45 protein-coding genes, 1 pseudogene and 5 riboswitches (2 of these 51 cut by a window edge) are annotated in these 57,671 nt (G+C 69.0%); of the genes and pseudogenes, 23 read left to right on the forward strand and 23 right to left on the reverse strand.

Translation table 11 applies throughout. The annotated features are described in order from the left end of the window. Positions 1 to 100 carry the start of an AMP-binding protein gene (locus AB0333_RS09200; protein ID WP_366218394.1) on the reverse strand. Its footprint begins 2,114 nt before the window's first position, so only the first 100 of its 2,214 coding nucleotides appear in the window; it begins with the start codon at positions 98 to 100; the stop codon falls past the left edge of the window. A gap of 12 nt (positions 101 to 112) precedes the next feature. Beyond that, positions 113 to 234: riboswitch (SAM riboswitch) on the reverse strand. Positions 235 to 350: 116 nt separating this feature from the next. On the opposite strand from AB0333_RS09200, the gene AB0333_RS09205 reads away from it, so the two are divergent. Beyond that, positions 351 to 2,039 (forward strand): sodium:proton antiporter, encoded by a 1,689-nt coding sequence (locus tag AB0333_RS09205; RefSeq protein WP_366218395.1) that lies wholly within the window; start codon positions 351 to 353, stop codon positions 2,037 to 2,039. A 53-nt stretch (positions 2,040 to 2,092) separates the two neighbouring features. On the opposite strand, the gene AB0333_RS09210 is transcribed toward AB0333_RS09205, so the two are convergent. The 6 genes from AB0333_RS09210 to AB0333_RS09235 form a co-directional block, all read right to left on the reverse strand. Then, positions 2,093 to 2,797 (reverse strand): GNAT family N-acetyltransferase, encoded by a 705-nt coding sequence (locus tag AB0333_RS09210; protein WP_366218396.1) that lies wholly within the window; start codon positions 2,795 to 2,797, stop codon positions 2,093 to 2,095. 106 nt (positions 2,798 to 2,903) lie between these two features. Further along, positions 2,904 to 4,559: a sodium:solute symporter family protein gene (locus tag AB0333_RS09215; protein WP_366218397.1), complete on the reverse strand. Its 1,656-nt coding sequence runs from the start codon at positions 4,557 to 4,559 to the stop codon at positions 2,904 to 2,906. Beyond that, a complete protein-coding gene (locus tag AB0333_RS09220) occupies positions 4,556 to 5,146 on the reverse strand; it encodes an OsmC family protein (RefSeq protein WP_366218399.1) in 591 nt (196 codons plus the stop codon). The genes AB0333_RS09215 and AB0333_RS09220 overlap by 4 nt, the downstream gene beginning before the upstream one ends. Positions 5,147 to 5,398: 252 nt before the next feature. Then, positions 5,399 to 6,166 carry an ABC transporter permease gene (locus tag AB0333_RS09225; RefSeq protein ID WP_366218561.1) on the reverse strand — a complete coding sequence of 256 codons (768 nt, stop codon included), beginning with the start codon at positions 6,164 to 6,166 and terminating at the stop codon, positions 5,399 to 5,401. A gap of 95 nt (positions 6,167 to 6,261) precedes the next feature. Further along, entirely contained in the window at positions 6,262 to 7,281 is a 1,020-nt protein-coding gene (locus AB0333_RS09230) for an aliphatic sulfonate ABC transporter substrate-binding protein (RefSeq protein ID WP_366218400.1), read from the reverse strand. Between the two features lie 90 nt (positions 7,282 to 7,371). Next, positions 7,372 to 8,214 carry an ABC transporter ATP-binding protein gene (locus AB0333_RS09235; protein ID WP_366218401.1) on the reverse strand — a complete coding sequence of 281 codons (843 nt, stop codon included), beginning with the start codon at positions 8,212 to 8,214 and terminating at the stop codon, positions 7,372 to 7,374. 10 nt (positions 8,215 to 8,224) lie between these two features. After that, positions 8,225 to 8,318: riboswitch (SAM riboswitch) on the reverse strand. 282 nt (positions 8,319 to 8,600) lie between these two features. Continuing rightward, a riboswitch (SAM riboswitch) is annotated at positions 8,601 to 8,692 on the forward strand. 13 nt (positions 8,693 to 8,705) lie between these two features. Here AB0333_RS09235 and AB0333_RS09240 point away from each other — a divergent pair. The 10 genes from AB0333_RS09240 (at position 8,706) to AB0333_RS09285 (ending at position 20,299) form a co-directional block, all read left to right on the forward strand. After that, positions 8,706 to 10,166, forward strand: coding sequence for an LLM class flavin-dependent oxidoreductase (locus AB0333_RS09240; RefSeq protein WP_366218402.1), 1,461 nt, complete (start codon positions 8,706 to 8,708; stop codon positions 10,164 to 10,166). After that, on the forward strand, positions 10,163 to 11,263 hold the full coding sequence (locus AB0333_RS09245; RefSeq protein WP_366218403.1) for an ATP-binding cassette domain-containing protein: 1,101 nt from the start codon (positions 10,163 to 10,165) through the stop codon (positions 11,261 to 11,263). The genes AB0333_RS09240 and AB0333_RS09245 overlap by 4 nt, the downstream gene beginning before the upstream one ends. Beyond that, positions 11,260 to 11,958, forward strand: coding sequence for a methionine ABC transporter permease (locus AB0333_RS09250; protein WP_366218404.1), 699 nt, complete (start codon positions 11,260 to 11,262; stop codon positions 11,956 to 11,958). The genes AB0333_RS09245 and AB0333_RS09250 overlap by 4 nt, the downstream gene beginning before the upstream one ends. Positions 11,959 to 11,989: 31 nt before the next feature. Further along, positions 11,990 to 12,940: a MetQ/NlpA family ABC transporter substrate-binding protein gene (locus tag AB0333_RS09255; RefSeq protein WP_366218405.1), complete on the forward strand. Its 951-nt coding sequence runs from the start codon at positions 11,990 to 11,992 to the stop codon at positions 12,938 to 12,940. Positions 12,941 to 13,055: 115 nt separating this feature from the next. Beyond that, a riboswitch (SAM riboswitch) is annotated at positions 13,056 to 13,148 on the forward strand. A gap of 7 nt (positions 13,149 to 13,155) precedes the next feature. Further along, positions 13,156 to 14,499, forward strand: coding sequence for an acyl-CoA dehydrogenase family protein (locus AB0333_RS09260; protein ID WP_366218406.1), 1,344 nt, complete (start codon positions 13,156 to 13,158; stop codon positions 14,497 to 14,499). A gap of 199 nt (positions 14,500 to 14,698) precedes the next feature. After that, positions 14,699 to 15,295: a sigma-70 family RNA polymerase sigma factor gene (locus AB0333_RS09265; RefSeq protein ID WP_366218407.1), complete on the forward strand. Its 597-nt coding sequence runs from the start codon at positions 14,699 to 14,701 to the stop codon at positions 15,293 to 15,295. Further along, on the forward strand, positions 15,292 to 16,128 hold the full coding sequence (locus AB0333_RS09270; RefSeq protein WP_366218408.1) for an anti-sigma factor: 837 nt from the start codon (positions 15,292 to 15,294) through the stop codon (positions 16,126 to 16,128). Before AB0333_RS09265 ends, AB0333_RS09270 begins: the two co-directional genes overlap by 4 nt. A gap of 125 nt (positions 16,129 to 16,253) precedes the next feature. Further along, positions 16,254 to 16,345, forward strand: a riboswitch (SAM riboswitch). A gap of 64 nt (positions 16,346 to 16,409) precedes the next feature. After that, positions 16,410 to 17,813 (forward strand): LLM class flavin-dependent oxidoreductase, encoded by a 1,404-nt coding sequence (locus AB0333_RS09275; RefSeq protein ID WP_366218562.1) that lies wholly within the window; start codon positions 16,410 to 16,412, stop codon positions 17,811 to 17,813. Positions 17,814 to 17,921: 108 nt separating this feature from the next. Further along, a complete protein-coding gene (locus AB0333_RS09280; RefSeq protein ID WP_366218409.1) occupies positions 17,922 to 18,485 on the forward strand; it encodes a helix-turn-helix domain-containing protein in 564 nt (187 codons plus the stop codon). Between the two features lie 221 nt (positions 18,486 to 18,706). After that, positions 18,707 to 20,299, forward strand: a complete 1,593-nt coding sequence (locus AB0333_RS09285; RefSeq protein WP_366218410.1) for an MFS transporter — start codon at positions 18,707 to 18,709, stop codon at positions 20,297 to 20,299. 96 nt (positions 20,300 to 20,395) lie between these two features. Here AB0333_RS09285 and AB0333_RS09290 read toward each other — a convergent pair whose 3' ends face one another. Then, complete coding sequence (locus AB0333_RS09290; RefSeq protein ID WP_366218411.1) at positions 20,396 to 20,929, reverse strand: hypothetical protein; 534 nt, start codon at positions 20,927 to 20,929, stop codon at positions 20,396 to 20,398. A gap of 223 nt (positions 20,930 to 21,152) precedes the next feature. On the opposite strand from AB0333_RS09290, the gene AB0333_RS09295 reads away from it, so the two are divergent. Further along, on the forward strand, positions 21,153 to 22,214 hold the full coding sequence (locus tag AB0333_RS09295) for a winged helix DNA-binding domain-containing protein (protein WP_366218412.1): 1,062 nt from the start codon (positions 21,153 to 21,155) through the stop codon (positions 22,212 to 22,214). 115 nt (positions 22,215 to 22,329) lie between these two features. Here AB0333_RS09295 and AB0333_RS09300 read toward each other — a convergent pair whose 3' ends face one another. Next, entirely contained in the window at positions 22,330 to 23,718 is a 1,389-nt protein-coding gene (locus AB0333_RS09300) for an NADP-dependent malic enzyme (RefSeq protein ID WP_366218413.1), read from the reverse strand. Between the two features lie 159 nt (positions 23,719 to 23,877). After that, the gene (locus AB0333_RS09305) at positions 23,878 to 26,586 is read right to left on the reverse strand and encodes an HAD-IC family P-type ATPase (protein WP_366218414.1); all 2,709 of its coding nucleotides are present in this window, start codon (positions 26,584 to 26,586) and stop codon (positions 23,878 to 23,880) included. 323 nt (positions 26,587 to 26,909) lie between these two features. On the opposite strand from AB0333_RS09305, the gene AB0333_RS09310 reads away from it, so the two are divergent. Beyond that, on the forward strand, positions 26,910 to 31,220 hold the full coding sequence (locus AB0333_RS09310) for a LamG-like jellyroll fold domain-containing protein (RefSeq protein ID WP_366218415.1): 4,311 nt from the start codon (positions 26,910 to 26,912) through the stop codon (positions 31,218 to 31,220). A 180-nt stretch (positions 31,221 to 31,400) separates the two neighbouring features. On the opposite strand, the gene AB0333_RS09315 is transcribed toward AB0333_RS09310, so the two are convergent. From AB0333_RS09315 to AB0333_RS09330, 4 genes are all read right to left on the reverse strand, one after another. Beyond that, entirely contained in the window at positions 31,401 to 32,504 is a 1,104-nt protein-coding gene (locus tag AB0333_RS09315; RefSeq protein WP_366218416.1) for an NAD(P)-dependent alcohol dehydrogenase, read from the reverse strand. Then, positions 32,501 to 34,033 carry an aldehyde dehydrogenase family protein gene (locus AB0333_RS09320; protein ID WP_366218417.1) on the reverse strand — a complete coding sequence of 511 codons (1,533 nt, stop codon included), beginning with the start codon at positions 34,031 to 34,033 and terminating at the stop codon, positions 32,501 to 32,503. The genes AB0333_RS09315 and AB0333_RS09320 overlap by 4 nt, the downstream gene beginning before the upstream one ends. A gap of 64 nt (positions 34,034 to 34,097) precedes the next feature. Further along, positions 34,098 to 35,696: an FAD-binding oxidoreductase gene (locus AB0333_RS09325; protein WP_366218418.1), complete on the reverse strand. Its 1,599-nt coding sequence runs from the start codon at positions 35,694 to 35,696 to the stop codon at positions 34,098 to 34,100. Between the two features lie 127 nt (positions 35,697 to 35,823). Beyond that, the gene (locus AB0333_RS09330) at positions 35,824 to 36,615 is read right to left on the reverse strand and encodes an AraC family transcriptional regulator (protein WP_366218420.1); all 792 of its coding nucleotides are present in this window, start codon (positions 36,613 to 36,615) and stop codon (positions 35,824 to 35,826) included. A gap of 94 nt (positions 36,616 to 36,709) precedes the next feature. Here AB0333_RS09330 and AB0333_RS09335 point away from each other — a divergent pair, with 94 nt between their 5' ends. Continuing rightward, complete coding sequence (locus tag AB0333_RS09335) at positions 36,710 to 37,963, forward strand: IS256 family transposase (protein WP_366218421.1); 1,254 nt, start codon at positions 36,710 to 36,712, stop codon at positions 37,961 to 37,963. Between the two features lie 48 nt (positions 37,964 to 38,011). On the opposite strand, the gene AB0333_RS09340 is transcribed toward AB0333_RS09335, so the two are convergent. Next, positions 38,012 to 38,266, reverse strand: a complete 255-nt coding sequence (locus AB0333_RS09340; RefSeq protein WP_366218422.1) for a hypothetical protein — start codon at positions 38,264 to 38,266, stop codon at positions 38,012 to 38,014. 89 nt (positions 38,267 to 38,355) lie between these two features. On the opposite strand from AB0333_RS09340, the gene AB0333_RS09345 reads away from it, so the two are divergent. The 4 genes and pseudogenes from AB0333_RS09345 to AB0333_RS09360 all read left to right on the forward strand — a co-directional run bounded on the left by AB0333_RS09345 (position 38,356) and on the right by AB0333_RS09360 (position 40,093). Continuing rightward, positions 38,356 to 38,784 (forward strand): CoA-binding protein, encoded by a 429-nt coding sequence (locus AB0333_RS09345; RefSeq protein ID WP_366218423.1) that lies wholly within the window; start codon positions 38,356 to 38,358, stop codon positions 38,782 to 38,784. 38 nt (positions 38,785 to 38,822) lie between these two features. Next, on the forward strand, positions 38,823 to 39,143 hold the full coding sequence (locus AB0333_RS09350) for a putative quinol monooxygenase (RefSeq protein ID WP_366218424.1): 321 nt from the start codon (positions 38,823 to 38,825) through the stop codon (positions 39,141 to 39,143). A gap of 50 nt (positions 39,144 to 39,193) precedes the next feature. Continuing rightward, a pseudogene (locus tag AB0333_RS09355) lies at positions 39,194 to 39,502 on the forward strand (DUF952 domain-containing protein); the annotation flags it as partial. Positions 39,503 to 39,628: 126 nt separating this feature from the next. Then, positions 39,629 to 40,093 (forward strand): nucleoside deaminase, encoded by a 465-nt coding sequence (locus AB0333_RS09360; protein WP_366218563.1) that lies wholly within the window; start codon positions 39,629 to 39,631, stop codon positions 40,091 to 40,093. A gap of 130 nt (positions 40,094 to 40,223) precedes the next feature. On the opposite strand, the gene purL is transcribed toward AB0333_RS09360, so the two are convergent. The 3 genes from purL to purS are packed head-to-tail and all read right to left on the reverse strand — an operon-like array spanning position 40,224 to position 43,683. Beyond that, positions 40,224 to 42,539, reverse strand: a complete 2,316-nt coding sequence (gene purL, locus AB0333_RS09365; RefSeq protein WP_366218564.1) for a phosphoribosylformylglycinamidine synthase subunit PurL — start codon at positions 42,537 to 42,539, stop codon at positions 40,224 to 40,226. A gap of 29 nt (positions 42,540 to 42,568) precedes the next feature. Next, positions 42,569 to 43,405, reverse strand: a complete 837-nt coding sequence (locus AB0333_RS09370; protein ID WP_366218425.1) for a phosphoribosylformylglycinamidine synthase subunit PurQ — start codon at positions 43,403 to 43,405, stop codon at positions 42,569 to 42,571. Next, positions 43,405 to 43,683 carry a phosphoribosylformylglycinamidine synthase subunit PurS gene (purS, locus tag AB0333_RS09375; protein WP_366218426.1) on the reverse strand — a complete coding sequence of 93 codons (279 nt, stop codon included), beginning with the start codon at positions 43,681 to 43,683 and terminating at the stop codon, positions 43,405 to 43,407. The genes AB0333_RS09370 and purS overlap by 1 nt, the downstream gene beginning before the upstream one ends. 80 nt (positions 43,684 to 43,763) lie before the next feature. Here purS and AB0333_RS09380 point away from each other — a divergent pair, with 80 nt between their 5' ends. Then, the gene (locus AB0333_RS09380) at positions 43,764 to 44,264 is read left to right on the forward strand and encodes a YchJ family metal-binding protein (protein ID WP_366218427.1); all 501 of its coding nucleotides are present in this window, start codon (positions 43,764 to 43,766) and stop codon (positions 44,262 to 44,264) included. Between the two features lie 91 nt (positions 44,265 to 44,355). Here the strand turns inward: AB0333_RS09380 and AB0333_RS09385 are convergent, their stop codons facing one another. Next, the gene (locus AB0333_RS09385) at positions 44,356 to 45,474 is read right to left on the reverse strand and encodes a YdcF family protein (protein ID WP_366218428.1); all 1,119 of its coding nucleotides are present in this window, start codon (positions 45,472 to 45,474) and stop codon (positions 44,356 to 44,358) included. Continuing rightward, a complete protein-coding gene (locus AB0333_RS09390; RefSeq protein ID WP_366218429.1) occupies positions 45,471 to 46,508 on the reverse strand; it encodes a 3-methyladenine DNA glycosylase in 1,038 nt (345 codons plus the stop codon). Before AB0333_RS09390 ends, AB0333_RS09385 begins: the two co-directional genes overlap by 4 nt. A 294-nt stretch (positions 46,509 to 46,802) precedes the next feature. Between AB0333_RS09390 and AB0333_RS09395 the strand changes: the two genes are divergently transcribed. From AB0333_RS09395 to AB0333_RS09405, 3 genes are all read left to right on the forward strand, one after another. Next, positions 46,803 to 50,369, forward strand: coding sequence for a S8 family serine peptidase (locus AB0333_RS09395; protein ID WP_366218430.1), 3,567 nt, complete (start codon positions 46,803 to 46,805; stop codon positions 50,367 to 50,369). A gap of 180 nt (positions 50,370 to 50,549) precedes the next feature. Continuing rightward, positions 50,550 to 51,029, forward strand: coding sequence for an HtaA domain-containing protein (locus AB0333_RS09400; protein WP_366218431.1), 480 nt, complete (start codon positions 50,550 to 50,552; stop codon positions 51,027 to 51,029). Positions 51,030 to 51,040: 11 nt separating this feature from the next. After that, complete coding sequence (locus tag AB0333_RS09405; protein ID WP_366218432.1) at positions 51,041 to 51,625, forward strand: helix-turn-helix domain-containing protein; 585 nt, start codon at positions 51,041 to 51,043, stop codon at positions 51,623 to 51,625. Between the two features lie 64 nt (positions 51,626 to 51,689). Here the strand turns inward: AB0333_RS09405 and AB0333_RS09410 are convergent, their stop codons facing one another. The 3 genes from AB0333_RS09410 to AB0333_RS09420 form a co-directional block, all read right to left on the reverse strand. After that, the gene (locus AB0333_RS09410; protein ID WP_366218433.1) at positions 51,690 to 53,939 is read right to left on the reverse strand and encodes a cytochrome P450; all 2,250 of its coding nucleotides are present in this window, start codon (positions 53,937 to 53,939) and stop codon (positions 51,690 to 51,692) included. Positions 53,940 to 53,948: 9 nt separating this feature from the next. After that, positions 53,949 to 55,169, reverse strand: coding sequence for a serine hydrolase domain-containing protein (locus AB0333_RS09415; RefSeq protein ID WP_366218434.1), 1,221 nt, complete (start codon positions 55,167 to 55,169; stop codon positions 53,949 to 53,951). 91 nt (positions 55,170 to 55,260) lie between these two features. Then, a complete protein-coding gene (locus AB0333_RS09420) occupies positions 55,261 to 56,046 on the reverse strand; it encodes an SDR family NAD(P)-dependent oxidoreductase (RefSeq protein ID WP_366218435.1) in 786 nt (261 codons plus the stop codon). A gap of 297 nt (positions 56,047 to 56,343) precedes the next feature. On the opposite strand from AB0333_RS09420, the gene AB0333_RS09425 reads away from it, so the two are divergent. Then, positions 56,344 to 57,671: the 5' portion of an MFS transporter gene (locus AB0333_RS09425; protein WP_366218436.1), read on the forward strand. It continues 184 nt past the right edge of the window; only the first 1,328 of its 1,512 coding nucleotides appear in the window; its start codon is at positions 56,344 to 56,346; its stop codon lies beyond the right edge, outside the window.

Here is a 57,671-nt window from a genome sequence, read left to right on the forward strand (position 1 = left end):
CGGTGGTATCGGCGGAGTTCAGGACAGAGTCCGGCAAGGGGGCCGGCAGCGGGGCGGGGAGAGCGCCGGTTTCGGTGGTGGTCGTGGGGGCAACAGACAAGACAGAACCTTCTTTCCATCGAATCTGGCGGTAGCACCTGGTGGCCGAAGCCGCCCCCGGAAAGGGGGGCCGGCGTCGACCACGGGTTGCTGCGGCGTCACAGAGCCAGATCTCTCGGCCGCTCGGGATGGTCGATTCCACTGTACGTCCGCCCCCCGCGGCCGAGCCAACCCGGTGAAGCCGTGCTACGGCGCCGGGATTAGTCTGGATGGGCAACGGTGACGCCACGCCACCGGGACGGGGAGGCCCCATGGAAGAATTCGCACTGCTGGCCGTGGCCGGCGTCCTGATCATCGTCCTCGTCTCACTGTTCGCGCCGAAGCTGGGCGTGGCCGCACCCATCCTGCTGGTGATCGTGGGCATCGGCTGCAGCCTGATCCCCGGTGCGCCCAGGATTCTGCTGGAGCCGGAGTGGATCCTGATGATCGCGCTGCCGCCGATCCTCTACTCGGCCGCGGTCAACGTCCCCATCACGGACTTCCGCCGCGACCTCGAGACGATCAGCGCACTGTCCGTCCTGCTCGTGATCGCCTCCGCCTTCGCCACCGGATGGCTGATCTGGTGGGTCCTGCCGGACATCGGTTTCGCCGCCGCGGTGGCACTGGGGGCCGTGATCAGCCCGCCGGATGCCGTGGCCGCCACCTCCATCGGCAAGAAGCTGGGACTGCCGCCGCGGCTGGTGATGATCCTCGAGGGGGAGGGGCTGGTCAATGATGCCACGGCGCTCGTCATGCTCCGCACCGCCATTGCCGCGACCGCCGGCAGCATCACGTTCTGGGGCGCCATCGGCGACTTCGTCTACGCGGTCCTCGCGGGGGTGGCGGTCGGGCTGCTGGTCGGCGCCCTCACGGTGTGGGCCCGGTCCCGGATCCGCCAGCAGCCCGTGCTCACCACCGCGATCTCCCTGACCGTGCCGTTCCTGGCCTATATGCCGGCCGAGCACCTGGAGGCCTCGGGCGTCATCGCCGTGGTGGCGGCCGGGCTGGTCACCGGGCATCAGGCGCCCAAGCGCTTCAGTGCCGTGGACCGCATCACCGACCGCACCAACTGGCGGACCATCCAGTTGCTGCTGGAGAACGGCGTGTTCCTGCTGATGGGCTTCGAGATCACCTCCATCGTCGCGGATGCCGAGTCCTCCGGCCGGGGGCTGTGGATGGCCGTCGTCCTCGCAGCCGCCTGCACGGTGATCCTCTTCGGGGTGCGCATCCTGTTCGTGGTCCCGTTGATCGCCCGGCTCCGGGCCCGCCAGCGCCGCATCCCCGGGGTGGCCCAGCAGCTGGACGCCGCCCTGGAGGCCGTCGCCGAAGGCGATGAGGAGGCCAACCCACGGCGCGCGGCGCGGCTGCAGCGATGGCGGGCGGACGCCCAATTCCAGGCCACCCACAGTCTCGGGTGGCGCGGCGGTGCCGTGCTGGCCTGGTCCGGGATGCGCGGTGCCGTCACCCTCGCGGCCGCCCAGTCGCTTCCCTCGGACATCCCCTACCGGGCCGAGCTGATCCTGATCGCCTTCTCCGTCGCCATCTTCACGCTGGTGATCCAGGGCGGCACGCTGCCCCTGCTGATCCGCGTGCTGGGCATCAAGGGCACCAGCGAGGAGGCCGAGGGCCGTGAGGTCACCCGCCTGGCAGAGGAGATCATCGCCGCCCGCCAGGCCTTCCTGGAGAACCAGACGCTGCAGCGGGAGAACGGCAAACCCTTCGCCCCCGAGGTGCTGGAACGGACCCGGAGCCGGGGCCTGGCGTCCACGGAGGCGTTGGCAGCCATGGTCCATGAGGACGATCCGGACGGCCATGCCCAGCAGCACCGTGAATTGCGCCGTCAGCTCGTGGACGTGGAACAGTCCGTCCTGCTCGACGCGCGGGCCGGCGGCACCTACTCCTCGCACACCCTCCAGCGGGCGCAGCATTTCATCGACGCGGAGTCCGCGCGGATGCAGTAGCCGCGCGGCGGCCCGAGACTGGGGCCGTGGCCCCTGCAGGGGCTGCCTCCGGCCTACGGGCGATGGACCACCGGGGCGTGGTCTACCTCTGCGATGGTCAGCATCCGGACGCCCCCGGGCTGGCCAGCGGCCTCCAGCAGGGGGCCGACGGGGTACCGTTCCGGATCGGTCCCGGCCATGAACTCCTCCAGGGCGGCGGCCAGCCCAGCCTCCGGCAGCAACCGTTGCCCGTGGACGAAGCGGTCCGGCGGGGCCAGAACCAGCAGGAGCATGCCATAGACGGCGTCCTGCGTCTCGTCGACCGCCGGCTGGAAGTAGGGCACGTCCAGGATCTGGCCGCGGAGCCGGGCGTAGAAGCGCAGCCGTGCGGCTGGGTCTCCGTGGACGGGGTGGGCCTGATGGTGCGCGGGATGCTCCACCTCGGCGAGGACCACGGAGACGTCCGGGTCCGCGGTGATGCCGGCCAGCAGCCCGGACAGCAACGCCGTGCCCACGCCCCGTCCGCGCTGGTCGGCGCGAATGGCGACGTAGCTCAGCAGCACGGCCGGGGAATCCGTGAAGGTGGCAGTGATGGCCACGGCCACCGGGTCAGAAGGGTCAGAAGGGTCACCGACTACGCGCACCGTGGCCGAACCCCGGTCGACGTCTTCGAGCAGCTCCTGCACCGAGACCAACTCCCGGGGCGGGAAGTTCGGGACCAGGAGGCGTTCATGCACTCGTGCCAGGGAGACCGGGTCCGTGACGGTGTTGGTGGGCATGTCGGCGACCGAAGCATCCCTGTCGGGCTCAGTCGGGAACAGGTCGTTCACGTCGGTCCTCCTGGCGTGCGGTGGTGATGACCACGGTAGGCGACACCTCTGCCGGTCAGGAAGCCGGCTCCGAGCGGAACGGAACGGCCTCGTTCGCGGGGTCCTGGCCGGCGTCGGGCGCCGGTGTGCCCTCGGTCAGCAGGACCACCGCCACGAAGACCATGATCATGGCCGCGAGCATGACCACGCCCACCAGCCCGAACTGCACGAGCCAGGGCCACAGCGCCGCACCGGCCACCACGAGCAGCCCGGCCGCGATGATCGCGGTGACCCCGCGCTGACGCGCCCGGCCCGGGGCCACCAGCCGCCACCTGGACTGCGCCAGGGACACGAGCACCATGCCCAGCAGGTTGGCGGTCATGCCCACCCAGACCGGGTGCATGCCCAGGAAGAAGTCGGTGGCATGGAAGCCGGAGGCCGCGTACCAGCCCATACCCACGCCGAATCCGGCCAGCATGGACGTCAGCGCTGCGGACCGGGTGGCCAGCGGCCAGAAGAACGCGGCCAGCACCGGCGCCAGGATGGCCCCGTTGCGCAGGGTCCAGGCCATCACGTTCCACCAGGCCGACTCCTCGGTGCGCAGCAGGGCGAAGACCACCATGACCACGGTCAGCCCGACCAGGGCCACGCGGGTGTAGCGGACCAGCTGCCGTTCCGTGGCCGCCGGATTCAGCGCCGATCCGAGGTCCCTGCCCAACGAGGTGGCCCCGGAGAACTGGCAGGGCCCGGCCCAGCCGAGGGCGCAGGCCCACAACCCCACGAAGAAGATCCCCGCGGCCCACGGCGGCACCACTCCCGCGATGTACTCGGGGACGGCCACGAGCGGCAGGGCTTCGCCCGGCTGCACCAGGGCGGCGGCCACGCCGATGACCACGCCCAGCAGGATCAGCGGGATGCCAAGGACGGCGGCACGGTACAGGCCCCGCTGGCCGTCCTCCGGGGTGCGGGCGGACATCGACATCTGGAAGGCCGCCTGGGCCAGGGGCACGTTGATGATGAAGGTGCCGAACCAGGCCACGATCAGGGACACCCCGGCGTTCGAGAGGTCGAGCATCTCGGGTGCCGCGGAGGCGCGGGCCACGAGCCCGTCCGCGCCGCCGAAGCCCGGGTTGGCGAGCAGGGCCCAGACGCCGACGAGGAACATCAGCCCGATCATGATGACGTTCATGGTCTGGCTGAAGCCGACCGAGCGCATCCCGCCGCCGGAGAGGAACGCCAGGAGGACCACGGCGGTCGCGGCCACGGACAGCGGCAGGGACAGGTCCGTCACCACGTGCAGGGCAGAGGCGAACGCGATGGTGGTGGCCACGGAGTACATGGGGAACGTCAGCCCGGTGATGACCGAGCCGATGGCCTTCGCGGCACGGCCGAAGCGGTCCCCGATGATCCCGGTGACCGTCACCACGAGCTTCTCCCGCAACGGCTTGACCAGCAGCAGCGCGATCAACAGGATCTGCACCGTCTCCGCCACGCCGTACCAGACGGCGGAGATCCCGGTCCGGTAGCTCAGTTCCACGATCGCGATGTAGGAGGAACCGGAGAACAGCCCGGTGATGCAGAACGCCACGGTCCACGGCCCGAAGGAGCGCCCGCCCACGAAGAATCCGCCTTTGCCGGTCTCCTGGCGCCGGAGCATGAGTCGGCCGCCGACCACGAGCCAGGCGGTGTAGGCGAGGGCGAGCGCCACGGTCCAGAGTCCGGCGGCGGTCATACGCAGGGCCCCCTGCCGGCACCCGGCACGACGTCGGTGCCCGGGCCGGGTGTGCCCGGAGCGGCGCCGCTGGGGGTCCCGCGGCCGGCGTCGGCGTTCTCGCAGGTGAACACGGGCTCCGGGGCGTCCACTGGGCCGATCCGCGGCTGATAGCCCAGGGCCCAGTTGCAGGCGGCCTCGGCGTCATGGTCCACTGTTCGCCCGGCGAAGGTCCAGGCCACGGTCAGGCCCGCGCCCGCGTCCCGCAGCAGGTTCACTGCGGGGCAGGAGTGCTCGACGGCGGCCGCGAAGTCCCGCAGGGCCGTGGCGTCCGTCTCGGGGGTGCCGATGGCCAGCTGCAGCCGGAAGGTGTGGAAGTACGGCTGGACGTCCGCGGTGCCGGCCAGGCCGCGGCGGTCCTGCCGGGCGAGCGAATACGTGTTGATCCCGGTCAGCTCCAGGCCACGCCGGGAGGCAACCTGCTCCGCGGTCACGGTGATGCAGGCATCCACTGCCCCGGCGAGGTACTCCATGGGGGTAGGACCTTCGTTGCGGCCGCCCACCGCCTCGGGCTCATCCACGGTGAACTCGAACTCGCGGACGCTCACCCGCGTCTGTTGCTGGCCGGTCCACGTTCCGGCGGCGCGGAGGGTCTTCGACTCAGAGTCGCGGGGACTCTCGCTAAAACGCGAGTGCGCGGGGGTTGCGGCGGTGGTGGGATGTCGTGACGGTTCTCGGAAAGGCTCAGAAGAGGACACGGCGGTCATTGTAGGACCCTCAGGCCAACAGCACTTTGCGGGCCATGCTTGGTGGTGTCCCTCGCACACCATCGAGCATGGCCCGCAAAGTGAGATCGGAGGTCAGGACCAGCGGCGGATCGCCCGCTGCTCCACCAGGCCGAGGATCGCATCCGTGAGCTTGCCGATGACGGCCAGGAGGATGATCGTCAGGATCAGCCGGTCGGTGCGGCCGTTGTTCTGCGAGTCGGTGAGCAGGAATCCCAGGCCCATGGAGGAGGCGATGAGCTCCGCGGCGACCAGGAACAGCCACGCCTGGGCGAGGGCCAGCCGCAGGCCGGAGAACACGGAGGGCACCACGGCGGGTAGCTGCACGGTCCGCAGCAGGCGCAGGCCGTGATAGCCGAAGGCACGGCCGGCTTCCACCAGGTGAGGGTCCACGTGCTTGAGCGCCGCATAGACGTTCGTGAAGATCGGGAAGAACGCCCCGATCACGATCAGCGTGACCTTCGAGTCCTCGCCGATGCCCATCCAGAGGATCAGCAGTGGCACCCACGCCAGCGACGGCACCGCGCGGATGGCGCCGATCAGAGGCGCGAGCAGGGCGTCGGCCCAGGCGGACAGGCCGAGAATGGAACCGATGACCAGTCCGAGGACCCCGCCCATCACGAAGCCCAGCAGGACGCGCTGCACCGAGATGGCGATGTGGTGCCATAGGGATCCGTCGGTGGCCAGGTCGATCCCCGCGCTGACCACCGAGGAGGGCGAGGGCAGCTGCACCGGCGAGAACAGCCCGGCGGCGGTCGCGGCCCACCACGCGATAACCAGCACCACCGGCAGCAGCAGCCCGACGACGGCCCGCCCGGCTCCCGTGGAAAGGGCCCCCTTGATCCCGGGACGTTGCCCGGCCGGCGGGCCGAAGGGCTTGCCGTCACCGGCCGATTGCCGGTCCGGTAGGCGGGAGGTGTCGATCCAATCGGTGGTAGTCACTGGGTTGCCTTCTCGGCGAACGAGGGCTCGAGGAGCTCGGCCAGGGCCCGGTCCACATTCTCCTGGCTGGCCACGTCACCGGTCTCCACGAGGATCGGGCCGACGACCTCGAGGACATCCAGCTGCGCCTGGCCGGGCACCGGGTCCACGTCCAGGTTGGAGCGCTCCTCGATGACGGTGGTGGCCACGTCCTGCTCGAGGCCGGCCACCTCGGCGAGAATGGCCGCGGTCTCCTCGGGGTTCTCAAGGGCCCACTCGCGGGCCTGCTCGTAAACATCCACCACGGTCTGGGCCAGCTCGGGGGACTCGGCGAGGAAGGACTCCGTGGCGTTGAGGAAGCCGTAGGTGTTGAAGTCGATGTTGCGGTAGAACAGCTCGGCTCCCTCGGCCTCCGCCCCGGCCATGATGGGGTCCAGCCCGGACCAGGCGTCCACGGACCCGTTGTTCAGGGCGGCATTGCCGTCCGCGTGCTGCAGGTTCTGCACCGTCACGTCCGACTCGTCCACGCCGGCCTCACCGAGGGCCTGGATGAGGAAGAAGTAGGGATCCGTGCCCTTGGTGGCGGCCACGTTCTTGCCGACCAAGTCCGTGACCTCGGTGATGTCCGAATCCGCGGTGGTGACCAGGGCGGACCACTCCGGCTGGGAGTAGAGGCTGATGGTCTTGATCGGGGTGCCGTTGGCGCGGCTGAGCAGGGCGGCAGAACCGGCGGTGGAGCCCACGTCGATGGCCTCGGCACGCAGGGCCTCATTGGCCTTGTTGGACCCGGCGGACTGGACCCAGTTCACGGTGACGCCCTCCTCCGAGAGCTCCTCCTCGAGCCAGCCCTTCTCCTTGATGACCAGGGAGAGCGGGTTGTAGGTGGCGAAGTCGATGTTCAGCTCGCCGCCGGAGCCGTTGCCACCGGCGCCGGCCTCGGCGGCCTGACCACCGGATCCCTCGCCGGCCACACAACCGGTGAGCGCGAGGGCCGCGAGGGCGAGGGTGGCGGCGGAGAAGGTGAGGCGTGAGCGCATAGTGGTGCCTTTCGAGGGGGTGCGGTGTGTCCGGGGCCCGGAGGGGTGGGGCGCCGGACGATCTGTCGGGTACGGAGGAGGAGGGGCCGGTTAGCGGCGGTGGGCGTCCACACCGAGACCGCCGAGCAGCTCGGTTCGGAGGCGGGCCAGTTCGGCCGAACCGCGGTCCCGGGGCCGTTCCCCGGGGACGGTGACCACGGTGCGGGTGGTCGCGCCAGGGGCGGAACCCGGAGCGGGGTCCTGGCCGAGCAGTAGGATCCGGTCGGCCAGCTGGAGGGCCTCGTCCACGTCATGGGTGACGAGCAGGACGGTGGTGGCGGTCTTGGCATGGACGTCCAGCAACAGATCCTGCATTCGTAGCCGCGTCAGGGCGTCGAGTGCGCCGAACGGCTCGTCCAGCAGGAGAACACCGGGCCGCCGGGCCAGGGCGCGGGCCAGCGACGTCCGCTGGGCCATGCCGCCGGAGACCTCCCGGGGCCGGAGGCCGGCGTGCTCGGCCAGGCCCACCAGGTCCAGCAAACGGTCGACGCTCTCGCGGCCCTCGGCCCGTCCCATGCCGGGCGGCAGCCCCAAGGACACGTTCTGGTGGAGGGTGCGCCAGGGCATGAGGCGGGGTTCCTGGAAACCGACGGCGGTGCGGGAGTCATAGGGACGGACGGCGGACCCGCCGACCAGGATCTGCCCGGTGCTGCCGCTGTCCAGGCCGCCCACGGCGCGCAGCAGCGTCGACTTGCCGCAGCCGGAGGCCCCGAGGATGGCCAGGACCTCGCCCGGGCGCACGGTGAGGTTGATGTCCCGCAACACGGTGCGTGCGCCGTCGATGGCGGGGAAGGACCGGCCGACGTCGCGGAACTCCACCGCGAGGCTGGTGGTCGGGGCCGGCGGCGCCGTGAGGACGCTGGAACCGGTCAGGGACTCGGCAAGGGCAGTCACGGTGAATCACGCTCCATCGGTTCTGGCATGAGCACCTTCCCGGGTCATACGGGAGGTTGCTGCGGCGTCATCGAGCCAGATCTCTCGGCCGCTCTGGATGGTTGATTCATCCAGTGAAGCAGAGCACAGGGTATCCGTGTCAACCGCTGAAGAGCCGGTAACCACAGCTCCACAGGGGGCAATGCACCGGTCAACGGCATGTTTTACTCAACGGCATGTTTTACGGTCCGCTCCTCCACCGTCACTTATCTTGACGCCGCGTCATGTCACGTCATATTCGGAGTCTCTTGCGGTCAAATCCGGACCCGCGGCCATCCAGCGGCACGAAGGGTCGATATATGACTCCGGATTAGTTTGTGTCCTGCGCCATCTGGTCACCTGTGAGGGACCCATCCAGAGCGGCCGAGAGATCTGGCTTGATGACGCCGCAGCAACCACCGGGGATCCGGACAGGTGCTACCGCCAGGACCGATGGAAGGACGTGCATCCCCGTGCCCGAAACCCTGCCCGTGACCGTGCCGCGGAACGAGCCTGAGCTCTCCCCGCGCCGGATCCGTTTCAACGCCTTCGACATGAACTGCGTGGGCCACCAGTCCCCGGGGCTGTGGCGCCACCCGGAGGACCGCTCCAGTGACTACAACACGATCGGCTACTGGACGCATCTGGCCCAGGTCGCCGAACGCGGCCGCTTCGACGGCCTGTTCATCGCCGACGTGCTTGGCACCTATGACGTGTATGGAGGCTCCAACGAGGCCACTCTCACCGCCGGCACCCAGGTGCCTGTCAACGACCCCATGCTGCTCGTCAGCGCCATGGCCGCGGTGACCGAACACCTCGGTTTCGGCATCACCGCAGGAACCGCCTACGAGCATCCCTATCCCTTCGCCCGCCGCCTGGCCACTCTGGACCATCTCACGGGCGGGCGGGTCGGTTGGAACGTGGTCACCGGCTACCTGCCCTCGGCTGCCCGCAACATGGGCCGCCAGGACCAGCTGGCCCATGACGAGCGCTACGACCACGCAGACGAATACCTCGAGGTCGTCTACAAGCTGCTGGAGGGCTCCTGGGACGAGGACGCCGTGGTCCGGGACCGGGACGGTTGCGTCTACACGGACCCGGCCAGGGTGCACGAGATCGGCCATCAGGGGACCTACTTCTCGGTGCCGGGCATCGCCCTGACGGAGCCGAGCCCCCAGCGCACCCCCGTGGTCTACCAAGCCGGCACCTCCCCGCGCGGCCTAGCCTTCGCCGGGCAGAACGCCGAATGCGCCTTCGTCTCCGCCCCCAGCCGGGACAAGCTGGCCCAGGCCGTGACCAGGATCCGTGCTGCCGCCGTGGAGGCCGGCCGTGACGCGAAGGACATCAGGATCTTCAACCTTGCCACCGTCATCACCGGTCCGGACGAGGGGGCGGCCCGCGCCAAACACGCCGACTACGTCCGTTACGTGGACCACCGTGGTGCCCTCGCACTGTTGTCCGGGTGGATGGGCATCGACTTCTCGCAGTACGGCCTGGACGATGTGATCGGTCAGGACGTGCAGACCAACGCGGTGCAGTCCGCCGTGGAGACCTTCCGCTCGGGCGGTGCCGACGCCTCCGCGGACGGAGAGCCCTGGAGCATCCGCCGACTTGCCGAATGGGTCGGCATCGGGGGCTTCGGGCCGGTGTTCGTCGGCTCCGGTGCGCAGGTCGCCGACCAGCTGCAGGACTGGGCCGAGGAGACGGACGTGGACGGCTTCAATCTCGCCTACGCGGTCTCCCCGGGAAGCTTCGAGGACGTCGTGGAGCACGTGGTCCCCGAGCTCCAGGCCCGCGGTGCCTATCCCGCCGAGTACGAGTCCGGCACCCTGCGACACAAGCTGTTCGGCCGCGGGGACCGGCTGGCGGAGAACCACCGGGGCGCCAGCTTCCGGCTGGCAGCGGCCGGCACCCGGGACGGGGGCGCGCTGTGATCGAGATCCGCGACCTGCACCAGGCCTACACCGGGCGTGGGGGGACCGTCGAGGTGCTCAAGGGCATCGATCTGACCGTGCCGGAAGGCTCCATCACCGCCGTGGTCGGGCCCTCCGGGGCCGGCAAGACGACCCTCTCGCACTGCATCTCCCTGTTGGAGAAGCCCACCCGCGGCGAGATCCTGGTGGATGGCAGCGACCTGTCCCGGCTCCGGGGCCGCCAGCTGCGTTCTGCCCGCCGTGCCATCGGCACGATCTTCCAGCACTCCGCCCTGCTGCGCCGCATCACCGTGGCCGAGAACGTCGCCCTCCCGTTGCGCAACCTCGGGGTGGTCCACCACGAGATGCAGGACCGTGTGGCCGAGCTGCTGGACCGCGTCGGACTGCTGCACAAGGCCGACTCCTACCCCGGTCAACTCTCCGGCGGGCAGAGGCAACGGGTAGGCATCGCCCGGGCCCTGGCCCTTCGGCCCCGGATTCTGCTCTCGGACGAGTCCACCTCCGGCCTGGACCCGGACACCACCGCGCAGATCCTGTCCCTGCTCGCCGACCTGCGCACCGACCTAGGCTTGTCCATCATCCTCATCACCCATGAGATGGACGTGGTCCGGAACGTCGCCGACCAGGTGGCCTCCCTGTCCCACGGCCGGCTCGCGGAGTACGGCTCGCTGCCGTCCCTCGTCGCGGACCAGGACTCCACCGTTGGCGGGCAGCTGCTGCCGATCGCCGCGCTGCCGCTGCCGGCCGGCTTCGACACCTTCCTGGATCTCGCCTACCGGGATGGGGACGTGGACCCCGAATGGTTCACCCGAGTGGCGGTGGACCACCAGATCCGCCTGGCCCTGCTCGGAGGCACCATCGAGGCCCGCGGCGCGACCGCCCTGGGCCGCGCCGTCGTCGGGGTCCGCAGCGAGCAGGCCCAGCGCGCCATCGGCGCCCTGAACGGGCTCGGGCTCAGTGCCCGCCTGAGGAGCGACGCCGGCCGGTCCAGTCCCGCCGGGACCGCCATCTCGGCTGCGAGTCCAGACCGCGCCGGCCCGCCGCCGTCAGGCGCCACCCAGATCCCGGCCGGCGCGACGGCGGGGGCGACGGCATGAGTGCGACCGCAGACTCCTCCCAGCCGCTGCTCTCCGATACTCCGCTGTCCGAGCTGCCTGCCCTGCTGCTGCCGGCCTACGGGGAGACGTGGGCCATGGTGGGCATCGTGATGATGCTGGTGGTCATGATCGGCGGGGCCACCGGCGTGCTGCTGTACAACACGAGCCCGCGCGGGCTGTTCCCGCAGGACCGGGCCTACGGGCTGCTCAGCTGGGCGGTCAACATGGGTCGGTCTCTGCCGTTCCTCGTGCTGATGGCGGCCATCATCCCGCTGACCCGGTGGATCACCGGCACCACCCTGGGCATCGCCGCGGCCGTGGTGCCCATGACGATCGCCGGCATCCCGTTCTTCGCCCGGTTGGTCCAGAACACCCTGAACGACCTGCCGCGGGAGAACATGGCCGTCGGTCTCGTGACGGGGTCATCCCCAGCACAGATCATCCGTCAGACGCAACTGCGCGAGGCCCTGCCCGGCCTGGCCTCCGCCATCACCCTGAACACCATCTCGATGATCGAATACTCGGCCATTGCCGGGACCATCGGCGCGGGCGGCATCGGCTTCCTGGCCGTGACCTACGGCTACCAGCGCTTCGACATGACCGTCATGCTCGGCACGATCGTCCTGCTCATCATCACCGTCCAGCTCGTCCAGTTCGTCGGCGACCGGATCGCCCGTTCACTGACCCGGCCCTGAGCGGCCCCGCACCCCTGTTGAAGGATCTCCTATGAACCCCGAGAAGAAGACTCCGGCGACCACCGGGGAGAAGGCGACGGCCGGACACGATCACGGCTTCACCCTGCGAAAGTCACGCACCGTGCTGCCCTGGTCGCTGGCGGCCATCACCACGGTGGCCGCCCTGGCGCTGGGCCTCGTGGTGATTCAGCAATCCAACCGGCCGGCCGTGGCCGCCGGCGGCGAGGCCGAGATCACCCGACCGCTGACGGTGCACTACGAGCCGGCCATGGCCGGAGAGGAGAGCCTGGTGGAGTTCGTGGCTGAGGAGATCGCGCCCGATTACGGCGTCGAGATCGAGGCTGTGGGCATCGCGGATGGGGTCCAGGCCAACCGGGCCGTGGCCGAGGGCCAGGTGGACGCCACGATCTTCGAGCACCAGTGGTACATGAAGCAGGTGGCGGAGGGCAACGACTTCGACCTGTCCACCACGGTGGAGATCTACCAGTGGGCCTTCGGCCTGTACTCCACCCGGTACGACGACGTGGAGGACCTGCCGGACGGCGCCACCGTGGCCGTGCCCACAGACCTGGCCAACCAGGGCCAGGCGCTGTGGCTGTTGGAGCGCGAGGGCCTCATCGGGCTGGACCCGGACATTGAGCCGCGCACCGCCCAGCTCAAGGACGTGGTGGAGAATCCCCGCCGTTTCGACTTCACCGAGATCGACCTGTTGTCCATGGCCCGGACCTTGGACTCGGTGGACGCCGCCCTCGGCTACACCAACATCTTTGACGCCGGCAAGATCGGCCGGGACAAGGGCATCCTGTTCCCGGACCCGCCCCGGACCTACGCCTCGTGGCTGATCGTGGGGACCGAGTTCAAGGACACCCCGGAGACCCGCAAGCTCGTTGAGGTCTTTTCCGATCCCCGGTTCGAGGAGTACCTGGAGACCACGGACAACCCGCTGGTCGCCGGCGTCCTGACCCCGGTCTCCGAACAGTAGACAACGCCTACCTCACAGCATGACCCGGTGGGGTCAGGAGAAATCACGGTTCTCTGACCTCACCGCATACCTCGCATTGGACCCGGGCCGTCGCCGAGTGGTCTGATGGAGGGGACCACCATCCAGAGCGGCCGAGAGATCTGGCTCGTCGACGCCGCAGCAACCCGCCCGCCTGGGGCCAGGGTGCTACCGCCAGGAACGATGGAGCCCTTCTCATGACGACCCTGCCGTCCCGCTACACCACCCTGTCCGACCGCTTCGCCCCGGCCTTCGCCGAGGTGGCACAGGGGGAGCTGCCACGGGAAGCTGGCCGTCACCTGCCCTTCGCGGCCTTCGAGCAGCTCCGCGAACAGGGTCTGGGCGCCCTTAGCGTCCCGGAGTCCGCTGGCGGAGCGGGGGCGAGCCAGGAGGACGCCTTCCGGCTGCTGATGGACCTGGCCGCGGTGGACGCCAACACGGCCCACTTGGTGCGCAGCCACCTCAGCTTCGTCCAGCATGTGCTGGCCCAGCCCGACCGCACGGTCCAGGATCGTTGGCTGCGGCGCGTGGTCGAGGGAGAGGTGGCCGGCAGCGCCCTGTCCGAGGGACGCGATGCACCGCTCGGCGGGCTCGGGACCACCGTCTCCCAGGACGAGGCGGGGCAGCTGCTGATCAGCGGCAGCAAGTATTACACCACCGGCAGCATCTTCTCCACGTGGGCCTTGGCCACCGTCCAGCTGGACCGGAGCGTGTCCCGTGCCTTCCGGCGCAAAGTCCTGCCCCGCGCCACCACCTCCCGGAGTGCCACGCACCAGGGCACGACGCCGGCCGTCGGCTCGGGCGGCCGGGGCGGCTCCCAGCGGGCCGACGTCGCGCTCGCCGTGGTGCGGGTGCGGCAACCGCGGATCACCGTGAAGGACGACTGGGACGGCTTCGGACAGCGCCTCACCGGGACGGGGACCATGGAGTTCCACGGGGCCGGCGTCGAGGAGCTGATGGCATTGCCGCCCGCCGACGGACCGGTCCCGCTGCACCACGAGTCCACCCTGATGGCGTTGCTGGCGGGCATCGGACGGGCCGCGCTGCGCGACGGGGTGGAGCAGACACGGCGGCGGAAGCGTTCACCCAACACCGGGGGCGGGCTGACCCCGCGTGAGGACGACCAGCTGCTGGGGATTATCGGCGAGCTCTCCGCCCAGCAGGCGACCGCCGAGGAACTCGTGCGCGCCGCCGGACGGGACCTGGACGCGGCACTGGAGCTCACCGCCGTCGGGCTGGAGCAGCCGGACGGGGAATCGGAGGGCGCCGCGGCCGAGGCGATGCACCGCGCCGCCCTGACGGCGCACCGGGCACACGTGATGGTGCCCAAGCTGGTGCTGGACACCTGCACGCGGATCTTCGACACGCTCGGCGCCTCCGCCACCAGCACGGACCTGCAGCTGGACCGGCACTGGCGCAACGCCAGGACCATCGCCAGCCACGATCCGGCCGTGTTCATGGCCCGGATGGTGGGCGACTGGGAGGTCAACGGCACCCCCACGGTGCCCTACCTCCAGACCGGCGCCACCGACGAGGTCTGAAGCCCGACCCATCCGCAGGGGCATCGGCTCCGAACACCAGACAGCACCCTGCACCCGAGCAGGCCACCGGACCACCACCCCACCGGACCACCACCGGACCGACACCCAAGGAGCCATGCGGATGAAGACACCACCCTTGTTGAACGACGCCCCTGACCGTTAGGCCGGTGCCGGCCCCATGCCCGGATAGGGTGGAGCCATGACGAGCACTGCAGGCACCGGACCCGGCCGCAGTGCTGCGCGCGAGCGGGACGCCCATTTGGTGGGCCTGCTCCAGCGCAGTGCCACCGGAGACCAGGAGGCTTTCGCCGCCTTCTACGACGCCGTGGCCCCCTCGGCCTACGGCCTGGCGCGGAAGATCGTGCGCGACGCCGACCTCGCGGCTGACGTCACGCAGGAGGCCCTCGTGGATGTGTGGCGCTCCGCCGAGCGCTTCAACCCTGACCGCGGATCCGTGGTCGGCTGGGTCTGCTCGATCACCCACCGCAGGGCCGTCGACCTGATCCGTTCCACCCAGTCCGGCCGGTACCGGGAGGAACGGGCCGGGGTCGCCGGGTTCGAGAGGGACCGGGACGACGTGTCCGAGGCCGTGGAATCGGCGGAGGACCGGGAACGCGTGACGAAATGCCTCGGCACGCTGACCGGCCTGGAATACGAGGCCGTGACGCAGGCCTACTACGGCGGACTGACCTACCGGCAGGTCGCTGAACGACTCGGGGCCAAACTGGCCACCGTGAAATCCCGGATGCGCAGTGCGCTCCAACGACTACAGGACTGTTTGGGGGTGGGAGCATGACGAACGGAAACGAGCACGAGATCAAGAACGAGTTCGACGCGGAGTTGCTCGCCGCCTGGGCCCTGGACGCCGTGGACGAGGACGAGCGCCGCGCCATCGAGCAGCGGCTCGGCTCGGACCCCGAGCTCCGCGCCCGGGCCGAGGCCCTCACCAGCACCGTCTCCCGCCTGGCGGTGAGCACACCGGCCGAGCCTCCCGCCGACCTGCGGGACCGCGTTCTCTCGGCCGTGGCCGAGTCCGGCCAGGACGCCCGTCCTGATCAGGACGCCGGCGCCTCGCCCCTGGCAGGACACGGTGCGGACGGCCGCCCCGGGGCTGGCTCCGGGCGAGCCGGCGTCGCCGATCTGGCCAGCCACCGTGCCCGACGCCGGCCGGACGCGCGCCGCTGGTGGGTGGGGGCGGTCTCGGCCGCTGCGGCCGCCGCGATCGCCGTGGCCGTGGTGGTGAGCCAGCCGTGGGCGCCCACGGGTGGCGTGACCGAGGGCGATCAGCTCACGGCGATCGAGCAGATTCTGCAGGTGGACGGAGCTGAGCGGCTGGAGTCACCGGTGACCGGCGGAGGTGAGGTCGAGGTGGCCCGCGCCCCGTCTGGTGAGACCGTGCTGGCCGCACGGGGCCTGCCGGCTCCCGCCGAGGGGCGCGACTACCAGATGTGGACCATCCAGGGGGAGGCAGCCCCGCAGCCGGCCGGGCTGCTGGAGGTCCAGGACGGCCTCGCCCTCGTGCGGATGCAGGACGTCCCGGCGGATGCGGCGCTCGCCGTCACCGTGGAACCGGACGGCGGGTCCGAGGCGCCGACCACGGATCCGATCGTGGTCCTCGCCTCAAGCTGACACCGCCCGTCCCGTTTTGAGGGCAGAAATAAGTACTCATCTCTGCCCTCAAAACGGAAAAGCCGGGTGACTCCGCGTGAACCCCCGGTTGGGGTCGCGCCCCAGGGTGTGGTGCAATCGATGGGTACCCATCCAGAGCGGCCGAGAGATCTGGCTCGATGACGCCGCAGCAACCACCGGGCAACCGGACAGGTGCTACCGCCAGGACCGATGGAAGGAGCACCACCGTGTCTGTCCCCAGCAACGAGAACGCCCATGGATCGAACCAGCTTCCCGAGGGTGTGCCCACCACCGCCACCGGCCGGCGCGAGATCCTCTTCAACGCCTTTGACATGAACTGCGTGGCCCATCAGTCACCCGGTCTCTGGCGCCACCCCGAGGACCGCGCCCGTGACTACAACACCCTGGGCTACTGGACCGGGCTGGCGCAGACCCTCGAGCAGGGATTGTTCGACGGCCTGTTCATCGCCGACGTCCTCGGGCCCTATGACGTCTATGGATCCTCCGACGAGGCCACCCTGAAGGCCGGCACGCAGGTCCCGGTCAACGACCCGATGCTCGTGGTCCCGCCGATGGCCGCCGTCACCGAGCACCTGACCTTCGGGGTCACCGCCGGCACCGCCTACGAGCACCCCTACCCGTTCGCGCGCCGCCTGGCCACCCTGGACCACCTGACCGAGGGTCGCGTGGGCTGGAACGTGGTGACCGGTTACCTGCCCTCCGCCGCCATCAACATGGGCCAGGTGGACCAGATGGAGCATGACGAGCGGTACAACCACGCCGATGAGTACCTCGACGTGGTCTACAAGCTCCTCGAGGGCTCCTGGGAGGACGACGCGGTCGTCTACGACAAGGAGTCCGGGGTCTTCATCGACCCGTCCAAGGTCCACCGGATCGAGCACGAGGGCACCTACTTCAAGACCCCCGGCATCGCCTTCACCGAGCCCAGCCCGCAGCGCACCCCGGTGATCTACCAGGCCGGCGCCTCCACCCGCGGACGGGCCTTCGCCGGCAAACACGCCGAGGCCGTGTTCATCAACTCGCCCACCGACGAGATGATCAAGGGCACCGCCGCCAAAATCCGCCAGGGTGCGGTCGAGGCCGGCCGGGATCCCTATGACATCCGCATCATGTCCATGCAGACCATCGTCACTGGGGCCACCGACGAGGAGGCACGCGCCAAGTACGAGGAACTGACGCAGTACATCGACGTCGAGGGCGGCCTCGTGCTGATGTCCGGCTGGATGGGCATCAATCTGGCCGAGTTCGAGCTCGACGAGCCGATCGGGGACGTGAAGTCCAACGCCATCCAGTCCGCCGTGGAGACCTTCAAGAAGGCCTCCGGTGACGCCGAGTCCGAGTGGACCGTGCGCAAGCTGGCCGAATGGGTCGGTGTGGGCGGCTTCGGCCCCGTCATCGTCGGCTCCGGTGCGACCGTGGCGCGGGAGCTGGCGCGCATCCAGGACGAGACTGACGTGGACGGCTTCAACCTCGCGTATCACATCACCCCCGGCACCTTCGAGGACGTGGTGGAGTACGTGGTCCCCGAACTGCAGCAGTTGGGCCGCTACAAGACCGAGTACGCCGAGGGCACCATGCGCCACAAGCTCTTCGGGCGCGGTGACCACCTGCCGCAGAACCACTACGGCTCGTCCTTCGCCCTGCGGAACCGCGCGCACGCCTGAGCGTGCGGGCCGGCGTCGGGCCGGATTTACCCCCGGGCCCGGCGCCGGCTGATGGCGAAGGCGATAGGCTGGGTCACCATGGCCACACTCCGGGAAGCCCAAAAACGTATGACGCGTCAACTCCTGCTGGATGCCGGGGTGGAGGTCATGACCGAGAAGGGCTATGGTGCCACCACCATCGACCAGATCGCTCTGGCCGCTGGTGCCACACGGGCCACGTTCTACCTGCACTTCACCTCCAAAGCGGAGCTCGTGCGCTTCATCGTGGAGCGAGCTGACGAGATGCTGACGAGCGCGGACCGGCCACCGTTGCCGGAGATGGTGGCCTCCAACGACCCCGGCACGATCCGGGCCTACCTCAGCCGCAAGTTCGACCAATGGCCGGACATCAAGCCCTACATGATGATCTCGCTGCAGGCCGCGGCCGCCGATCCTGAGATTCAGAGTGCCCTGGACGCCTGGCACGACCGGGCCATCGGGGCCATGGCATCCGGGCTTGATTCGGCTGACCGGTTCGATCCGAGCAGCCGGAGGGTCCGTTGTGCGATTGCCTTCGGTCAACTGATCTTCATGTCCCAGCGCTGGTTCCGCCTGGGTTGGGCCGTCGACCGCGAGGAACTGCTCGACCAGATGACCGCATCGTGGACAGGGCTGCTCTGCACGCTCGATTGACGGCATGACTGTCCTCGTTATTACCAGCACTGCCCCGCCGGATCCTTCCGGCGGGGCAGTGCTTTGTCATTCACGATAATCACTTGACAGACTGTCTTGTGAGTGGTGATACTGATCACGATCTTCCGTGGGGTGTATCACCTCACTGCACGGAAGTCGGACCTATCACGTGCTTGTCCCAGCCAGTCCCTTGCGTTGTCGCACCGTCTCCAGGAGTCCCCATGACCATCCCCACTGCGGACCAGACCCGGCCCAGGCCTGCCGCTGACGCGGCCTCCCCGCCCCGCATGGCCAAGATCAACGGCACCATCTTTGCGGCCGCCGTTGCCGTACTCGTGGCGCAGCTGGCCAATGCCCTGCCGGGCGCGCTGAACGGCACGTTCCAGCAGTACTTCGGCACCGTTGGCTCGCAGCTCACCTGGATCACGGCGGGATTTATGATCCCCGTGGTGGTGTTCGAGCTGACCTTCGGCATGCTCGGAGACCGGTTCGGACACCGGCGCCTGACCATCATCGGGTCCGTGGTCCTGGCTTTCGGGTCCCTGGTCTGCGCCCTGGCCCCCTCGGTCCAGATGATGTGGGTGGGCTCGGCCATCAACGGTCTCGGCGCCGGCGCCATGTACCCGGCATCCCTCGCCCTCGTGGCGGCCGTGACGGTCACTCCGCAGCAGCGCGCCCGGGCTATCGCGGCGTGGGCGGGCTGCCTGTCCGCGGGCGGGATCGTCGCGCCGCTGCTCGGCGGAGGCTTTGCGCAGTCCGGTGCCTGGCAGTGGTCCTACGGTGTGGTCGTCGTGCTCGGACTGGTGGTGGTCGCCACCTGCCTCGTGTTCTCCACGGAGTCGACATCCCAATCAGGACGCCGGATGGACCTGTGGGGGCAGATCACCTTCGCCCTCGGCCTGATCCTCGTCCTCTTCGGTTTGGTCCAGGGGCCCGAGACCGGCTGGAGCGCACCCTCCGTGGTTGCCTCACTGGTTCTCGGCTTCCTTCTGCTGGCCGCGTTCATCGTCATCGAGACCCGCGTCCAGCACCCCCTGCTCCAGCTGTCCCTGTTCCGGAACCCGAACTATTCCATCACCTCGATCATCGCCGTGGTCGGCATGTTCGCCTTCCTGGGCATCTGCTTCTCGTTCTCCATGTGGCTGGGCCCGGTCCAGCACCAGAACCCGATCAACATCGGACTGTTGTTCCTGCTGCTGCAGGGCCCGGCCTTCGTGCTGATCCCGGTCATCTCCTGGCTGATGACCCGCGTCGCGGACCGGTGGGTCCTCACCGGTGGCCTCAGCCTGATGGCCCTCGGTGGCCTGCTCGGGGCCACCACCCTGGACGCGGCCGACCATTCGATGGGTCAGTTCCTGCTGCCGGCACTGTTGACCGGCCTCGGCTTCGCCTTCACGCTCAGCCCCATGACCGCCCTGGCCATCAACACCGTGCCGCGGGAGCTGGCCGGGATGGCCAGTGCGACCACCAACCTGCTGCGTGACCTCGGCTTCGCCCTGGGGCCCGTCCTCGTCGGTGCGGTGGCCCTGTCCGGTGCGGCTCGCCAACTCGGCGCCGATCTGGCGGCGTCCACGTTGCCGACGGCCCAGCTGGGAGCGGCCCAGGGGATCTTCGAAGCCGGAGGCCCGTTCGCCCTGAACTCGATTCCCGCTGAGGCTCCCGGTGGTGCCGCGGCGGAGCTGGCCCTGGAGTCCCTCGGGAGCGGCTTCAGTCAGGCCTTCCTGGTCTGCGCGGTGGCGGCCGCCGCCTCGGCACTGCTGGTGCTGATCGGGCTGCGCACGTCCCGGCCCGCGGGGCCGTCCACACCGGCCTGATCTGCAGGAGACCGGCATGACGACGGCCCCGTCCCCCCTGACGTTCAGGGTCCGGGGCCGTCGTTCAGCCGGTCAGCTGGTCAACTCGTCCGAGTGTCAGGAGCGTCCGGGTCCGCCACCCTCGGTCTCGAGGGACTGGGACGGATCGGAGAGGACGTCTCCGTTGGGGCCGGTGGCCTTGGCGTTGCCGCTCGAGGCATTCGCATCGGAACCAGTGGCCGGGGCGTCCGGAGCACCGTTGACGGACTTGTCGCCGGAAGCGTGCTTGCCGGCAGACTTCTCCGCGGCGGAGGAAGCCTTGTCGGCCAGGTCCTGCGCCGCAGCGGAACCCTTGTCAGCCATGGTGTGGGCGGCGCTGTTGGCCTTCTCCGAGAGCCCGGGCGCCTTGTCCTTCAGCGCGTCCGTGGCCTTGTCCGCGAGGCCCGCCGCCTTGTCCGCCACCACGGGTGCCTGATCCTTCACGGCGGTGGTGGCCTTCTGGGTGGCCTTCTGCACCTGATCCTGGGTCTTAGGGTCGTTCCAGAAGCTCTGTGCGTTCTTGGCGAACTTGTCGAGATTCTTCCGTCCTTCGCGGCTGCCCAGGAGGTATCCGAGGGCCGCGCCGATGCCGAGGGTGATCAATCGTTTCATGTCGTCTCCTTTGTGGCGTCTGCCCGTGGCGGGGTGACCGCTCGGGCATATCCCGAGTCTTCACCGCGGGCGGAGTCTGGTCAATCGGTGCACAGCCCGGCTCCGGGGGATTCACAGCTTTTACTCAGGGAGGGCGTCCTTGCCGGGGGAGACGGCTGTAGACGGCGGGAGCGGGCGCGAGCTGGTGGTCCCCGTGGCACACTGTCCCCAGCGAAGGAGGGGCATGCTGGTTCTCAGCTCCGAACAGGTGGCACGGATGCGGCTGGTCTCCCAGCGGCTGGTCGATCCGATGCCCACAGCTGCTGACGTGGCGCGATGGCTCACCTGCTCCCAGGCCCAGGACTACCCGGGCTCCACCGTGTCCCTGGCCCTGCGCACCGTGGACCGGTCCGTCGCAGCGGTCCGCGAGGCCTACGATGCGGGGAGCATCGTCCGGTCATGGCCGATGCGCGGCACCCTGTTCGCCGTGGCGGCCGAGGATCTCGGATGGATTCTGCACCTCACCGCGGCCCAGACGCTGAAGGCGAGCGAACGGCGCCGCCGGGAGCTCGGCCTGGACGCGGACGTGCTCGACCGGGCCGAGACGGTCGCCTGCCACGCCCTGACCGGTCCGGGGCTGGCCCGTTCCGGTCTCCTGGACCGGTTCACCCAGGAGGGACTGCCCGTGGACGAGGGCCGCGGGTATCACCTGATCTTCTTCCTCGCCCTGCGCGGGGTGCTGTGCTTCGGGCCCACCGAGGGCCGGGAACAACGCCTCGTGCTGGCCACCGAGTGGATCACTCCGGGGTGGCAGCGTGACCGGGAGGACGGCGTCCGTGAGCTGCTGCTGCGGTATCTACGCTCCCACGGCCCGGCCACCGTGGAGGACTTCTGCTGGTGGTCCAAGGTCGGCAAGACCCAGGCCCGGGCGGCACTGGCGGACCTCCACCCGGAGTTGCTGTCGGCGGACGTGGACGGGCGGGAACACTGGATGTCCCCGGACCTGCCGGACCGTCACGCGGAGCGGACGCGGGCCACCGCCGCACCGCTCCTGTTGCCCGGGTTCGACGAGATGGTCCTCGGATATCAGGACCGGTCCGCGGTGCTGACGAGGGACGAGGAGGCGCTCGTGGTCCCTGGGCGCAATGGGGTGTTCAAGGGCACGGTGCTGCACCGCGGCCACGCCGTGGGGACGTGGAAGAGGTCCGCCCGGCGTGGCCAGCCGGTCGAGGTCACCGCGTTCGGAGAGTTGCCCGGCCCGGTGGCCAGGGCGGTACCCCGTCTCAGCGCCACGCTGCCGGCCTGAGCGGGCTCACCACACTGAGCCGGCCCACCACACTGAGCGGGCTTATCGAGTCGGGAGGACATGCCGAGTTGCCGGTAGTGATCACGGCATGTCCTCCCGACCCGATCTAGGGGTGTCAGCCCCGCGGGGTGGCGACCGCGGCCACGGCCGCAGCCACCCGGAGGGAGACCTCGGGGTCGAAGACCGAGGGGATGATGAAGCTCGGGTTCAGTTCCTCGTCCGTGATGGTCCCGGCGATGGCCTCGGCGGCCACCACGAGCATCTCGTCGGTGATGTCTGATGCCCCGGCGTCCAGCAGGCCGCGGAAGAAGCCGGGAAAGGCCAGCACGTTGTTGATCTGGTTCGGGAAGTCCGAGCGGCCGGTGGCCACGATCGCGGCGTGCTTCGAGGCGACGGCCGGGTGCACCTCCGGGTCCGGGTTGGACATGGCGAACACGATCGAGTCCTCGTTCATGGCGGCCACATCGGCCTCGTCCAGCAGGTTGGGGGCGGAGACGCCGATGAAGACGTCGCGTCCGACCACGGCTTCCTTGAGGGAGCCGGAGAAGCCCTCCTCATTCGTGTTGTCCGCGAGCCACTGGCGGTTGGCGTCGGCATGCTGGGAGCCGCGCTCGATGATCCCGGCCCGGCCGGCGGCCACGATGTGGCGGGCTCCGGAGGCCTTCAGGAGCTTGATGATGGCGGTGCCGGCAGCGCCGACTCCGGCCACGGCGATCGTGACGTCCTCGATCTTCTTGCCGGTGAGCTTCAGGGCGTTGGTGAGGGCTGCCTGGACCACGATCGCGGTGCCGTGCTGGTCGTCGTGGAAGACGGGGATGTCCAGTTCCTCGCGCAGCCGGGCCTCGATCTCGAAGCAGCGCGGGGCGGAGATGTCCTCGAGGTTGATGCCGCCATAGGCCGGGGCGATGGCCTTGACGATGCTGATGATCTCTTCGGTGTCCTTGGTGTCCAGAGCCACCGGCCAGGCGTCCACGCCGGCGAACTGCTTGAACAGGGCGGCCTTGCCCTCCATCACGGGCATGGCGGCCTCCGGGCCGATGTCGCCCAGACCGAGCACCGCGGTGCCGTCCGTCACCACGGCCACCGTGTTCTTCTTGATGGTGTACTGGCGGGCCAGGTCCTTGTCCTCGGCGATGGCCTTGCAGACGCGGGCCACGCCCGGGGTGTAGGCGCGGGAGAGATCGTCCCGGGTGCGCAGCGGCACTCGCAGGGTGGTCTCGATCTTGCCGCCCTCGTGCAGCTGGAAGGTCTGGTCCGTGACCTCATGGACGGTGATGCCCTCGAGGGCGTCCACGGCCTCGCGGACGCGATCGGCGTGGGCCGCGTCCACCGTGTCACAGCCGACGGCCACGGTCATGTACCGGTGGTGCGACTCGATCACGTCCAGGCCGGTCACGGCGGCACCGGTGCCGGCCACGGCCGTGGCGATGTCAGAGGTCGCGGTGAAGGACACGGGGGTCTCGACGCGCAGGGAAATGGAATAGCCGGGGCTGGGTGCTGCCATGGGGATGCTCCTTGGAATCGGGATCCGAACGGTTGCTGGACGGGTCGCCATCATCGCCGCCGCGGCGGCACGGCTGGCAAGCTACTGAGTGTAGCGGCGGAGGGCATCTACCCCGCAGTACGCGGCGTAATGTTCGCCCGCGTCAGCATGTTCGTGACGTCACGGTGAGGTGGCCGACGCGGCGTGGCGCCGCCGGTGGAACTGATGGATTCCCTCGAGCAGGACGCAGGCGACCGCACCGATCGCCACGGCGGCGAGGGTCAGGTCCGCTGGCGGGATCTCGAACTGGTGGAACTCCCGGGACGCGGGGATCAGCAGGACAAGCAGCAGGAGGGCGTACATCGAGGCCACGAGGGACAGCTTCCACTTCGTCAGCGGCCGGGAGATGAGGTTCAGCACCCACAGGCCCATGAGGGTCAGGGTGATCACGGAGGCGGTCTGCACCTGCTGCAGGGACACCTCTCCCACGCCACTGGCCGGTCCCGTGATCTCGCCCGAGAAGCCGGCGAACCAGCGCGCGTATCCGTTGACGGCCAGCAGCCCGGCGAGGATGACGAGGCCTGAAGGGATCGCGAACCGCAAGGCGCGTCCGAGGAACCCGGGGACGTAGCGGCGCTGGTTCGGCACCAGAGCCAGGAAGAAGGTCGGCAGGCCGATCATGAGGAAATCGACGGTGGAGGCCTGGCGCGGCAGCAACGGGTACTGCCAGGCCAGCAGTGAGAAGACCACGCCGAACAGCACGGCATAGGCGGTCTTGGTCAGATACATGTGCGCCAGCTGCTCCATGTTGGCGATGACCTGCCGGCCCTCCGCCAGTACCGACGGCAAGCGGGAGAACCGGCTGTCCAGCAACACCATGCGGGAGACCGCCTTGGTGGCCGGTGCCCCATTGCCCATCGCGATCCCCAGGTCCGCGGTCTTCAGGGCCAGGGCATCGTTGATCCCGTCCCCCGTCATGGCCACCACATGGCCGTCCTGCTGCAGGGCGCTGACCATGCCCTTCTTCTGCTCGGGAGAGACCCGGCCGAACACGGAGTGCTCCTGCAACACCACCCGGCGCTCCTCCGGATCAGCGGGCAGATTGCGGGCGTCATACCCGTCCCCCTCGACCTCCATGCCGACCTCGCGGGCCACCGCTGCAACGGTCCGGGGATGGTCGCCGGAGATGACCTTCAACGCGACGTCCTGTGCGCGGAAGTACTCGAGGGTCTCCCGGGCGTCGTCGCGCACCTTCTCGCGGAAGGTCAGCAGGGCCACGGCCTCCAGCGCGGGCGGCAGATGCCGGCCCGGCCCGGTTGCCGTGGCCTCGAACCAGCTCCCGACGCCGGCCGGTTGCGTGGTGCGGCACAGCACCATGGTGCGCAGGCCGCGGCTGGTGGTCTCGTCGCACAGCGCCTCGAGGTGCGCGCGCCGCTCCGGGTCGATGCCGCTGCCGGACGCCGGGAGCAGGACCTCCGGGGCACCCAGGACCCAGGCCCCGTGCACCGCGTCGCCGGACGGGACGCCTCCGGTGGCACCGACGTCGTGCAGGGGCGCGGGGCCGAAGGCCACGGCGGACCAGCGGCGCTCCGAGGAGAAGGCCACCTGCTCCGTGGGCTCCGCGGCGGGCCGCGTGGTGTAGGCCTCAGCGAGGGCCAGCGCGGTGGGGTTGGCGTTCGCATCGGCGCCGAACCAGGCCAGCACCAGTGCCCCGGCGGAGCGAAGATCAGCCGCGTCATCCGGGCCAGCCGCGCCGGCCGGTCCGGGCTGTGCGGCGGAGGTGAGGTCCGTGGAGCCATCGAAGATGATCCGCCCCTCGGTGAGGGTCCCGGTCTTGTCCAGGCACACCGTGTCCACCCGGGCCAGGATCTCGACGGCCGGTTGCTCCTGGATGAGCACCTCCTGCCGGGCCAGTTTGAGGGCGGCCACGGCGAAGGAGATGGTGGTCATCAGGGCCAGGCCCTGCGGGATCATCGAGGTGATCGCTGCGACGGAGGCGACCACGGCTGGTTCGATGGCGTCCTGCTCCAGGGCACGCGCCCAGTCGCCCACGGCCTGCACCTGGCCGTTGATGATCAACGCGGCGATGGGCACCAGGGCGATCGTCAGCCAGGTGGCCACCGTGTCCAGGGCGCCACGGAGCTCGGAGGGGATCTTGGAGAACCGCCGGGCCTCGGTGGCCAGGCGGGAGGCATGGGAGTCCGGTCCGACGGCCGTGACCCGGACCAGCCCCGTCCCGGAGAGGACCGCGGATCCGGAGAGGACGGCGTCACCGGGGAGCTTGCCGACCGCGTCGGCCTCGCCGGTCAGCAGGGACTCGTCGATGTCCAGACCGTCGGAGGACAGCACCACCCCGTCGGCGGGAACCTGGTCGCCGCGGCGCAGCAGCACCGCGTCATCCAGCACGATCTCCTCGAGCCGCACGGCGTGCTCGGTGCCGCCGCGGAGCACGTGGGCGGCGTCCTGGTGGAGCAGGGCGATGGCGTCGAGCTTGCGCTTGGCCGAGTACTCCTGGATCACGCCGATGACCACATTGGCCACGGCGGCCAGGCAGAACACGAGGTCGAACCAGCGGCCCAGCACGATGATGGCCACCGCGCAGGTGGCGATCGCGAGGTTGAACAGCGTCAGGATGTGGACGCGCAGGATGGTCCAGATGGACCGTGAGGTGTCCCGCGGCTGACGGTTGACGAGCCCCTTCTCCTCGCGTTCGGCGACGGCGGCCGGGGCCAGCCCGTGCACGGTGAGGACGGTGTCCCGGGGACGGGGGAGCGGGGCATGGCCCCGGCGGTGCAGGTGCAGGTGGCGCTGATGATCCGGGTGCTCCGGATCATCCGGGAAGCCTGCTCCGTGGCTCGCCGGTTCGGTGGTGGTCTCCACCATGCTCATGATTCTCCCCTTGGCAACGCAGGGCAACGGACGGCGATATCCGCGTAGGGCCCTGCCGGTGTGATCCGGCGCGATTCCCCGAACCCGTTCAACCTACTGCCCCGCCGGAGCCAGGACATCCCACCCGAGGACTATTCCGGGTCGGCTCCGGGTCGTCCTCCGGGGTGGTTCCGGGTGACCCCGGGCTGGTTCCGTCGGCCGGGTTCACGGTCTTGGTGTCCGGCGTTCACGCGGGAAGTGGCTGACGTTCAACACCGCTCCATAGCGTCTGAGGGTCATCCTCGCCGCCTTAAGTGTGGCAACCCTCAACAGAAGAATGGATCATGACCGCCAAGCGCTTGCCTCTTGCCGTCCTCGCCCTGTCCGTCGGCCTCACCTCCACCGGTGCCCTCATGCCGATCGCCGCCGCCGCCCCCGTGGCACCGGCGGTGAACAACGCCACCGCAGCCGTGGCCGCCCCGAATGCCGACCTGCTCGACGTGACGTTCGAGGACGGCACCCCCGCGGATGCTGCCCAGGCCCGTCCCGTCGAGACGTTCGGCGCGCCGCAGATCTCCGTGGACGGCAGCCTGGCCCGGTCGGTGGCCGGCTTCGACGGGGAGTCCGCCTACTCCTACGCCCTGACCGAGTCGGATTACGGTCAGCTGGCCGACGGCTTCACGGTCGAATGCAACTTCAAGCGCGGTGCCGCGGACACCACGGGGGAGGACACCCTCTGCGGCAACAAGGAGGCCGGTGGCTTCGCCATGGTCGTCAAGGGCGACCAGGCCGGATTCATGGTCCATGCCGAGGGGGGTTACTCCTTCGCCTGGGCGGACATCGAAGCCGAGCACTGGTACCACGCCGCCGGTGTCTACGACGGCGAATCCGTGAAGCTCTACCTCGACGGCGAACTGGCAGCCGAGGCGGCCGCCGGCGGTCCCATGACCGTCCCGCCGAAGGAGAGCGCCCACAATATGGTGGTCGGCGCGGACAGCGGACCCGGACAGCCGGGCCAGTACTCCATCGCCGCCATCGACTCCGCCCGGCTGTTCAGCGCTCCCGCCACCGCCGATCAGATCGCGGCACTCAACGAGGCCAACTCCGTGGCGATCGAGGCACCTGAGGCCGACGTCGTCAATGTGGACTTCGCCGACGGCACCCCCGCCGAGACCGCGCAGGGACTGCCCGTCACCACCCATGGCCAGCCCGTGATCGAGCAGGACGCCGCCCTGGGCCGCAACACGGCCACCTTCGACGGGGATGACGCACTGCTCTACCCCCTCGGGGACCAGTACGCCACGCTCGGCGACTCGATGACGGTGGAATGCACCTTCCGCTATAATGGTGCGCTGCCGATCTCCGGCGAGACCAACCTCTGTGCCAACAAGGAAGCCGGCGGCTTCTCCATGACCATGTATGCCAATAAGCTGACCTTCGCGGTCAACACGGGCAGCTATCACAACGCCGGCGTCGAGATCGAGCCGAACGAGTGGTATCACGCAGTGGGCGTCTTCGACGGGGAGTCCAAGACCGCGAAGCTCTACGTCAACGGGGAGCTGGCAGCCGAGGTCGATACGGCCGACAGCGAGATCAAGTGGCCCCCGAACGCCAAGGCCCACAACTTGGCGATCGGTGCCGACTCCTCCAACGGTGGTTCGCAGTTCCACTCCACCTCCACCATCGCCTCCGCCCGCATCTTCAGCGACGCCCTGGACGCCCAGCAGGTGGCGGCCATGAACGTCGCCTCCTTCGACGGGCTGCGCGAACAGGAGGCCGTGCTGGAGTCCACCACCCCGGCCGAGGGCTCTGAGCTGACCCGGGCCACCGAGTTCGATGCTGAGTGGGCCAACCCCGGCCTCGTCGCGGCCGGCACCACGTACTCGCTCGATGGCGAGCCGATCGAGCCCGGTCAGGTCATCGGTTCCGGTATGGCCGCCGGTGAGCACACCATCGCCATCGAGGGCAAGACCGTGTTCGGTCTGCCGATCTCCGATACGGTCACCTTCACCTCGGGCTCCATCCCGGTGGGCGGCGGCACCGAGACCGGCCAGGGCGAGGGCACGGTTTCGCTGTCCGCCCGGGCCGTGAACCCCGACGGCGGTGACGTCACCACCACCTTCTACGCCGGCCGCGCGGACGTCGCCCAGGGCGGCTTCCAGGGACTCGTGGACGGGACCCCGACCTCGCTCGAGTTCGACTACACGGAGGACACGGACCTCCAGGGGGCCGGGGACAGTCTGAGCGCCACCGCCGGGCAGATGCCGTTCCAGCGCTTCGACGTGGAGGTCGGCGAAGCCGCGGAGGATCAGTCGGTGCGCTGGGCCGGAACCGTGGACCCGAGCCGCCAGGTCAACCTGCTGGTGTGGAACTCGGAGAGCGAGTCCTGGGACGAGCTGGCCACCGGACGCGGGCTCAACGAGAGCGAACTCGTGCTGTCCGGTGCACTGGGCGCCGAGCACCTGGACGAGGCGGGCCAAGCCTCAGTCCTGGTCCTCGGCGAGGACCCCTTCGCCGACGACCTGGAGAACGAGGTCGCCGATTCCTTCGAGGACCCGGCCGACTACGATTTCTCGCTCGCGCACTTCACCGACACGCAGTACCTCGCCGAGGGTGCCGCAGAGGACGCCTACTCGGAGGAGCAGCAGGCGGTCTGGGCCGACGCCTACACCTCCGTGGCCGAGTGGATCGTCGCCAACGCCGAGGAGAAGAAGATCGAATACGTCGCCCACACCGGCGACATCATGGAGAACTGGCACACCGGTACCCCGCGCGCGGACGAGGAGGAATACCGCGAGATTGCCGTCGAGGAGTTCGAGTTCGTCTCCGAGGCTCAGAAGATCCTGGACGACGCCGAGATCCCGAACGGCGTGACCACGGGCAACCATGACAACCGCTCCGGCATGGACGTCGGTCCGGACAACCTCTACAACCAGTACTTCGGCCCCGAGCGCTATGAGGCGCTGGAGCAGACGCAGGGCTGGAAGGACGCCGACGCCACCTACACGCCGTGGCAGGAGGGGGACAACGAGAACCACTATGACCTGTTCACCGCCGGTGGCCTGGACTTCATCGCCGTGTACCTCGCCTATGACGTGACGGACGAGGAGATCGAGTGGGCCAGCAGCGTCCTGGACCAGTACTCGGACCGCAACGCCATGATCATGACCCATGCCCAGCGCAAGCCGAGCACCAATCCGGATGGCCGTGGCGCGACCTTCTCCCACGACGGGGCCAAGATCGACGAGGGACTACTCCAGAAGCACAGCAACATCTTCCTCGCGCTCTCCGGGCACGAGCATGGTGTGGACATCGAGGTGCGCAAGGACGTCGGCGCCGAGGGCAACAACGTGGTCGAGCTGCTGGCCGACTACCAGTTCTACACGGTCTCGGCTGAGGAACTGGGTCTGACCGGTGTTGACGGCCGCTCCGCCACGGACATGCTCCAGTTCGGTTCCAGCTTCTTCCGGTTGCTGCAGATCGACGTGGACAACGCGGAGATGGCCGTGGACACCTACTCGCCGCTGCTGGACGACTTCGGGGCGACCGAGTATGACGACCGCAACCGCTACAACGGCACCGAGGACGACACCCGGTTGCCGATCCAGCTGGAGACTCGCAAGACCTCCTTCGCGACCAACCAGGTCATGGTCACGACGCCGACCGATGAGGAGATCGGCGAGGCCACGGCCAAGTCCGGTTGGCCGGCAACGGTCGAGTGGGCCGGCCTGACCGAGGGGGAGACCTACGCCTGGTACGCCACCAGCCGTGATGCCGTGACCGGCGAAGATCTGGCCGCGGGCGAGACCGAGCAGATGGGCGTCTTCACCGCCGCGGCTGCGGGCACGGACACCGTGGCCCCGGAACTGACCGTTCCCGAGGCAGCGACCCTCACCGTGGGTGACGAGTTCGATCCCCTGGCCGGGGTGTCGGCCACGGACAACACCGATGGAGATGTGACGGCGTCGGTGCAGGTCATCGGCTCGGTGGACACCGCCACCGCCGGGGCGTACACCCTGACCTACGTGGCTGAGGACGCCAACGGGAACCAGGCCATCGCCTCCCGGTCCGTCGTGGTCGAAGAGGCCGAGCAGCCGGAGCAGCCGGAGCCGGTGGAGGACTTCACGGACAACCCGGAGGGTTCGCAGTACTACGCCCCAGTGCGGTGGATGCAGGAGCAGGGCATCACGACGGGGTACACGGACGGCACTTACCGCAAGGGCAAGGACATCTCCCGTGGCGAGTCGGTGGCGTTCATCCACCGGTACATCGACCCGGAGGTGACGGACGGTACCGAGGACTTCACCGACATCACGGAGTCGAACGTGTTCTTCGATGAGATCGTCTGGGCGGCCAACGCCGGCGTGACGACGGGGTACGCGGATGGCACGTTCCTCCCGTACGACAGCGTGACCCGTGGAGCGTTCGCCTCGTTCCTGTTCCGTGCGGTGAAGCCGGAGGAGGGCGAGTGGGGAGAGTCCTTCTCGGACGTGGCGGAATCGCACCCGCACCACGAGGCGATCTCATGGCTGGCCTCGACCGGCGTCTCGACCGGATACGAGGGTGGCACGTTCAAACCGAACGACACGATCACCCGTGGAGAGGTCGCCGCGCTGATGCAGCGCTACGCGACCGAGGTCGCCGACCAGGGCTGACGCGTTCCGACGCGCTCCGGCGCGCTCTGACGCCCTCCGGCGCGCTCCGGCGCGCTCCGGCGCGCTTTGCGGGCAAGAATTAGTACTGATCTTTGCCCGCAAAGCGCGAGAGGCTGGTGCTGATCGACGCTGTGGCCCCGTCCCTCTTCTACAGAGGCACGGGGCCACAGCTGTATCCCGTCAGGGCAGGAGCACGGGTTTGATCGTGCGGCCGGCGGACATGTCCTCCACGGCAGTATTGATGTCAGCCAGCGGATAGGTCCTCACCAGGCGCTCCACGGGGAAGCGGCCCTGCTCAGCCAAGGACAGGATGGCAGGGACCAAGGACTGGATCTCGGCATCGCCGATCGTCAGGCCGTGGATCTTACGGCCCGGGAGCATGAAGTTCACGTCCACCTGGACCGACTGCCCGAAGGGCGGGGCGCCCACGATGGCCACCTCGCCCTGACCGCGCGTGCACTGAACGGCTTGTTCCAGGACTTTGGTGTTGCCGGTGGCCTCGACCACCCCATGGGCTCCGCCGCCGGTGACCTCCTGAATGCTGGCGACCACGTCGTCGACTTGGCTCGGATTGATGGTGTGCGTGGCCCCGAGTTCCCGGGCCACCTCGAGGCGTTCATCCACCAGGTCCACCGCCACGATCCGAGTGGCCGGAGACAACGCCGCAGCGATGACCGCGGCGAGACCCACGGTGCCGACGCCGAAGACGACGAGGCTGTGGCCGGGACCCGGCTGCAGGGCGTTCCACACGGCCCCCGCGCCGGTCTGGACGCCGCAGGCCAAGGGGGCCAGCTGCTCCCAGGGCAGGTCCGTGGTCACCTTGATGACATTGCGCTCCTCGGCGATGGCCGCCGTCGCGAAGGACGACTGGGCGAAGAAGTGCCCGCCGATCTCCTTCTCGCCCCGGGTGATCGGGGAGGAACCGTCCACACGCTGCCCACCGAGCAGGTTGTCCGGAAGCCACCGCACGCAATAGGCGGGATGACCGCCGCGGCAGCCCTCGCAGTGGCCACAGGAGGTGAAGGACAGCACCACCCGGTCCCCGGGGGCCACCGAGGTCACGGCTGCCCCGACCTGACGGACGACTCCCGCACCCTCATGTCCGAGCACACCGGGCAACGGGAAAGGCAGCGCTCCCGACGCCACGGTGAGGTCCGTATGGCAGAGCCCGGCGGCCTTGATGTCCACCAGGATCTCGTGCTCCTGGAGCGCGCCGAGATCCACGTCCTGGAGGGTGAACGGGGCGCCCCCGGATTCGGTGACGGCTGCGGTGATGGTGGTCATGATGCGTCCCTCCCGGTGCTGGCTGTGCCGGCCGTGCTGCTGGTGGTGGCAGGCCCGGGGTCCGGTTCGATCGCGATGATGACCGACTTGGTCCGGGTGTAGGCCTCGAGTTGCTCGGGTCCGTTCTCCCGTCCCCAGCCGGAGGACTTGACGCCGCCGAAGGGCATGGCCGGGTCCAGCATGCCCCACGCGTTGACCCAGATGATGCCGGCGTCCAGGGCATCGGCCACCCGGTGAGCCCGGGAGATGTTCCCCGTCTGGATGCCGGAGGCCAAGCCGTAGTCCGTGCTGTTGGCCAGCTCGATCGCCTCCCGCTCGGTATCGAACGGCTGGACGGTCAGGACCGGTCCGAAGACCTCCTGTTGGACCGCCTCGGCGGAGTTCGCGACGTCGGCCAGCACGGTCGGGCGGTAGAAGAACCCGCCGTTGATCTCGGCCGGTTCGCCGCCGGTCACCACGCGAGCCCCGGTGGCCTTGGCCTGCTCGACGGCGGCCGTGACCTTATCCAGCTGGCGGCGGTTCGCCAGCGGCCCGATCACGGTGCCCGGGTCCCGCGGATCACCGAACGGCACGTGGGGTACCGCGCCGGCCAGAGCCTCGAGCACCTGGTCATAGACAGAACGTTCCACCAACAGCCGGGGGCCGCCCATGCAGAACTGGCCGGTGTTGAAGACGAAGGCCGAGATGGTGGTCTCGACCGCCTTGGCCAGGTCGGCGTCCGCGAAGATGATGTTGGCGGCGTTGCCACCCAGTTCCGCGGTGATGGGACGGAGGGCCTGGCCGGCCACGGCGGCGACATGTGCGCCGGTCTGGGTGGACCCGGTGAAGGCCACCTTGGCCACCTGGGGGTGTGCAGTGAGGTGGTCGCCGAGATCCGTGCCGTAGCCGGTGACGACGTTGTAAACGCCGTCAGGGACGCCGGCCTCGGTCAACAGGCGCGCCGTCAACAATGCGGAGAGCGGGGTGTCCTCCGCGGGCTTGTGCACCACCGTGTTCCCGGCGGCCAGGGCCACGGCGATCTTCGAGGTGGAGAGGATGAGCGGGAAGTTGAACGGGGTGATGGCCGCGACCACGCCGAGCGGTTCTCGCTGGGTGTAGGCGTGGGCCGGCAGCGGCGTGCGGCGCACCGCACCGTCCAGGTTCTGGGCCAGCGAGGCGGCGTACTCGTAGGTGTCCGCAGCGGTATTGACGTCCACCGCCCGGGCCAGGCTGATGGGCTTGCCCACGTCCAGGCTCTCCACCTGCGCGATCTCCTCCGCGTGTTCACGGAACAGCTGGGCCACCCGGATCAGCACCCGGGATCGTTCGCGGCCGGACAGTTGCGACCAGATGCCGCTGTGGAAGGCAGCGTGGGCAGCTTCCACGGCGGCATCGAGGTCTGCGGTGGTTCCGGCCGGCGTGGTGGCGATCTGCTGGCCCGTGGCGGGATCCAGCACGGAGATGGTGGTGGAGTCCGAGCTGCGAGCGGGCTTGCCGTTGATGTAGTGCTGCGCCTCGCGCAACTGATCGGGGAGACGGTATTCGGTCATGGTGTGGACCTTTCGGAAATGAATGAGGACGGAACGAGGAAGTCCGGGGGCAGGGAGGTGCCGGTCAGCGGGGAAGGTGATGGCCGGCGTCGCGGTAGCGGGCTCCCCAGATGCCGGACTTGCCGGGGGCCATGATGGAATTCGGGTCAAGGGCGTCCTTGATGCGCTCGTGGAAGCGCAGCAGGGCGTTGTCATTGAAGTCGAAAGTGTCCATGACCTGGTCCATGAGTGCCAGGTGCGTGCGGTACTCCCCGTAGCCGTTCTCGGCGCCCTCCTTGACGAGCGTGCGGCCGAGTGCCATGACCTGCCCACGCTGATCGGCGTCCGCAGAGTCGTAGAGGAACAGGCAGATGTGGTGCATCTCGCGCAGACCGACGGCGAACTGGGCGGCGTAGTCGGGCCCGTACTCGTAGGAGCGGTTGCGGACCATCTCGAACTGCTTCTGAGCCTCAGCCCCGTCCGGCTCGGAGATCGGGGAGAAGCCGATGTGGGCGCCGTTGGGGACCCACTCGAGGATCTGCTGCTCCTTGATGGAGGGGATGCCCTGGTTGATCTCGTGGCGGTCGTGCAACACGTGGGAGCCGGGGGTGTCCTCAGCCCGGTCCTGGGTGGTGAAGAACCGTGATCCCTTGACTGCAGAGAAGGCGTTCTTGATCATTCCCAGGAACAACTCGATCTGCTCGGGTGGACCGTAGACCGTGGCGTAGAGGTTCCAGTAGCCCAGGTCCAGCTCGTCCTTCATCCTCTGGATGACTTCCGGGGTCAACGGGCCGCCATCGGGCAGCCAATGGGTGCGCTTCGTCTGTGCTGCTGCGTCGAGGACAATATTGCGCAGCACCGGCACGCTCTGGAGTGGCGCCATCCCAATGCGCAGCGGGAGCATGATGTCCACGATCTGGGCGAGGTCCTCCTCCTGATCGAAGGTGATGACGAAGGTCTCGGCCGCCGGCGGTGCTGGCATGAGGGCGATGCCCATCTTGGTGACGATGCCGAAGTTCGACTGGGAGAACAGCCCGTCCGGGTAGGGGCCGAAGCCGTAGGAGAACAGTTGCCACGTCTTGGCCGTGCTCATGGCGCCCATGCCGGTTCGGAGGAGGTCGCCGTCAGGGAGGACCACCTCCAGGCCGGTTTGCCAGGACCAGTGATCGCCATAGGGCGTGTAGCCGACACCGCGGTCCAGGGCGTTGCCGACCACGGAACCCCAGCCGAGGTCCGGAACATCGATCCACAGGTTGTAGCCCTGTTCCTGGATGTGGTTGTAGAGGTCAAAGTAGGTGACGCCGGGTTCGATCAGGGCGTAGGCGTATTTCTCATTCACCTCGATGATCTTGTTCATCCGGCGTGAGGTGTGAACCACCACCGTGCCGGCCAGGCGCGGTGCGGCGCCACCGTAGCCCAGGTTTTTTCCGGTGGCGACCGGGGACAACGGGATCCGGTGTTCGTTGGCGATTCGCACCAGTTCCTGGACGTCCTCCGTGGTCTCCGGGAACACCACGGCACCGGGCCGGAAGTCGTCACCGGACGTGGTGGGGAAGGGGTCGTCGAACTCTTTCAGGGCCTCCGGTTCGGAGACGACATGCTCGGCGCCCAGAAGGGTGCGGAACTTCTTCAGGGCGGCGTCGAACTCTTCGACGGGGACATCTGCGGGCACGATGCGGTCCATGACGGGCTCCTTCGTCCTAGGGGCAAAACCCTGTGGAATGTGATGTTGCTCATGCTGTGATGGCGTCATCGGTGTCACAAGAGGTTCCTGCGCATTATGGATAGGAGCGGGGTTGTCCAGGCGTCCTTCAGGACGAGCGGGCCAATGTCTCCGACGGGGACTCCCCGAAGGATTGCGCGAACTGGATGGCGAACCGGCCCACGTGGCGGAAACCCCAGCGTTCCGCGATCGCGGCCACGCGCGTCCCGGGAGGGCTGGAGGACAGGTCGTGGCGTGCACAGTCCAGCCGGATCCGGCGAAGGGCAGCCACGGGCGTGGTGTCCAGATGTTTGCGAAACCCTGCTTGCAGGGACCGGACGCTGACGCCTGCTGCCCGGGCCATGTCCTCCACGCTGAGGGGCTGGCTCGCGTTGGCATGCATGAACTCCAGGGCCACTTTGATGGTTTCCGGTGGATCAGGTGGAGCCGGCGTGTGCAAGAGATGACTGTGATTGTGCCGGGCAGCCAGGAGCAGGCCGCGTGCTGCTGCCTGGGTCAGAGGCCCGGACAGGAGAGGGTGGGTGGAGATGGGGGAGGTGGGATCCAGCCCCTGGGCCAAGGCCTGCACGGTGGCCCGCCAGGCCTGTCCTCCTGGGGAGGCCAGGTCCAAGTCGCCATCAAAGCGGAGGGGCTCGCCGACTGGCATGCCGGTCAGGGCCTCGAACTCCTGCTCCAGGGTCACCCGGGGAATCTTGAGGCCGACCACGCGCGCAGGTTGGCTCCAGCCTTGCATCCTCGTCTCCGCGGAGAGGCCATGAACAGCGGCACGGCGGCTGCTGATCTGAACGGTTTGGTCGGCGTACCCCATGAACACCGAGCCGAAGACAGTGAAGTTGACCTGGTACGAGTCAGTAGTGCCCCATAGAGTGGTGTAACGCACAGGTGGTCGGCAACGTCGTTGCAGACGTGGACGCGGCCACCGGTGTGATCCTTCGAGTCAACCTTGCACAGAATCCTCGAAAGGAGTCACCACGGTGACCGCTCCTCATATTGTCGACCCTGCCGGCCTGCTTGGCGAAGCCCTGTCCGAAGCCTCCCCGGATTTGATGCGTAACCTGCTGCAGACCGTGATCAACACCCTGCTCTCAGCTGACGCCGACGCGGTCGTCGGCGCCGAGTGGGGCAAGCCCGCCACAACCCGCACCGCCCAGCGCAACGGCTACCGCCACCGCGAGCTGGACACCCGGGTCGGGACCATCGACGTGGCCATCCCCAAGCTGCGCTCCGGAACGTACTTCCCCGAGTGGCTGTTGGAACGGCGCAAGCGGGCCGAATCGGCGCTGATCACGGTGGTCGCCGACTGCTACCTCGCCGGGGTCTCGACCCGCCGGATGGACAAACTCGTCAAGACCCTGGGCATCAACGCCCTGTCGAAGTCCCAAGTCTCCCGGATGGCCGAGGACCTCGACGAGCAGGTCGAGGCCTTCCGCCACCGCCCCCTGGACACGGCCGGCCCGTTCACGTTCGTGGCCGCCGACGCCCTGACGATGAAGGTCCGCGAAGGCGGCAGGGTGGTCAACGCCGTGGTGCTGCTGGCCACCGGCGTCAACGGCGACGGCCACCGCGAGGTGTTGGGCCTGCGGGTGGCCACCTCGGAGACCGGGGCGGCGTGGAACGAGTTCTTCGCCGACCTCGTCGCCCGCGGCTTGGGCGGGGTCCGCCTGGTCACCAGTGATGCCCATGCCGGGCTGAAGGACGCGATCGCGGCGAACCTGCCTGGCGCCGTCTGGCAGCGGTGTCGCACCCACTACGCGGCGAACCTGATGGGCATCACCCCGAAGTCCATGTGGCCGGCCGTGAAGGCCATGCTGCACTCGGTCTATGACCAGCCCGATGCCGCCAGCGTGAACGCCCAGTTCGACCGGCTCATCGACTACGTGGCCGAGAAGTTGCCCGCGGTGGCTGAGCACCTCGACGCCGCCCGGGCCGACATCCTGGCCTTCACGACCTTCCCCAAGGATGTCTGGACGCAGATCTGGTCCAACAACCCCCAGGAACGGCTCAACCGCGAGATCCGACGCCGCACCGACTCCGTCGGCATCTTCCCCAACCGGACGGCCATCATCCGGCTCGTCGGGGCCGTGCTGGCCGAACAGACCGACGAATGGACCGAAGGACGCCGCTACCTCGGACTCGAGGTCCTGAACCGCTGCCGCCTCACCACCGTCGAGAACACCGGAGACGAGGTGACCACCGAACCGGAAACCGCCCTCGAACTCAGCGCCTGACAACACCAACGAAGGATCAGAGCGTTACACCACTACAAGGGACTTGACCTACGAGTCCTGCAGAGGCGGTGTCCTGACACTGACCGGATGGCCGTACTCGAGCAATCCCAGCGTGAGATTCGGCAGGTGTATCGCCTTCAGGCCCATGCGGAAGCGACGCGTGCGGGAGTCGAGTCGGATGCGGTGCGGATGGTAGACGTCACCGCCCACGGACATGGCCTGGTCGGGATCTGTGGTGTCAATGTCGATGGTCCGGGGCGACGCGGCTCCCGCACTGGACGTGAGCTCCGGGGTGGACAACATGACCCCAGAGTCTAGAGGCGCAGTGCCGTAGATCACAGGCGTAGGGCGCGGGGCTTGGGGCGGGATGCAGGAGTGCGTACCGTGGGCCCATGGCACACACCAACGATCCGGCGACCATCCGCAGGCTGATGACGCACCGTGGGGCCCGCTGGGCCGTCGTCGGGCTGACGCCCAATCCGCGCCGCGCCGCCGTCGGAGTGGCGAAGTTCTTAAGGGATGAGCAGGGCATGGAGATCATCCCGGTCAACCTCGGTGCACAAGAGGTGCACGGCGAACGCGGTTACCGGGCACTGGCGGACGTCCCCGGGCAGATCGACGTGGTGGACTGCTTCGTGAACTCCCAGAAGGTCGGGGCGATCGTGGACCAGGCCATCGAGATCAGGGCGAAGGCGGTCTGGCTCCAGCTCGGGGTGATCGACGAGGCGGCGGCCCAGCGCGCGGCTGACGCCGGGCTGGATGTGGTCATGGACACCTGCCCGGTGATCGAGGTCCGGAAGGATCCGTCCCTGAGGACGTGAGTGCTCACGGCGTCCACTGGACTCGATAGGCTGGGCCCATGATCTTCATCGTGGTCAAGTACCAGGTCAAGCCCGAATACACCGACACCTTCCTGGACTCGGTCGCCGAGTTCACGGCGGCCACCCGCGCCGAGGAGGGCAACCTCTGGTTCGAGTGGTCCCGCAGCGTGGAGGACCCGAACGGGTTCGTCCTGGTCGAGGCGTTCAAGGACGGAACCGGCGAAGCCCACGTGGCCTCCGATCACTTCGCCGCCGGACTGGAGTCGATGCGCCCGCTGCTGGCAGCCACGCCGCAGATCGTCAGCCGTCAGATCGAGGGCGAAGGCTGGGACGAGATGGGCGAACTGCAGGTCGGCTGAGCGGTTGGGGATCGGAGACGGATCACAGCGCTTCTGCCACACTGGGCCCCATGCCCATTCAGCACATCGCCGAAGCCGCCGACTGGGAGCGGGCACTGGACACCGGCCTCTATGACCGGTCCACCCGCGGTGCCTCCATCGAGAAGGTCGGTTTCCTCCACGCGAGCGCCGGCCCCCGCCAGGTCGCCCTGGTCTTGGACGCGGTCTATGCCGACGTCACTGAACCGCTGGTCCTCCTGACCCTGCACGAGGAGACCCTGCACGGGGCCGGCCTGCGGGTGGTTCTCGAGCCCGGCGTACCGGCGGACCCCCGCGGCGAGTGGTTCCCGCACGTCTACGGCGGGCCGCTTCCGGTGGGTGCGGTGGCCGGCGTCGAGCAGATCGACCGGCCGCGGCCATCAGCCGAGCCGGCCCGCGTGGTCACGGGCGAGGCCGCGAGCGAACCCGCGGGGGCGGACTCCGCGGGCAACGCCGCCGCCGATTCCCTGATCGAGGCACACCTGTCCCGGGCCATCGATCTGGCGGCCTCCAACGCCGCCACGAACGGCGGACCCTTCGGCGCGCTCGTGGTGGCCGCGGACGGCCAGGTCTTCCAGGGGACCAACCGGGTGACCGCCACCCATGACCCGACGGCCCATGCCGAGGTGGAGGCCATCCGGGCCGCGGCGCTCGGGTTGGGGACCTTCGACCTGAGCGGCGCCGTGCTCTACGCGAGCTGCGAGCCGTGTCCCATGTGCCTGGGTGCCGCCCTCTGGTCCCGCATCACCCGGGTGGTGTTCGCGGCGGACCGGCACGATGCAGCGGCCGCCGGCTTCGACGACGCCGCCTTCTACGAGTACTTCGAGTCCCCGGGCCGCCGGGACGCGATGCCCGTGGTCCACCACCCCACGGAGCGCGCCGCTGCTCCCTTCGAGGCGTGGCGGGCCAACGAGTCCCGCACCGCCTACTGATCTCCCGCACGATCCCCTGACGCCGCGGAACCGCGCCGGCCGTCAGCACCACAGAAAAAGCCCGACGCCGGCACCCGGGGTGGGTGCCGGCGTCGGGCGGGGGTTCTGGCGGGGGTTCTGGCGGGTCAGGTCAGCCGAAGTACTTCGGCATGGTGCCGGCCCAGGCGGCGCGCAGCTCCTCGACGGGCAGGGTGAACTGGTCCTGCACCTCGAGGGCGCCGGAGGCCCCGTCCACCACGCCGATGCGGGCCACCGGGAAGCGGCGGGCCGTGGTCATGTCCTTGAAACGAACCTCCTCGGTGCGCGGCACGGCCACCAGGGCGCGGGCCTGCGACTCGGAGAACAGGGCGGTGAAGGCGTCCACGCCGTCGCGGTGCTGGATCTCGTCGAGGGAGACCCGCGCGCCGACGCCGAAGCGCAGCACCATCTCGGACAGGGCGGCGGCGAGGCCACCCTCGGAGAGGTCGTGGGCGGCATCGATCATGCCGTCCCGCGAGGCGTTGATGAGCAGGTCGCCGAGCAGCTTCTCCGCGGCCAGGTCCACCTGCGGCGGCACGCCGCCCAGGTGCCCGCGCAGGTTCGCGAACTCGGAGCCGTCCAGCTCGTCCCGGGTCACGCCCATCAGGTACACGGCCTGGCCGTCCGCGTCCGCATGGAAGCCGGACGGGGTGCGGCGGCCCACGTCGTCGAACTTGCCGAGCGTGGCCACCACGGGGGTCGGGTGGATCGGTTTGGCGCCGGTCTGGTTGTACAGGGAGACGTTGCCGCCGGTCACCGGGATGCCCAGCTCGAGGCAGGCGTCCGAGAGGCCCCGGATGCCCTCCGCGAGCTGCCACATGACCTCCGGATCCTCGGGGGATCCGTAGTTCAGGCAGTCGGAGACGGCCATCGGGACGGCGCCGGAGGTGGCCACGTTGCGGTAGGACTCCACCAGGGCGAGCTGCGCGCCGGCGTAGGGGTCCAGGAAGGCGTAGCGGCCGTTGGCGTCGGTAGCCACGGCCACGCCGAGGCCGGTCTCCTCGTCCACCCGGATCACACCGGCGTCGTCCGGGGCCGCCAGGGCGGTGTTGCCGCCCACGTAGCGGTCGTACTGGCTGGTGATCCAGGACTTGTCACACATGTTCGGGCTGGCCATCAGCTCCAGGACCGAGGCCCGGAGTGCCTCGCCCGACGCCGGCAGGTCGGCTCCCGCTGCTGCGTCGCGGAAGCGGTCGGCCTCCAGGGCGTCCTGCCCGGCCGGGCGGTGGTACGGGCGGTCGTAGACGGGGCCGTCATGGGCCACCGTCTTGGGGTCCACGTCCACGATGGTCTCGCCGTCCCACGTGATGATGAGGCGGTTGGTGTCCGTGACCTCGCCGAGCCAGGAGTACTCGACGCCCCACTTGGCCATGACGGCCTCGAAGGCCTCCACGTTGGCCGGGTTCACCACGGCCATCATGCGTTCCTGTGACTCGGACATGAGGATCTCGCCCGGGGTCAGGGTGGGGTCGCGGAGCAGCACGTCCGTCAGCTCCACCTGCATGCCGCCCTCGCCGTTGGAGGCCAACTCGGAGGTGGCGCAGGAGATCCCGGCGGCGCCGAGGTCCTGGATGCCCTCCACCAGGGAGGACTTGAACAGTTCGAGGCAGCACTCGATGAGCACCTTCTCCGCGAACGGGTCTCCCACCTGCACCGCGGGGCGCTTGGAGGGCTTGGTGTCATCGAAGGACTCGGAGGCCAGCACGGAGGCGCCGCCGATCCCGTCTCCGCCGGTGCGGGCGCCGAACAGCACGATCTTGTTGCCCACGCCGGAGGCATTGGCCAGACGCAGGTCCTCGTGCCGGAGCACGCCCACCGCGAGGGCGTTGACGAGGGGGTTGCCCTGGTAGATCGGGTCGAACACCGTCTCGCCGCCGATGTTCGGCAGGCCCAGGGAGTTGCCGTAGCCGCCGATCCCGGCGACCACGCCATGCACCACGCGCTGCGAGTCCTCATGGTCGATGGCCCCGAAGCGCAGCGGGTCCATGACGGCCACGGGGCGGGCGCCCATGGAGATGATGTCCCGGACGATGCCGCCGATGCCGGTGGCCGCGCCCTGGTAGGGCTCCACGAAGGAGGGGGAGTTGTGGGACTCGATCTTGAAGGTCACGGCCCAGCCGTCACCCAGGTTCGTCACACCGGCGTTCTCGCCGATGCCGACCATCAGGTCCTTCTTCATGTCCTCGGTGAGCTTCTCGCCGAACTGGCGCAGGTGCACCTTGGTGGACTTGTAGGAGCAGTGCTCGGACCACATGACGGAGTACATGGCCAGCTCGGCGGCGGTGGGCCGGCGGCCGAGGATCTTGACGACCTCGTCGAACTCGTTCTGCTTCAGCCCGAGTTCCGCCCAGGGCAGCTCGGTGTCCGGAGTGGTGGCGGCGTGCCCCACCGTGTCGATGGTGAATCTCCGGGGCGGCTCGCCGTTGATCGGTGCACTGATTCCGGTGGTCTGGTCCGTCACTTGCTGCCTCCTGCGATCGATGCCACCACGGACGTGAAGATGCCGAGCCCGTCCGTGCCCAGGCGCATGCCCTCGGCGGAGTCCGGGCCGAAGCCGGGTTCCACGGCGTGCTCGGGGTGCGGCATGAGACCCACCACGTTGCCGGCGGCATTGGTGATGCCGGCGATGTCACGGCGGGAGCCGTTGGGGTTGCCGCCGACGTAGCGGAAGGTCACCAGGCCCTCGCCCTCGAGGCGGTCCAGGGTCTTTTCATCGGCCACGTACTGGCCGTCCTGGTTCTTCAGCGGCACGGTGATCTCCTCACCGGCGGTGAACTCCCGGGTCCAGGCGGTCGTGCTGTTCTCCACGCGCAGCGCCTGGTCCTGGCAGAGGAACTTCAGGTTCTCGTTCTTGATCATCGAGCCGGGCAGCAGGTGCGACTCGGTGAGGATCTGGAAGCCGTTGCAGATGCCGAGGACGGGCAGGCCGGCAGCCGAGCCGCCCAGGGTGCCCGGGCCGGCGTCGTTCCCCGACCGTCTGTTCCCACCGGCCGCCGCGATGATGGCGTCCATCAGGGGGGCGAAGCGGGCGATGGCCCCGGCGCGCAGGTAATCGCCGTAGGAGAAACCGCCGGGGATGATCACGGCGTCCAAGGCGGACAGGGCCGCTGCGCCCTCGGGTTCGGCATGCCACAGGGCCACGGCCTCGCCGCCGGCCAGGCGCACGGCGCGGGCGGCGTCCCGGTCGTCCAGGGTGCCGGGGAAGGTCACCACGCCGATGCGTGCGCCGGAGAGGACGGGCCCGGCGGTGGAGTAGTCGCCGATGAGCGGCAGCTCGGTATTCTGCGCGGTCATCAGGCGCTCTGGCTCTCGTCCTGGGCCGATTCGGTCAGCACGGCGACGTTGACCACGTCCTCGATGACCGGGTTGGAGAGCAGCTCTTCGGCGGCCTTCCGGGCTTGGGCGAGGACGTCTTCGGTGACCTCGCCCTCCACGGTCAACTCGAAGCGGCGGCCTTGGCGGACCGACGCGAATCCGGTGAAACCGAGGCGGGGCAGGGCCCCGGCGATGGCCTTGCCCTGCGGGTCAAGGATCTCGGGCTTGGGCATGACGTCGACGACGATCGTGGGCATGGAGGACTCCCGGTGGTATGCGTGAGGGCTTGACTCAGTCTAGCCGTGACCGGCCGGGCCATTCGGCCTACGCTGAAACGATGAACACGTCCGAGAACCCGCCCGCGGATCACGCCACGGACCAGGCCCCCGCCTCGCGTCGGTGCCCTTGCGGCGGCGGCGACGTCTACGGCTCGTGTTGCGGTCGCCTGCACGGGAAGTTCGCCGCGGACGGCACCCTGGCCGCCCCCACCGCCGAGGCCCTGATGCGCTCGCGGTACTCGGCGTTCGCCCTCGCGGCCACGGGAGACCTGGGGCAGGCTGAGGAGTACCTGTTGGCGACGTGGGCGCCCGAGACGCGGCCGGCGCAGCTGGCCCTGGACGGTCCGGCCGATGAATCGGGTGACGATGTCCACTGGCTGCGCCTGGACGTCGAGTCCACGTCCGGCGGGGGCCCCTTCGACGACGCCGGCACGGTCACCTTCACCGCCCACTTCCGGACCCCGGCCGGCCGGCACACCCAGCACGAGACCTCGCGCTTCGTGCGCCGCCAGGGGACCTGGCTCTACCGGGACGGCGAGGTCTCCGCAGCCCCACGTTAAGTCTGGAGGGATTCACCGATTTCGCCCGTCTGGGCGTGAATCCCTCCAGACTCAACGCGGGGTGGAGGGGCGAAGGTGGGCAAGGGCGGCATCAGCCGCCGGCGTTGAGCTGGTACATCACCATCAGCGCGGTGAGTCCCGCCGAGAGCAGGAGTCCCGGGATGGCGAGCAGGACCTGAGTGCGTTTGTTCATCACCATGACGGCCAGGAACTCGCGCAGGTAGGCGCTGGGGAGGTAGTAGCCGGCCGTGCTGCCGCCCACCACGTCCGCGTCCACGCCGATCCGCCGGGAAAGCAGGGCCGCCCTCGGGGCGTGATACTCGTTCGTGGCCACCAGCAGGTGCCCCGGCCCGCTGCCTGGCGGGAGGGCGCCGTCAGCGATCTCCCGCGAGAGGCGCAGGTTCTCCTCCGTGGTGCGTGAGCGCTCCTCGGGCAGGATCAGCTCCGGCGGGACGCCGTGGTCCACGAGGTAATCGGCCATGGCCGCCGCCTCCGGGCGCGGCTCGTCCGGGCCCTGGCCGCCGGAGGGGATGAGGGGCACTCCGCGAACGGACGCTGACCCGGCCGCTGACCCGGCCGCTGACCCGGACGCTGACCCGGCCGCTCCGGAATCCGGACTGGCCGGCGCCAGCAGGGCGGACTGGACCTGCCAGGCCTGGCGCCCCCGGTCCAGGCGGGAGGCCAGCAGCGGGGTCACCTGCCCGTTGATCAGCCCCGCGCCCAGCACCACCACGGCATCCGCCCCCGGACGCGGCTCCCGCCGGGCATACAGGACGGTGAACACCAGGAAGGTCACGAAGGACAGTCCGACCTGGGCGGAGACGAAGAAGGCCAGCGCCGCGGCACCGATGCCCACCGGGTGCAGCGTCGCGACCAGGAGAAAGGCGGCCACGGGCAGTCCCAGCAGGGCGAGCCCGGCCAGCATCGAGAGCAGGTTGCCCCGGCTCCGCCCCTCACGCCGCACCATCTGGACCCCGTTGCGGATGAGGAATCCGGCCAGCACCAGCACGGAGAACGGCAGGGCCAGCAGCACCAGGCCGATCAGCGCCCGCACCTCGGGAGAGAAATACCCGATGAACTCCACCACGGCACCCCACGCGAGCCAGGCGCCCACCAACAGCACGACGGCGGCGCGCAGCCGGCGCGGTTCGGTCCGCCACATCTTCCGGTACAGCAGCCAACATCCCAGGGCGAGCAGGGCGCTGATCATCGGATGCCCTCCAACTCCGCCAGCAGCCGGCCCCGCAGCGCATTGGCCTCCTCGGCGAACCCGCGCTGGGCTCGTACGTACTCGGCGCGGCCCGCGGCGGTCTCGATCCGGATCGGCTCCAGTCCCCAGTCGGACAGCTCGTAGGGGGAGGCCTGCATGTCCATGGTCCGGATCCGCCAGGCCAGCTCGAAACAGTCCGCCACCAGGTCGGAGCTGACGGCCGGCAGCAGCTTGTAGGCCCACTTGTAGACATCCATGTTGGCGTGCAGGCAGCCCGGCTGCTCCAGCTCCACCTGGGTCTGGCGCGTCGGCTGGAGGACGTTCAGCGGCGCGGCCTCGGGGGCGTAGAAGCGGAACGCGTCGAAGTGGGAGCAGCCGATCCGGTTGTGCTCCACCACCGCGTTGGTCCCCTCCGCGCCGAGCCGCAGCGGCACCGTCGAATGCCGCACCCCGTGCACCTCGGAGCGGTACGCCATGGCCCACTCATGCAGCCCGAAGCAGGCCAGCCGGGCGGGGCGCTGTGCCGTCAAGGACAGGATGCGCCCGGCGAAGTCGATCATGGAGGCCCGGCGCTCCGTGAAGGCCGGCACGTCCACCGTCCACCCGCCGTCGGGCAGCCCGCGTTGCGGGGCCACCCACCGGTAGAACCTCCAGCCGCCCCCGGTACCGGGCCCGCCGTCCTGGTGCCCGACGGCGGCCGGTGACCTCCCAGCGCCGCGTTCCGGGCCGGCGTCGGGCCCGGGATCCGCGGCGAGCACCGTGCCGGCGCCCGGATGCCAGCGCTCCAGGGCGCCGGGCGTGAGGGAGTAGTAGGAGAACAGGAAGTCATGCACGAGGTGGCGCACCCCGGCCGCGTGCAGTGCGCGCAACGGCTCGGTGTAGGTACCGATGCGCGCCCGGTGGTCCAGTGCGGCGGCCCGCCACTGCGCCGCGGGCAGCACCCGGAGACCGCCTGCCGTTGACGCGGCGGAGCGCGGGGCGGGGTCTGCGGGCGAGCGCTCGGACGCGGGCGCGGAGGGGGTGGAACGGGACATCCAATCAGCGTACGGTCCTGAGCCGCCCGGTGCATGCCCGGAGGGCCCGCCGGGCAGCGGCACCCGACTTCGTGTAAAAGATCCGTTTCAGGCCTTCCGCTGACCGTCCGGCTCGGGTAAGTTGCCGTCATCCCACATTCGTGGTTGTCATCACTCGCACCGCTCTCACAGGGGCTTCCGCACCGTCTCGTGACCTCTCCGGCCGAGCACCGCGGCGGCCGTTCGCAGCCACGGAGACCACTCGCCGGGCACAACCGTGCCCGGGACGCACCTTGGTGAGGAAAGGCGAGGTTCATGTCCAGGAACCCCAAAACTGCCCGGCGACGCCGGTCACTGACCGCCACATTGGCGGGGATCGGATTGCTGGCCGCGCCCCTTGCGGCGATGCCGGCCGTCGCGGCCCCGGCCGAGGGCGGTTCTGCGCCCTCGATCGATCAGGCGCTGCAGGCCGGCGCCGACTACAAGGACGGCCGCTACTTCGTGATCCTCAAGGAGGATCCGGTGGCCACCTACACCGGCGGAACGGCCGGCTTCGCGGCCACGGCCACCGAGGGTGGCGGCCTGGACGTGGACGCGCCCGCGGTCCAGAAGTACGGCAGCCACCTGACGGCCCGCCAGCTCGAGGTGGCCTCCTCGGCGACCTCTCGACTGAGCGTGGAGCGTCACTTCACCACGGCCCTGAACGCCTTCGTGTCCGAGCTGACCGCCGAGCAGGCCCGCGAGCTGTCCAAGGACGATCGGGTCCTGGGCGTCTCCGAGGTCCAGCAGTACGCCCCGGACTACTCCTCCACCGAGTTCCTCGGCTTGCCCGGCTCGGGCGGGGCCTGGGACCAGCACTACGGCGGCGTGGAGGGCGCCGGTGAGGGCGTGGTCGTCGGCGTCATCGACACCGGCTACTACCCGGACCAGGACATGCTGGCCGGCGAGCCGGTCGCGCCGCTGACCGGGGAACCCCAGGTCGGTGAGCCGTACCTGAACTCGGCGGGCCAGATCGCCATGCTCAAGGCGGACGGCACCACCTTCCGCGGCGACTGCGAGGTCGGCGAGGACTTCGCCGGGGACGAGTGCAACTCCAAGGTGCTCTCCGCGCGGTACTACTCGGAGGACTTCGAGGCCTTCGTTCCGGAAACCGAGCACGACCCCAACGAGCGTCTCTCGCCGATCGACATCTCCTCCCACGGCACCCACACCGCCACCACGGCCGCGGGCAACCACGGCGTGGACCAGGTCATGAACGGCGGCGCCTCCTACGGTGAGGGCTCCGGCGTGGCCCCGGAGGCCAAGGTCTCCGTCTACAAGGTCTGCTGGGAGGACAAGGACCCGGACACCGGCGGCTGCTACGGCACTGCCTCCGTGGCCGCGATCGAGCAGGCCATCATCGACGGCGTGGACGTGCTGAACTACTCCATCTCCGGGTCCAACAACTCGGTGGTCGATCCGGTCTCCCTGGCCTTCAAGTCCGCCGCCGAGGCCGGGATCTTCGTCTCCGCCTCCGCCGGCAACTCCGGCCCCACCGCCCAGACCGTGAACCACTCAGCGCCGTGGCTGACCTCCGTGGCCGCCTCCACGTTCTCCAACGAGCTGTCCGGCACCGTAGAATTCCCGGACGGCAAGAGGTTCCGCGGCGTCTCCTCCATGACCGAGGGCGTCGGACCGGCCGAGATCGTCCTCGCCAACGAGGTCGGCGTGGCCGGTGCCGAGGACCTCGACCTCTGCGCTCCCAACGCCCTGGACCCCGCGGCTGCCGCGGGCAAGATCGTAGTCTGTGACCGCGGCGTGTACGACCGCGTGGCCAAGTCCGCCGAGGTGGAGCGCGCCGGCGGCATCGGCATGGTGCTCGTGAACATCGGCGGCGGCTCCGAGGATGCGGACCTGCACTCGGTGCCCACCGTGCACACCTCGGACGAGTCCATCAAGGACTTGGTGGCCTCCACGGACCAGCCGGCGACCCTGGTGGTCGGGGACACCACGGATCTGGATCCCGTCGCCGTGCCGCAGATCGCCGGGTTCTCCTCCCGGGGACCCTCCACCGCGGTGGACTCCGAGCTGCTCAAGCCGGATATCGCCGCCCCGGGCGTCAACGTCCTGGCCGGCGTCTCCCCGCTGGACCCCATGTACCAGGGGGACTCCTACGGCCTGATGTCCGGCACGTCCATGGCGGCGCCGAACCTGGCCGGCATGGCCGCCCTGATGAGCGCCAAGTACCCGGACTGGTCCCCGATGGCCGTGAAGTCGGCCATGATGACCTCCGCCGGTGACATCCTCAACGCGGACGGCTCGGCCAGCGCGGACAACTTCGCCACCGGTGCCGGCTCCGCCGATCCGGCCGCGATGGTGGACCCGGGCCTGGTCTACGAGGCCGACGCCCGCCAGTGGGACGCCCTCATCCTGGGAGAGATCGCCGGCCGCGACGTCAACGTGCCCTCGATCGCGGTCAACGACCTGCTGGGTGCCGCGACCGTGACCCGGACCGTCACCGCCACCGAGACCGGCACCTGGTCCGCCCAGGGCTCCGTTCCCGGCTACGAGGTGACGGCCGAGCCGGCCAGCCTGTCCCTGGAGGCCGGTGAAACGGCCGACGTGGAGATCACGCTGACCCGCACCGACGCCGAGGCCGACGTGTGGAGCCACGGCTCCTTCACGCTGACCCGCCCCGGTGCCACGGCCGTCACCTCCCCGGTGACCGTGCGCTCCGTGGACGTCCTGGCCGAGGACGCCATCACCGGCGAGGGCACCTCCGGTGCCGCCGAGATCGAGCTTGAGTCCGGGATCACCGGAAACCTCGACCCCGAGATCGAGGGGCTGGGCCTGGCCGAGGTCGAGGACTTCAGCAAGGTTCCCGGTCCGCTGTTCGGTGACCACGATGCCTCGAATCACGTGACCGAGACCGAGATCGCGGAGGGTACCACCTCGGTGAGCTGGTCACTGAACGCCGGTGACGAGCAGTCCGACTGGGACCTGTTCGTCGTGGCCCCGGATGGCTCCGTGATCCAGGTCGCGACCGCCTCCGGATCCGAGGAGCTCGTGCTCACGGACCCGGAGCCGGGGTTGTACGCCGCGGTCTCCAACCTGTACTCCTCGCCGGGCAGCGCCTCCGTGCCGGCCAGCATGGAGACGGTGGTGCTCGAGGGTGACATGGGCAACCTGTCCGTCTCGCCGGAGACACCGCCCGTGGAGAACGGCAAGTCCGCTGACGTCGAGGTCGGGTGGTCCGGGCTGACGCCGGGCACCTGGAAGGGCTTCGTCGAGTGGGCGCCGGGCACCCGCACCGCGGTCTCCGTGACCGTAGAGGAGGGCGGCCCCGGTCCCGGGGAGTGCGATCTCGAGGACTTCTCGGACAACGCCGTGGGTTCCCAGTACTACGACCACGTGCGGTGGATGCAGTGCGACGGGATCACCACGGGCTACGAGGACAACACCTACCGCAAGCACTGGGACATCTCCCGTGGCCAGTCCGTGGCGTTCCTCTACCGCTATGTGGATCCGGAGGGTGAGCCCGAGCCGGCTGACTTCTCGGACGTGCCGGAGGACAGCAACTTCTTCACGCCGATCTCCTGGGCCAGCGCCGAGGGCATCACCACCGGCTACGCGGACGGCACCTTCCGCCAGTTCGACGAGGTGACGCGAGGGGAGTTCGCCTCCTTCGTGTTCCGCGCCGTGGGGCCGGAGCCCGGCACCGTGGAGGACGAAGGCTTCTCCGACGTCCCGGCGACCAGCGCCCACCGCGAGGCCATCTCCTGGATGGCGTCCGAGGGCATCTCCATCGGCTACGAGGACGGCACCTACCGGCCCTACGATCCGATCACCCGTGGTGAGGTGGCCGTGCTGATGTCCCGCACCGATGGTGTGGTGACCGAGTAACCGGAGGGGTGCCCACCGCCCCACCACCCCCGATTTGCGGGCAGAGATCACTGGTGATCTCTGCCCGCAAAGCGCTTTAAGGTATCACCACCCTAAAGCCCGACGTCGGGCCTTCGGTGTGGCCAGTAGGCTTGACCAGTGATGAGCCATGACTCCCGCCACGTCACAGAGGACTTTTCCATGAATCACCACATCGTCCGGTCCGGGGCCCTTGGATGGGGCATCAAGGACTCCTTCAGGGGGTACCTCTCCCGTCAGGCTGACTTCAGCCTGAACGTGGACGACGGCGCATCCGTGGGCGCCGGCAACGCGGTTCAATTCCCCCTCGTCGAGGACCGGTCCGAGGACGTTGTGTGGGCCACCCGCGGCCACGCCGTCTTCCGGGCTCACGGCGGGATGATGCGGCTCTCGCTGAGGAATCCCGTGGTGCGCCTGAGCGGGGCGGACCTGGTGATGGCGTTCGACGTCGGCTCGGGACCGCAGGGTGCGGAACCCGACTACTTCGAGGTGGCCCGGCTCGTAGAGGTCCCGTCCGAGGACCCGCGTCAACGTGCCTATCGGACCTTCCTGTTGCCGGACGCGACGGGAATGTTCAATGACATGTATGACGCGGATTCCGAGTTGGACGCGGTTACCGTGACCACCGAGGTGATGTCCTGACTGCGGGCACCATGAACCAGCGCGATAGGGACAAGGCAGAGACCCGGCAACGCATCGTCGAGGCGGCGCTCGGCCTCTTCCGGGAACGTGGTTACGAGCAGACCTCGATGGGTCACATCGCCACGGCGGCAAACACCAGCCGCGCCAACCTCTACCTGCACTTCAGCGGCAAGCCCCTCATCGTCAAGGAGCGGATGACCCAGATCGAACCGGAGGTCATAGGGCTGTTCGACCGGCTCCAGACCTTGGGGGACTACTCACCCCCGAGCCTGCTGGGCTGGCTGCAGGAGGACCGCCGGATGTATCTGGAGCACCCCGCCGAGTTCGAGGCGATCTCGGCGGCGATGGCGGTGGACGATGAGGTGCTTCTGGAGTGGATCGGTCTCCACCGGCGGATCATCGACGAGCAGCGGTGGCTGCCCCGGCTCTTCCCCGACCCCGGGGAGCGGGAACTGAGGGCCGTCCACATGGCCACCCTCATGATGAGCACCGAGCGGGCCTTCGACGTCATCTTCCTCCGGCGCCGGTCCTCTCTGGACGAGGACCTCGTCCTGGAGTCCCTCGCACGGCAGTGGTCCGCCCTGTTCCAGACGTGAGGGGGCCGTCGGATCCGCCGCTGGAGCGGATCCGACGGCCCAGGGCCTCGGCGTCACGGACCGGTCAGGCGTCCAGAATCAGCCGTGGGCAGGTGCCGTTGGCGCGGGAGACGCAGATCATCATGGTCCGGGTGGCCTCCTGCTCAGAGGGTGAGAGGATCGAGTCGCGGTGCTCGACCTGCCCCTCGAGGACGGGCGTTTCACAGGTGCCGCAGGTGCCCTCCTGGCAGGAGGAGATCACCGGCAGTCCCGCCTTCTCGGCCGCCTCCAGGATGGATTCCTCCGCCCCGACGGTGACGGTCTTCCCGGACCGGGAGAACTCGACCTCGAAGGGGGTGTCGGCGCTGACCTTCTCGACTACCTTCGGGGCGAAGCGCTCCAGGCGCAGCGAGTCCTTCGGCCAGTGGGCCGAGTTGGACTCGGCTGCACGCAGCAGCGGTTCCGGGCCACAGGCGTAGATCAGGGTGCCCTCGCGAACGTCACCGAGGATCCCGGGCAGGTCGATGTGTCCGAGCTCGTCCTGGGGCACCAGGGTGACGCGGTCTCCCCAGAGGGTCAGCTCCTCGAGGAAGGCCATGGAGCCCTTGGTGCGGCCGCCGTAGACCAGTTCCCAGCTGGCCCCGGCCCGTTCAGCCTGTCGGGCCATGGCGAGGATCGGCGTGATCCCGATGCCGCCGGCGATGAATTGGTAGTGTGCTGCCGGCTTCAGGTGGAAGTTGTTCCGCGGCCACGACACCGTCACGGTGCTGCCTTCGGCCAAGTGGTCGTGCACCGAGGCCGAACCGCCTCGGCCTGCTGGCTCGCGCAGGATGCCGATGCGGTAGCTGCTCAGGTCGTCCGGGTCAGAGCACAGCGAGTATTGACGCACGAACGGTTTCCCGTCCGGGTTCGGAACATGGACGTCCAGGTGCGCGCCGGCCTTCCACTGCGGCAGATCGCCGCCGTCGGGGTGGGACAGCTCGAGGGACACGACGCCGTCGGACACCTCGGTGCGCCGGGCCACCTGGAGGTTGAGCGTGCGGATGGTCCGCTCCCGTGACCGCTCGACGTCAGCCAGGTCCCACGTGACCTGAAGTGAGCGGCGGATCGGCAACAGGGCGAGGCGCAGGAAGTCGAGTTCGTCCGGGTTCGTCGGCCGGAGGCTCGGCAGGCGCTCGAACAGGACCTGCAGCCCGGTGGCGCCCTGGACGCGGGCCAGGGGGTTGCCGAGACAGGTGTGGCGGCCTGCCGTGAATCCCAGGTGGTCCTTCGGATCCGGACGGTGGATGTCGAACTCGAAGGGCCGCTCCACATAATCCGGGTCGGTGTTGGCAGAGGCCAGGGCCACGAAGATCATGTCCCCCTTGCTGATCTTCACCCCGGAGAGCTCCACATCCTGCATGGCAGTGCGTGAGGTGAAAGAGGACGATGGCCGGCGCCGGACGGTCTCCTCGAAGACGTTCGACCACAGCTCCGGTTCGGTGATGGCCTCAGCCAGTGCGTCCGGATTCTTGGACAGGAAGATGACGGCGTTCGTCATGGCCTGGGCTGTCGTGTCGGCGCCGGCCATGGAGAACTCGGAGACGTGCAGGCCGACCAGCTCGGTCAGGAGGACGTAGGACCCGTCCTCGTTCTTGGCGGAAGCCATCACGGAGATGACGTCGTCGGCCTCGGACTCCCGCCGGGACTCGACGATGTCCCGGAGGACGAGATTGGCCTTGATGAACCGGTCCCAGACCGCATTGAGGTGCTCTTCGGGAAGGCTCTCATGGGCCGAGGACATGATCGCAGCGTGGTCGTCGCGCAGCTGGCGCATCATCGGCTCGTACTCGTAGCCCAGGCCTAGCAGTGCCATGAGGGTCTGCGTGGTCAGCTCGAGGGCGTAATCCTCCATGAGGTTGGCTGAGCCCTGTTCCTCGAGCTTGTCCAGGATCCGGTGGGCGCGGGCCTCGATCTCGGGCCGCAGCCGCTCCATGCGGTCCTTGGTGAAGCCGCGCTGGGCCACCTGGCGGGACCGCGTGTGGGTGGGCGGGTCCTGGCCCACGATCATCATGGAGATGAGCTCGGGAGGGTAGACCTCCTGGTGCTTGAGCGGGACCTCGGCCGCGGTGTTCTGGGCCGAGGAGAACTTCTGCCAGTCGCCCAGGACCGTCAGGCAGTCCTCGCGGGTGGTGACGATCCACGCATGGAGGTGCTCGTACCAGAACACCGGGGTGTCCGAGCGGACGTCGGCGAACTGCTGTGACGGGTCACGGAAGTAGTCGTCGCCGAGGACGTCGAAGGAAGGGGCGACGGGGGTGCGCCGTGCGGTTTCGGGGGCGTGAACGGTGGTCATGGTTGCTCCTCAGGCAGTGGTGGCGGCGGAGGCGGCGAGGGTGGAGAGCTTCTGGAACCGGGCGACGTTGTCGCCTTCGTCCATGACTCCGGTGGACAGGAACGAGAAGGACACCTGGCTGACGGGATCGATCCAGAACAGAGTGGTGCCGGCCCCGTAGGAGCCGAAGGTGCGCGGGGAGACGAAGGGGCCGAAGAAGCGGGCGTGGACGCCCTCGCCGGCGAGGGCGTAGCCGAGCCCCATGTTGCCCGGGGGGAGGTCCCAGCGCCGCTGGGTGGCGATCATGCCGTATAGGTCGTTGACCATGTCCCCGGTCTGATTGCGGGTGGCCTGGTCGAGGACGGCCTCGGAGATGATGCGCTCGCCGGTGGCGGTGCGTCCGCCGTTGCGGAGCATCTCCGTGAACCGGAACACATCATCCACGGTGGAGACCGCGCCAACCCAGGGCAGCTCGGCGTCCGGCGCGTCCAGGATCTCGTTGAAGCATTCGATGTCCCTGGGCTCGAGCCAGCCGTCGTTGGTCGAGATGACCTTGAGCGGATTGGCACGGCCGCGCAGGCGCTCCGACATGCCGAATCGGGTGTCCGGCATGCCGATCGGGGCAAAGACCTTCTCCTCCATGAGGTCGCGGAAGGACGAGGCGCCGTAGGCGCGGCGGGCCATCTCGCCCAGGAGGGCATGGTTGATGGCGGCCGAATAGTTGAGGTTCTCCCCGGGCTCGTTCACGACATCGACTGAGCACAGGGCCTCGATGACATCGGCCAGCACGCCGAAGCGCTCCGGCGGCAGCCCCGGATTGGGGGTCGCCGGCATACCGGCGCGGTGGGTCAGGAGGTGGACCAGATTGATGCGGTCCTTACGGGCCGCACGGAACGGCTCAGTGCCCATGAATTCGGGGATCAGGTCCACCACGCGGGTGGAGAGCATGAGCTTTCCCTCGCTGACGGCTCGCAGGACGAGGGCGTTGGTGAAGCCCTTGGACATGGACAGGATCCGGAAGACGTCGTCGCCGCCGGTGGGACGTCCGGTGTTCTGGTCTGCCACGCCGTAGGTCCCGCGGAGGGCGACCTCACCGTGGCGGGCGACGATGAGGTTGGCGCCAAGGTAGTCGCCGTTGTCGATGTCCTGGCGGATCGTCTCGTCCAGGACGCGCAGGTAGCGTTCGTCGAGTCCTGCGACGTCGGTGAACGTAGATGGTGTGGTGGTGGGGGTGTTGGCCACGGCGGTCATGGGATGCTCCGTTTCAGTCGGTGGATGCGTGCGGGGTCTGGGGTGTCGGGACGTCGGTGTGGCGCCCCGTGTTCTCGGTGCGGGCCGGGGCTCAGGCCATCAGGGCGCCGCCGGAGGGTGAGAGCGTCTGGCCGGTGTAGTGCTTGGCGGCGTCGGAGGCGAGGAAGAGGACGGTCTGGCCGACCTCGGCAGGATCAGCCACGCGCTTGAGCGGCTGCATGGCCAGCAGGAAGGCCACATGGTCCTCGCCGCTGGCGTTGAGCATGGGGGTATTGATCCCGGCCGGGGCGATCGCATTGACCCGGATGCCGAAAGGCCCCAGTTCTGCGGCGGCGGACTTGGTCAGACCCACCACGGCTGCCTTGGACGCCGGATAATAGGACGGCATCGGGATGCCGAGCAGGCCGGCCACGGAGGAGAAGTTCGTGATGGAGCCCCCGCCGGCGGCCTTCAGCAGCGGCACGGCGGCGCGCATGGTGTAGAAGGTCCCGTTGAGGTTGATCGCCATGACGCGGTTGAAGTCCTCGTCCGTGATCTCCTCCATGAACTCGGGGTTGTAGGACTGGCCGGCCTGGGCCGCGGTGATCATGTCGTGGTTGATGCCGTCCACCCAGGCCTGCTTCTCCCGGTTTGGGGTGGAGACGCCGGCGGCATTGACCAGGATGTCCAGCTTGCCGTGCCGGGTCTTGACCGTCTCGAAGACCGCGTTGACGGCCGAGGAGTCCGAGACGTCGGCCGCGTGGCCTTCGGCCCGGTCGACGCCGGCCAGGGCGGAGTCCAGTGCCTCCTGGCGGAGGTCCATCCCGTAAACGGTGGCACCTGCCCCGGACAGGGCTTTGACGGTCTCCAGTCCCATGCCGGATGCGGCTCCGGTCACGACTGCGATTCTGCCGTTCAATTCCATCTCGCTACCTCTCAATGACCGGCCGAGCACCGGTCCAACGGGTGTGAAGGGGCTCACACAGTGATTGTGGAAAGCAATCATTGCAGTTCGCTGGACAGATGTCTAGTGAAGCCCTCTCCGACCTCAGCCAAGGGGTCCGCAACTTTTTCGCTTGACAAGTGTCCATTCATCGCCAACCATGGTGATCGTCATCACAGACGCCCGTCAAGGGTGGTTGATCCACTCCGGGCACGCCACTCGGCACCCATCCCCTCGTCTCAAGGATCTTTCATGTTGGACAGCGCTCCCCTGAAGTCCCCTGCCGTCCCCGCGGTGACCACCGCACCCGCGGCGACCCCACCCGGTGCACCGCAGACCCGCCATCTGCCGTGGAAGAACGCCGGCATGCTGATGGCGATCACCTTCTCGTTCCTCCAGATGATGAACGAGGTGGGAGCCCTGATGTCCATCCCGCTGTACGGGCAGATGAGCGCGGACCTGAGCCTCACGCCGAGCCAGGTCACCTGGGCCCTGATGGCCACCACGCTGATGGGCTCGGTGTCCATCGCTTTCCTGGCGAAGGTGGGTGACATCTTCGGGCACCGGAAGGTCATGTATATCTGTCTGGGCCTGATCGTGGTGGGCTTCGGGGTGGCGGCCCTGGCCCCGAACCTCGTCACACTCGTCGTCGGCCGCGCGCTGATCGGCGTCATGGCCGGCCAGGCACTCTGTGTGGGCATCATGAACGACCGGCTCTCGGTGGCCCACCGCAAACGCGCGGTGGCCTACATCGCCGCCGGTCAGGCGGCCGGCGTGTTCATCGGATTCGCACTGGGCGGTGCCTTCGTCACCTCGGGCCTGACCTGGCGCCACGCCTTCGTCTTCGGCGGCATCCTGACCCTGCTGAGCCTGATCGGCTTCGCCCTCTGGGGTAAGGACTCCGACGCGATCGAGCGCAACCGCGGCCAGCGGAAGTCCATCGACGTCGGCGGCGTCCTCCTGCTGGGCCTGGGACTGACGGCACTGTGCATCGGCATCAGCCAGTCCATGACGTGGGGCCTCACCTCGGCGCCGACCCTCGGCTTCACGCTGGGCGGCGTCGTCCTGCTGGCGGCCGCCCTGTACTGGGAATCGAAGTCCCCGGATCCGCTGCTGCCGATCGCCGACCTGTTCTCCCGCCGCCTGCTGCCGGCCTACGGCGTCTTCATCTCGATGGGGATCCCCAGCATGCTGCTGTTCAACCTGGTCATGGGCTATGCCATGACACCGGCGGACCCGGTGGCCTACGGCTTCGGGCTGACCCCGCTGCAGGCCGCCTTCATCTTCCTGCCCGAGGTCGTCGCCGGATTCATGGCGGCACGACTGGTGACCCGATGGCTGGCCCTCACCGCCGCGAGGAACGTGCTCGTGGGCGCAGGGCTGCTGATGCTGGCCTCATTCCTGGCCCTGACCTTCGGCCACACCAGCCTCTACGTGGTCGTCGTGGTGGTGTTCTTCTACGGCATGGCCTACACGGCGCTGATGACCACGGCCGTCTCGGTCATCGCCGTCGAGGCGAAGGAGGGCAAGGGCGCCGGCACGGCGTCCATCTACGTCGCCGTGGCCTTGGCGGCCAGCTC

The sequence above is a fragment of the Citricoccus sp. NPDC079358 genome, from assembly GCF_040702545.1.
In the GTDB taxonomy this organism is placed as follows: domain Bacteria; phylum Actinomycetota; class Actinomycetes; order Actinomycetales; family Micrococcaceae; genus Citricoccus.

What these genes read in the sequence shown, in the direction of transcription:
- AB0333_RS09415 (WP_366218434.1), bottom strand. Translation starts at nt 55,169, where the DNA reads ATGACCGCCGTGGCCAACACCCCCACCACCACACCATCTACGTTCACC.
- AB0333_RS09290 (WP_366218411.1), bottom strand. Translation starts at nt 20,929, where the DNA reads ATGAAACGATTGATCACCCTCGGCATCGGCGCGGCCCTCGGATACCTC.
- AB0333_RS09210 (WP_366218396.1), bottom strand. Translation starts at nt 2,797, where the DNA reads ATGCCCACCAACACCGTCACGGACCCGGTCTCCCTGGCACGAGTGCAT.
- AB0333_RS09400 (WP_366218431.1), top strand. Translation starts at nt 50,550, where the DNA reads ATGAATCACCACATCGTCCGGTCCGGGGCCCTTGGATGGGGCATCAAG.
- AB0333_RS09315 (WP_366218416.1), bottom strand. Translation starts at nt 32,504, where the DNA reads ATGACCACCATCACCGCAGCCGTCACCGAATCCGGGGGCGCCCCGTTC.
- AB0333_RS09255 (WP_366218405.1), top strand. Translation starts at nt 11,990, where the DNA reads ATGAACCCCGAGAAGAAGACTCCGGCGACCACCGGGGAGAAGGCGACG.
- AB0333_RS09300 (WP_366218413.1), bottom strand. Translation starts at nt 23,718, where the DNA reads ATGGCAGCACCCAGCCCCGGCTATTCCATTTCCCTGCGCGTCGAGACC.
- AB0333_RS09250 (WP_366218404.1), top strand. Translation starts at nt 11,260, where the DNA reads ATGAGTGCGACCGCAGACTCCTCCCAGCCGCTGCTCTCCGATACTCCG.
- purS (WP_366218426.1), bottom strand. Translation starts at nt 43,683, where the DNA reads ATGCCCACGATCGTCGTCGACGTCATGCCCAAGCCCGAGATCCTTGAC.
- AB0333_RS09380 (WP_366218427.1), top strand. Translation starts at nt 43,764, where the DNA reads ATGAACACGTCCGAGAACCCGCCCGCGGATCACGCCACGGACCAGGCC.
- AB0333_RS09385 (WP_366218428.1), bottom strand. Translation starts at nt 45,474, where the DNA reads ATGATCAGCGCCCTGCTCGCCCTGGGATGTTGGCTGCTGTACCGGAAG.
- AB0333_RS09260 (WP_366218406.1), top strand. Translation starts at nt 13,156, where the DNA reads ATGACGACCCTGCCGTCCCGCTACACCACCCTGTCCGACCGCTTCGCC.
- AB0333_RS09390 (WP_366218429.1), bottom strand. Translation starts at nt 46,508, where the DNA reads ATGTCCCGTTCCACCCCCTCCGCGCCCGCGTCCGAGCGCTCGCCCGCA.
- AB0333_RS09285 (WP_366218410.1), top strand. Translation starts at nt 18,707, where the DNA reads ATGACCATCCCCACTGCGGACCAGACCCGGCCCAGGCCTGCCGCTGAC.
- AB0333_RS09395 (WP_366218430.1), top strand. Translation starts at nt 46,803, where the DNA reads ATGTCCAGGAACCCCAAAACTGCCCGGCGACGCCGGTCACTGACCGCC.
- AB0333_RS09215 (WP_366218397.1), bottom strand. Translation starts at nt 4,559, where the DNA reads ATGACCGCCGCCGGACTCTGGACCGTGGCGCTCGCCCTCGCCTACACC.
- AB0333_RS09410 (WP_366218433.1), bottom strand. Translation starts at nt 53,939, where the DNA reads ATGACCACCGTTCACGCCCCCGAAACCGCACGGCGCACCCCCGTCGCC.
- AB0333_RS09325 (WP_366218418.1), bottom strand. Translation starts at nt 35,696, where the DNA reads ATGGACCGCATCGTGCCCGCAGATGTCCCCGTCGAAGAGTTCGACGCC.
- AB0333_RS09295 (WP_366218412.1), top strand. Translation starts at nt 21,153, where the DNA reads ATGCTGGTTCTCAGCTCCGAACAGGTGGCACGGATGCGGCTGGTCTCC.
- AB0333_RS09230 (WP_366218400.1), bottom strand. Translation starts at nt 7,281, where the DNA reads ATGCGCTCACGCCTCACCTTCTCCGCCGCCACCCTCGCCCTCGCGGCC.
- AB0333_RS09340 (WP_366218422.1), bottom strand. Translation starts at nt 38,266, where the DNA reads ATGTTGTCCACCCCGGAGCTCACGTCCAGTGCGGGAGCCGCGTCGCCC.
- AB0333_RS09320 (WP_366218417.1), bottom strand. Translation starts at nt 34,033, where the DNA reads ATGACCGAATACCGTCTCCCCGATCAGTTGCGCGAGGCGCAGCACTAC.
- AB0333_RS09205 (WP_366218395.1), top strand. Translation starts at nt 351, where the DNA reads ATGGAAGAATTCGCACTGCTGGCCGTGGCCGGCGTCCTGATCATCGTC.
- AB0333_RS09280 (WP_366218409.1), top strand. Translation starts at nt 17,922, where the DNA reads ATGACGCGTCAACTCCTGCTGGATGCCGGGGTGGAGGTCATGACCGAG.
- AB0333_RS09265 (WP_366218407.1), top strand. Translation starts at nt 14,699, where the DNA reads ATGACGAGCACTGCAGGCACCGGACCCGGCCGCAGTGCTGCGCGCGAG.
- AB0333_RS09305 (WP_366218414.1), bottom strand. Translation starts at nt 26,586, where the DNA reads ATGAGCATGGTGGAGACCACCACCGAACCGGCGAGCCACGGAGCAGGC.
- AB0333_RS09310 (WP_366218415.1), top strand. Translation starts at nt 26,910, where the DNA reads ATGACCGCCAAGCGCTTGCCTCTTGCCGTCCTCGCCCTGTCCGTCGGC.
- AB0333_RS09350 (WP_366218424.1), top strand. Translation starts at nt 38,823, where the DNA reads ATGATCTTCATCGTGGTCAAGTACCAGGTCAAGCCCGAATACACCGAC.
- AB0333_RS09270 (WP_366218408.1), top strand. Translation starts at nt 15,292, where the DNA reads ATGACGAACGGAAACGAGCACGAGATCAAGAACGAGTTCGACGCGGAG.
- AB0333_RS09405 (WP_366218432.1), top strand. Translation starts at nt 51,041, where the DNA reads ATGAACCAGCGCGATAGGGACAAGGCAGAGACCCGGCAACGCATCGTC.
- AB0333_RS09345 (WP_366218423.1), top strand. Translation starts at nt 38,356, where the DNA reads ATGGCACACACCAACGATCCGGCGACCATCCGCAGGCTGATGACGCAC.
- AB0333_RS09370 (WP_366218425.1), bottom strand. Translation starts at nt 43,405, where the DNA reads ATGACCGCGCAGAATACCGAGCTGCCGCTCATCGGCGACTACTCCACC.